Annotated in this window: 51 protein-coding genes and 1 pseudogene (1 of these 52 running past the window's edge); 27 read left to right on the top strand and 25 right to left on the bottom strand. The window is 53.0% G+C overall.

Going from position 1 to position 57,671, the window contains the following annotated elements; all coding sequences use genetic code 11:
- Together arcB and mnmL are read right to left on the bottom strand one after the other, a co-directional pair.
- On the bottom strand, positions 1–1,180 hold the 5' portion of the coding sequence (gene arcB, locus OGV69_RS02915) for an aerobic respiration two-component sensor histidine kinase ArcB (protein WP_069324404.1). 1,157 nt of this gene lie to the left of the window's left edge; the window shows 1,180 of its 2,337 coding nt (coding positions 1–1,180); the start codon lies at positions 1,178–1,180; the stop codon falls past the left edge of the window.
- 213 nt (positions 1,181–1,393) lie between these two features.
- Positions 1,394–2,323 (bottom strand): tRNA modification radical SAM protein MnmL/YtqA, encoded by a 930-nt coding sequence (gene mnmL, locus OGV69_RS02910; RefSeq protein ID WP_114140335.1) that lies wholly within the window; start codon positions 2,321–2,323, stop codon positions 1,394–1,396.
- Between the two features lie 683 nt (positions 2,324–3,006).
- On the opposite strand from mnmL, the gene gltB reads away from it, so the two are divergent.
- The 5 genes and pseudogenes from gltB (at position 3,007) to OGV69_RS02885 (ending at position 11,704) form a co-directional block, all read left to right on the top strand.
- A complete protein-coding gene (gene gltB, locus OGV69_RS02905) occupies positions 3,007–7,467 on the top strand; it encodes a glutamate synthase large subunit (RefSeq protein ID WP_286469074.1) in 4,461 nt (1,486 codons plus the stop codon).
- A gap of 12 nt (positions 7,468–7,479) precedes the next feature.
- Positions 7,480–8,898, top strand: coding sequence for a glutamate synthase small subunit (locus tag OGV69_RS02900; RefSeq protein WP_038634296.1), 1,419 nt, complete (start codon positions 7,480–7,482; stop codon positions 8,896–8,898).
- A gap of 82 nt (positions 8,899–8,980) precedes the next feature.
- Positions 8,981–9,067 (top strand): annotated as a pseudogene (locus tag OGV69_RS02895) (hypothetical protein); the annotation flags it as partial.
- Positions 9,068–9,183: 116 nt separating this feature from the next.
- Positions 9,184–10,437, top strand: a complete 1,254-nt coding sequence (codB, locus tag OGV69_RS02890) for a cytosine permease (protein ID WP_038634298.1) — start codon at positions 9,184–9,186, stop codon at positions 10,435–10,437.
- A complete protein-coding gene (locus tag OGV69_RS02885; protein WP_069324407.1) occupies positions 10,424–11,704 on the top strand; it encodes a cytosine deaminase in 1,281 nt (426 codons plus the stop codon). The genes codB and OGV69_RS02885 overlap by 14 nt, the downstream gene beginning before the upstream one ends.
- A 60-nt stretch (positions 11,705–11,764) precedes the next feature.
- Here the strand turns inward: OGV69_RS02885 and nanQ are convergent, their stop codons facing one another.
- From nanQ to nanR, 5 genes are all read right to left on the bottom strand, one after another.
- The gene (nanQ, locus tag OGV69_RS02880) at positions 11,765–12,232 is read right to left on the bottom strand and encodes an N-acetylneuraminate anomerase (protein ID WP_069324428.1); all 468 of its coding nucleotides are present in this window, start codon (positions 12,230–12,232) and stop codon (positions 11,765–11,767) included.
- 2 nt (positions 12,233–12,234) lie between these two features.
- Entirely contained in the window at positions 12,235–13,104 is an 870-nt protein-coding gene (nanK, locus tag OGV69_RS02875) for an N-acetylmannosamine kinase (RefSeq protein ID WP_227409095.1), read from the bottom strand.
- 106 nt (positions 13,105–13,210) lie between these two features.
- Positions 13,211–14,701: a sialic acid transporter NanT gene (gene nanT, locus OGV69_RS02870; protein ID WP_038634306.1), complete on the bottom strand. Its 1,491-nt coding sequence runs from the start codon at positions 14,699–14,701 to the stop codon at positions 13,211–13,213.
- Between the two features lie 109 nt (positions 14,702–14,810).
- Positions 14,811–15,704 (bottom strand): N-acetylneuraminate lyase, encoded by an 894-nt coding sequence (gene nanA, locus OGV69_RS02865; RefSeq protein WP_069324409.1) that lies wholly within the window; start codon positions 15,702–15,704, stop codon positions 14,811–14,813.
- 259 nt (positions 15,705–15,963) lie between these two features.
- Positions 15,964–16,755: a transcriptional regulator NanR gene (nanR, locus tag OGV69_RS02860; RefSeq protein WP_038634311.1), complete on the bottom strand. Its 792-nt coding sequence runs from the start codon at positions 16,753–16,755 to the stop codon at positions 15,964–15,966.
- Positions 16,756–17,108: 353 nt separating this feature from the next.
- On the opposite strand from nanR, the gene dcuC reads away from it, so the two are divergent.
- Complete coding sequence (gene dcuC, locus OGV69_RS02855; RefSeq protein WP_069324410.1) at positions 17,109–18,476, top strand: anaerobic C4-dicarboxylate transporter DcuC; 1,368 nt, start codon at positions 17,109–17,111, stop codon at positions 18,474–18,476.
- Positions 18,477–18,532: 56 nt separating this feature from the next.
- On the opposite strand, the gene sspB is transcribed toward dcuC, so the two are convergent.
- The 5 genes from sspB to zapE all read right to left on the bottom strand — a co-directional run bounded on the left by sspB (position 18,533) and on the right by zapE (position 22,176).
- The gene (sspB, locus tag OGV69_RS02850) at positions 18,533–19,036 is read right to left on the bottom strand and encodes a ClpXP protease specificity-enhancing factor (protein ID WP_038634317.1); all 504 of its coding nucleotides are present in this window, start codon (positions 19,034–19,036) and stop codon (positions 18,533–18,535) included.
- A 5-nt stretch (positions 19,037–19,041) separates the two neighbouring features.
- Complete coding sequence (gene sspA, locus OGV69_RS02845; RefSeq protein WP_003025132.1) at positions 19,042–19,680, bottom strand: stringent starvation protein SspA; 639 nt, start codon at positions 19,678–19,680, stop codon at positions 19,042–19,044.
- A gap of 316 nt (positions 19,681–19,996) precedes the next feature.
- Positions 19,997–20,389, bottom strand: a complete 393-nt coding sequence (gene rpsI, locus OGV69_RS02840; RefSeq protein ID WP_000829815.1) for a 30S ribosomal protein S9 — start codon at positions 20,387–20,389, stop codon at positions 19,997–19,999.
- A gap of 15 nt (positions 20,390–20,404) precedes the next feature.
- Entirely contained in the window at positions 20,405–20,833 is a 429-nt protein-coding gene (gene rplM, locus OGV69_RS02835; protein WP_003025141.1) for a 50S ribosomal protein L13, read from the bottom strand.
- 215 nt (positions 20,834–21,048) lie between these two features.
- Positions 21,049–22,176 carry a cell division protein ZapE gene (gene zapE / locus OGV69_RS02830; protein WP_038634326.1) on the bottom strand — a complete coding sequence of 376 codons (1,128 nt, stop codon included), beginning with the start codon at positions 22,174–22,176 and terminating at the stop codon, positions 21,049–21,051.
- A 192-nt stretch (positions 22,177–22,368) separates the two neighbouring features.
- Between zapE and zapG the strand changes: the two genes are divergently transcribed.
- The 3 genes from zapG (at position 22,369) to degS (ending at position 25,460) form a co-directional block, all read left to right on the top strand.
- The gene (gene zapG / locus OGV69_RS02825) at positions 22,369–22,767 is read left to right on the top strand and encodes a Z-ring associated protein ZapG (protein WP_003025147.1); all 399 of its coding nucleotides are present in this window, start codon (positions 22,369–22,371) and stop codon (positions 22,765–22,767) included.
- A gap of 168 nt (positions 22,768–22,935) precedes the next feature.
- Positions 22,936–24,303 (top strand): serine endoprotease DegQ, encoded by a 1,368-nt coding sequence (gene degQ / locus OGV69_RS02820; protein WP_069324411.1) that lies wholly within the window; start codon positions 22,936–22,938, stop codon positions 24,301–24,303.
- 89 nt (positions 24,304–24,392) lie between these two features.
- On the top strand, positions 24,393–25,460 hold the full coding sequence (gene degS, locus OGV69_RS02815; RefSeq protein WP_038634334.1) for an outer membrane-stress sensor serine endopeptidase DegS: 1,068 nt from the start codon (positions 24,393–24,395) through the stop codon (positions 25,458–25,460).
- Positions 25,461–25,606: 146 nt separating this feature from the next.
- Here the strand turns inward: degS and mdh are convergent, their stop codons facing one another.
- The gene (gene mdh, locus OGV69_RS02810) at positions 25,607–26,542 is read right to left on the bottom strand and encodes a malate dehydrogenase (RefSeq protein WP_069324412.1); all 936 of its coding nucleotides are present in this window, start codon (positions 26,540–26,542) and stop codon (positions 25,607–25,609) included.
- Between the two features lie 436 nt (positions 26,543–26,978).
- Here mdh and argR point away from each other — a divergent pair, with 436 nt between their 5' ends.
- Positions 26,979–27,449, top strand: coding sequence for a transcriptional regulator ArgR (argR, locus tag OGV69_RS02805; RefSeq protein WP_003025162.1), 471 nt, complete (start codon positions 26,979–26,981; stop codon positions 27,447–27,449).
- A gap of 375 nt (positions 27,450–27,824) precedes the next feature.
- The gene (gene yhcN / locus OGV69_RS02800; RefSeq protein ID WP_038634340.1) at positions 27,825–28,091 is read left to right on the top strand and encodes a peroxide/acid stress response protein YhcN; all 267 of its coding nucleotides are present in this window, start codon (positions 27,825–27,827) and stop codon (positions 28,089–28,091) included.
- 56 nt (positions 28,092–28,147) lie between these two features.
- Here the strand turns inward: yhcN and OGV69_RS02795 are convergent, their stop codons facing one another.
- The 4 genes from OGV69_RS02795 to aaeX form a co-directional block, all read right to left on the bottom strand.
- Complete coding sequence (locus tag OGV69_RS02795) at positions 28,148–28,426, bottom strand: barstar family protein (RefSeq protein WP_038634342.1); 279 nt, start codon at positions 28,424–28,426, stop codon at positions 28,148–28,150.
- Between the two features lie 117 nt (positions 28,427–28,543).
- Entirely contained in the window at positions 28,544–30,511 is a 1,968-nt protein-coding gene (gene aaeB, locus OGV69_RS02790) for a p-hydroxybenzoic acid efflux pump subunit AaeB (RefSeq protein ID WP_038634345.1), read from the bottom strand.
- A gap of 5 nt (positions 30,512–30,516) precedes the next feature.
- Positions 30,517–31,449 (bottom strand): p-hydroxybenzoic acid efflux pump subunit AaeA, encoded by a 933-nt coding sequence (gene aaeA / locus OGV69_RS02785; RefSeq protein ID WP_038634348.1) that lies wholly within the window; start codon positions 31,447–31,449, stop codon positions 30,517–30,519.
- Between the two features lie 7 nt (positions 31,450–31,456).
- The gene (gene aaeX / locus OGV69_RS02780; RefSeq protein WP_003025177.1) at positions 31,457–31,660 is read right to left on the bottom strand and encodes a p-hydroxybenzoic acid efflux pump operon protein AaeX; all 204 of its coding nucleotides are present in this window, start codon (positions 31,658–31,660) and stop codon (positions 31,457–31,459) included.
- A 184-nt stretch (positions 31,661–31,844) separates the two neighbouring features.
- Here aaeX and aaeR point away from each other — a divergent pair, with 184 nt between their 5' ends.
- Positions 31,845–32,774: an HTH-type transcriptional activator AaeR gene (aaeR, locus tag OGV69_RS02775; RefSeq protein ID WP_038634351.1), complete on the top strand. Its 930-nt coding sequence runs from the start codon at positions 31,845–31,847 to the stop codon at positions 32,772–32,774.
- Positions 32,775–32,858: 84 nt separating this feature from the next.
- Here aaeR and tldD read toward each other — a convergent pair whose 3' ends face one another.
- From tldD to mreB, 7 genes are all read right to left on the bottom strand, one after another.
- Entirely contained in the window at positions 32,859–34,304 is a 1,446-nt protein-coding gene (tldD, locus tag OGV69_RS02770; protein WP_038642897.1) for a metalloprotease TldD, read from the bottom strand.
- Positions 34,305–34,450: 146 nt separating this feature from the next.
- On the bottom strand, positions 34,451–38,251 hold the full coding sequence (gene yhdP, locus OGV69_RS02765) for an AsmA2 domain-containing protein YhdP (RefSeq protein ID WP_069324413.1): 3,801 nt from the start codon (positions 38,249–38,251) through the stop codon (positions 34,451–34,453).
- Between the two features lie 110 nt (positions 38,252–38,361).
- Entirely contained in the window at positions 38,362–39,831 is a 1,470-nt protein-coding gene (rng, locus tag OGV69_RS02760; protein ID WP_038634356.1) for a ribonuclease G, read from the bottom strand.
- Complete coding sequence (locus OGV69_RS02755) at positions 39,821–40,414, bottom strand: Maf family protein (protein ID WP_069324414.1); 594 nt, start codon at positions 40,412–40,414, stop codon at positions 39,821–39,823. The genes rng and OGV69_RS02755 overlap by 11 nt, the downstream gene beginning before the upstream one ends.
- A gap of 8 nt (positions 40,415–40,422) precedes the next feature.
- Positions 40,423–40,911, bottom strand: coding sequence for a rod shape-determining protein MreD (gene mreD / locus OGV69_RS02750; protein ID WP_038634362.1), 489 nt, complete (start codon positions 40,909–40,911; stop codon positions 40,423–40,425).
- The gene (gene mreC / locus OGV69_RS02745; protein ID WP_038634365.1) at positions 40,912–41,934 is read right to left on the bottom strand and encodes a rod shape-determining protein MreC; all 1,023 of its coding nucleotides are present in this window, start codon (positions 41,932–41,934) and stop codon (positions 40,912–40,914) included.
- A 64-nt stretch (positions 41,935–41,998) separates the two neighbouring features.
- On the bottom strand, positions 41,999–43,042 hold the full coding sequence (gene mreB / locus OGV69_RS02740; protein WP_000913396.1) for a rod shape-determining protein MreB: 1,044 nt from the start codon (positions 43,040–43,042) through the stop codon (positions 41,999–42,001).
- On the opposite strand from mreB, the gene OGV69_RS02735 reads away from it, so the two are divergent.
- Positions 43,020–43,340 carry a hypothetical protein gene (locus OGV69_RS02735; RefSeq protein WP_154050627.1) on the top strand — a complete coding sequence of 107 codons (321 nt, stop codon included), beginning with the start codon at positions 43,020–43,022 and terminating at the stop codon, positions 43,338–43,340. The two genes, mreB and OGV69_RS02735, sit on opposite strands and share 23 nt — an antisense overlap.
- An 8-nt stretch (positions 43,341–43,348) precedes the next feature.
- Here the strand turns inward: OGV69_RS02735 and csrD are convergent, their stop codons facing one another.
- Positions 43,349–45,289 (bottom strand): RNase E specificity factor CsrD, encoded by a 1,941-nt coding sequence (csrD, locus tag OGV69_RS02730; RefSeq protein WP_069324415.1) that lies wholly within the window; start codon positions 45,287–45,289, stop codon positions 43,349–43,351.
- Positions 45,290–45,514: 225 nt separating this feature from the next.
- Here csrD and acuI point away from each other — a divergent pair, with 225 nt between their 5' ends.
- From acuI to OGV69_RS02660, 14 genes are all read left to right on the top strand, one after another.
- Complete coding sequence (gene acuI, locus OGV69_RS02725; protein ID WP_069324416.1) at positions 45,515–46,489, top strand: acrylyl-CoA reductase (NADPH); 975 nt, start codon at positions 45,515–45,517, stop codon at positions 46,487–46,489.
- A 119-nt stretch (positions 46,490–46,608) separates the two neighbouring features.
- Positions 46,609–47,613 (top strand): protein-methionine-sulfoxide reductase catalytic subunit MsrP, encoded by a 1,005-nt coding sequence (msrP, locus tag OGV69_RS02720; protein ID WP_069324417.1) that lies wholly within the window; start codon positions 46,609–46,611, stop codon positions 47,611–47,613.
- Positions 47,614–48,213 (top strand): protein-methionine-sulfoxide reductase heme-binding subunit MsrQ, encoded by a 600-nt coding sequence (gene msrQ / locus OGV69_RS02715; RefSeq protein WP_038634380.1) that lies wholly within the window; start codon positions 47,614–47,616, stop codon positions 48,211–48,213.
- Positions 48,214–48,605: 392 nt separating this feature from the next.
- Positions 48,606–49,076 carry an acetyl-CoA carboxylase biotin carboxyl carrier protein gene (accB, locus tag OGV69_RS02710; RefSeq protein WP_003025210.1) on the top strand — a complete coding sequence of 157 codons (471 nt, stop codon included), beginning with the start codon at positions 48,606–48,608 and terminating at the stop codon, positions 49,074–49,076.
- A gap of 10 nt (positions 49,077–49,086) precedes the next feature.
- Complete coding sequence (accC, locus tag OGV69_RS02705; protein WP_003828838.1) at positions 49,087–50,436, top strand: acetyl-CoA carboxylase biotin carboxylase subunit; 1,350 nt, start codon at positions 49,087–49,089, stop codon at positions 50,434–50,436.
- 107 nt (positions 50,437–50,543) lie between these two features.
- Positions 50,544–50,786, top strand: a complete 243-nt coding sequence (locus OGV69_RS02700; protein WP_069324418.1) for a YhdT family protein — start codon at positions 50,544–50,546, stop codon at positions 50,784–50,786.
- Positions 50,776–52,227: a sodium/pantothenate symporter gene (panF, locus tag OGV69_RS02695; RefSeq protein ID WP_038634386.1), complete on the top strand. Its 1,452-nt coding sequence runs from the start codon at positions 50,776–50,778 to the stop codon at positions 52,225–52,227. The genes OGV69_RS02700 and panF overlap by 11 nt, the downstream gene beginning before the upstream one ends.
- A gap of 11 nt (positions 52,228–52,238) precedes the next feature.
- Positions 52,239–53,120, top strand: a complete 882-nt coding sequence (gene prmA, locus OGV69_RS02690) for a 50S ribosomal protein L11 methyltransferase (RefSeq protein WP_069324419.1) — start codon at positions 52,239–52,241, stop codon at positions 53,118–53,120.
- Positions 53,121–53,236: 116 nt separating this feature from the next.
- Entirely contained in the window at positions 53,237–54,013 is a 777-nt protein-coding gene (locus OGV69_RS02685; protein ID WP_069324420.1) for a carbonic anhydrase, read from the top strand.
- A gap of 298 nt (positions 54,014–54,311) precedes the next feature.
- Positions 54,312–55,277 (top strand): tRNA dihydrouridine synthase DusB, encoded by a 966-nt coding sequence (gene dusB, locus OGV69_RS02680; protein WP_038634395.1) that lies wholly within the window; start codon positions 54,312–54,314, stop codon positions 55,275–55,277.
- Positions 55,278–55,302: 25 nt separating this feature from the next.
- Positions 55,303–55,599 (top strand): DNA-binding transcriptional regulator Fis, encoded by a 297-nt coding sequence (fis, locus tag OGV69_RS02675; protein ID WP_000462905.1) that lies wholly within the window; start codon positions 55,303–55,305, stop codon positions 55,597–55,599.
- A gap of 88 nt (positions 55,600–55,687) precedes the next feature.
- A complete protein-coding gene (yhdJ, locus tag OGV69_RS02670) occupies positions 55,688–56,572 on the top strand; it encodes an adenine-specific DNA-methyltransferase (protein ID WP_069324421.1) in 885 nt (294 codons plus the stop codon).
- Positions 56,573–56,654: 82 nt separating this feature from the next.
- On the top strand, positions 56,655–56,819 hold the full coding sequence (locus OGV69_RS02665) for a DUF2556 family protein (RefSeq protein WP_032940702.1): 165 nt from the start codon (positions 56,655–56,657) through the stop codon (positions 56,817–56,819).
- A 139-nt stretch (positions 56,820–56,958) separates the two neighbouring features.
- Positions 56,959–57,656, top strand: a protein-coding gene (locus tag OGV69_RS02660; protein ID WP_095033700.1) for an IS1-like element IS1B family transposase whose coding sequence is annotated in 2 segments (ribosomal slippage) — positions 56,959–57,208 and positions 57,208–57,656 — 699 coding nt in all. Because the reading frame shifts where the segments join, the coding sequence is not laid out codon by codon here.
- Positions 57,657–57,671 lie beyond the last annotated feature (15 nt).

Raw genomic sequence — 57,671 nt, 5'->3', positions numbered from 1 at the left:
TAATCACTTTATGCGGCAACGGTAGCGTTGGCTCAAGCACAAAACGCAGCCCTTTTTGCTGCGCCTGCAGGCCAGAGAGGTTTTCCAGATCCGCCATAAAGCTGGTGAAATCGATCGGCTGGTTATCGAGCTGGACTTTACGCCGCTCCATCTTATCCATATCGATAATATCGTTGAAAATATTGCCCAACGTCACGGCAGAGACATGGATAGTTTTCAGGTATTTTTCCTGCTCGGCGGTCAGATCTGTATCCAGCAGGATCCGGCTTAAGCCAACGATGCCGTTCAGCGGCGTACGCAGCTCGTGACTGATGGTAGAAATAAACGTGGTCTTATCGCGGCTGGCGCGTTCAAGCGCGTCCTGATAACGCTTACGTTCGGTAATATCGCGACCAAAGCCCATCAGGCCATGACGTTTACCAACGCGGTCGTAGTAAGGCACTTTACGAATTTCAAAGCAGGCTTTGCGTCCATCCGGATAGTCCAGCCACTGTTCATAGGTGAGCGAGACGTTATGACGAAACACCTTCTCGTCGGTCTCAATAACTTTTTCAGCCGCCTCAGGGGAGTAAACGTCAGCCGGTTTCAAATTCACCAGTTGCTTTTCGCTCTTGCCGGTCAGCAACTCCATGGCGCGGTTACAGCCGGAAAATTCTTTATCTTCATTACGATAAAAGACCAGGTCCGGCGAGGCATCAAGGAAAGAGCGTAAAAATGAAGACTGTTGCTCAAGCTGAATCTGCGCTTCTTCGCGCTCTTTGATTTCGACCTTCAGTTGCTCAAACGTTTCCTGACGCTCCGCTTCAGCTTTTTCGCGCTCAACAATTTCCTGATTGAGCTGGGCGATATTATCTTTCAACTGCACATTGAGCTTGAGATCGCGCTCGCGCATCTCTTCCAGCTTTTGCACCAGCCGTGACAGACGCTGCCGGGATTCCTCCAGTTGCTCCACCACCACTGACAAAAAATAGACGGCCCAGGGGGTAATTAACAGACCAAAAAAGATAGAGCGGATGACATCAATGCTTTCTACCTGGCCATGCAGCACCATGGTGACAGCCATTTGCACCACAATTGCCAACACGACCAAAGCCAGCGCTAATAGCAGCGAAAAGCGCACCAGACCTAACTTCATCATCAGGTCGACATAGTATTGCGCCAGCATACGAATTTGCTTCATAGAGGGTTCCTTCACGACAACTTGGCACAATAATACTCAATTCTCAGCGTGACGTTGAATATTGTGCAAGAAATGCGGCGGTTATCGGTGAAATGACCGAGGAGTGGTTCATCGTAGGCCGGATAAGTTCATCGTAGGCCTGATAAGCGAAGCGCCATCAGGCAAGCAGGCGCAGATTGCCTGATGGCGGCTTTGCCTTATCAGGCCTACATACTAGCTCCCCAGTTGCACCCACGGCGTACCCAGCGCCGAGCCTTGCACGCCGTGCTCGTTAAGGTACTTATCCAGTTCGACCATCCCCGTCCAGCGATTTTCACACCATAGCGGCGCCAACAGCGTTGGGCGACGCGCGCTGGCGGAAATACGATGATAAATCACCTCCGGCGGCGTATGGCGGATCATCTCACCTGCGGTAATCGTGTAGTCGTCCAGTTCAATCCCGTTCAGCCGCCCGGCTTCCCAGGCTTTTGCCATCGTACTGCCTTTCACAATATGCAGCGGATGCAACTTAATACCGTCAACGCCCGTCTCCACCACGCGTTCCATGGTTTGCAGACATTCTGCCTGCCCTTCTCCCGGCAGACCGACGATCAGATGCGAGCACACTTTCAGCCCGCGCTCGCGCGCCAGCCGCGTGGTGTTTTGGTAGCAGGCGAAATCATGGCCGCGGTTAATTCGGTGCAAGGTTTTGTCATGCGCGGTTTGCAGACCGAGCTCCAGCCACACTTCATAGCCCAGGTCTTTATACTCGCAAAGCAGATCAAGCACCGCATCCGGCACACAGTCGGGGCGCGTCCCAACGCACAACCCGACGATACTGGCCTGGCTGACCGCCTGTTGATACATCGAACGCAGCACCTGAACTTCAGCAAAGGTGCTGGTGTAGGCCTGGAAATAGGCCAGATAGCGTTTCGCGCGATTGACCAGGTGCGCCTGATGTTCAAGCTGCTCGGCAATGGAATGGTGCTGCTGCGCTTCATCGGCAAACGAGGCGACATTACAGAAAGTACATCCGCCGCGCCCGATGGTGCCATCGCGATTTGGACAGCTAAAGCCGCCGTGCAGCGTGAGTTTATGAACCTTTTGTCCATAACGGCGAGAAAGATCCCCACCAAACATATTGACTAATTTCTGTAACTGCATAATCTGGTAGACCGCGCCTTGAAAAGAGGCCAAAGCCTGCCATTTTTTGCCCCAGTCGGCGATGACCTGGATCAATCGCCCTGGCGAGCCTTTATTTATTGCATAACAAATCAAAATAATCGAAATTTCATTCACTAAAAATGTAATTACTTTTCCTTATATTCGACTCTTTTTTTTATCTTCTTATACTCTTTGCATAAAAACAGTATCTTTAAGACGCCAAAACTTTAAAAACCAGCATAAAATGCCAAGCATCTTGATAAACAAAGGCAGGACGAGGGATATACAGCCCTTCTGACAGTGAGACAGATCACACTTCCCTGACCATTCCCCCTACGTTAAACCTATGTAAAAAACCCTTTTATTTCAGCAATTTCATAAAGTTAATTGCCCTATAGCACATTTTTGCATAAATAAGATTGCCATTTGACCTGTGTGTGGATTCCCGATAACGTGGAAATCCGCTGGAAGCTTTCTGGATGAGCAGCCTGCTCATCATATTTATGCAGTAATTGAGATTCCCTCTGAAGCAAGTCCTCAAACTTGTTTGACCTGTGCGAAAAGGATAAAGAGGGCGAATGCGAGGTAAGCGTATGCACGCAAACCCCGTCGCCATGCTCTTGGTGTGCCCGTGCGCAACGGTTCAGATGGGAATCCCGCAGAGCCTGGGGAGGTTCACTCATATGTTGTACGATAAATCTCTTGAGAGGGATAACTGTGGTTTCGGCCTGATCGCCCACATAGAAGGCGAACCTAGCCACAAGGTAGTGCGTACCGCCATACACGCACTGGCCCGCATGCAGCACCGTGGCGCAATTCTTGCCGATGGAAAAACCGGCGATGGTTGCGGTCTGCTGTTACAAAAACCGGATCGCTTTTTCCGCATCGTGGCGCAAGAGCGCGACTGGCGTTTAGCCAAAAATTACGCCGTCGGCATGATCTTTTTAAATAAAGACGCTGAACTGGCGGCAGCCTCTCGTCGCATAGTCGAAGAAGAATTACAGCAGGAGACCCTGTCGATTGTCGGCTGGCGCGACGTGCCGACCAACGAAGGTGTTCTCGGTGAAATCGCTCTATCCTCCCTGCCTCGTATTGAGCAAATTTTCGTTAACGCCCCTGCGGGTTGGCGCCCACGTGATATGGAACGACGCCTGTTCATCGCCCGCCGTCGTATTGAAAAACGCCTCCTGCAAGATAAAGACTTCTACGTCTGTAGCCTGTCGAACCTGGTGAACATTTATAAAGGTCTGTGTATGCCGGCGGATCTGCCGCGCTTTTACCTGGACCTCGCGGACCTGCGTCTGGAATCGGCCATCTGCCTGTTCCACCAGCGCTTCTCCACCAACACCGTGCCGCGCTGGCCGCTGGCGCAGCCGTTCCGCTATCTGGCGCACAATGGCGAAATCAACACCATCACCGGTAACCGCCAGTGGGCGCGCGCCCGTACCTATAAATTCCAGACGCCACTGATCCCTGACCTGCATGACGCCGCGCCGTTCGTCAACGAAACCGGCTCCGACTCCAGTTCCATGGATAATATGCTGGAGCTGCTGCTGGCGGGCGGGATGGACATCATCCGCGCCATGCGCTTACTGGTGCCGCCGGCCTGGCAGAACAACCCGGATATGGACCCGGAGCTGCGCGCGTTCTTTGACTTTAACTCTATGCACATGGAACCGTGGGACGGCCCGGCGGGCATCGTCATGTCCGACGGTCGCTTTGCCGCCTGTAACCTCGATCGTAACGGCCTGCGCCCGGCGCGCTACGTCATCACCAAAGACAAGCTGATTACCTGCGCCTCTGAAGTCGGGATCTGGGATTATCAGCCGGATGAAGTGGTGGAAAAAGGCCGCGTCGGCCCTGGCGAGCTGATGGTTATCGACACCCGCAGCGGCCGCATTCTGCACTCAGCGGAAACCGATAATGACCTGAAAAGCCGCCACCCCTACAAAGAGTGGATGGAGAAAAACGTTCGCCGCCTGGTGCCGTTCGAAGAGCTGGCTGACGATCAGGTCGGCAGCCGCGAGCTGGACGATGATACCCTCGCCAGCTACCAGAAACAGTTTAACTACAGCGCCGAAGAGCTGGATTCCGTCATTCGCGTGCTCGGTGAAAACGGCCAGGAAGCGGTCGGCTCAATGGGTGACGATACCCCGTTTGCCGTGCTGTCCAGCCAGCCGCGCATCATTTATGACTACTTCCGTCAGCAGTTCGCGCAGGTGACTAACCCGCCGATCGACCCGCTGCGTGAAGCGCACGTTATGTCGCTGGCCACCAGCATCGGTCGCGAAATGAACGTCTTCTGCGAAGCCGAAGGTCAGGCACACCGTCTGAGCTTTAAATCACCGATCCTGCTGTACTCCGATTTCACCCAGCTCACCACCATGAAAGAGGAGCATTATCGCGCTGACCGGCTGGATATCACCTTTGATGTGACCGAAACCACGCTTGAAGAGACCGTCAAAGCCTTGTGCGATAAGGCGGAACAGATGGTACGTAACGGCACGGTACTGCTGGTGCTCTCTGACCGTAACATCGCGAAAAACCGCTTGCCGGTTCCGGCACCGATGGCCGTGGGCGCAGTGCAAACGCGTCTGGTAGAACAAAGCCTGCGTTGCGACGCCAACATCATCGTTGAAACGGCGAGCGCGCGTGACCCGCACCACTTCGCGGTGCTGCTCGGCTTCGGTGCGACGGCCATTTATCCGTATCTGGCGTATGAAACGCTGGGGCGTCTGATCGACACTCAGGCGATTGCCAAAGATTACCGGACCGTGATGCTGAACTACCGTAACGGCATCAACAAAGGTCTGTACAAGATCATGTCCAAAATGGGCATCTCAACCATCGCCTCTTACCGCTGCTCGAAGCTGTTTGAAGCCGTTGGTCTGCACGATGATGTCGTGGCGCTATGCTTCCAGGGCGTAGTCAGCCGCATCAGCGGCGCAGCTTTTACCGACTTCCAGCAGGATCTGCTAAACCTCTCGAAACATGCCTGGCTGGTGCGGAAACCGATTAGCCAGGGCGGTTTGCTGAAGTACGTCCACGGCGGCGAATACCACGCTTACAACCCGGACGTGGTACGCACGCTGCAACAGGCTGTACAAAGCGGCGAATACAGCGACTATCAGGAATATGCCAAGCTGGTCAATGAGCGTCCGGCGGCCACGCTGCGCGATCTGCTGGCGATTACGCCTGGCGATGAAGCCGTGAGCATTGACGAGGTAGAGCCCGCGAGCGAATTATTTAAACGCTTTGATACCGCAGCCATGTCTATCGGCGCATTAAGCCCGGAAGCACATGAGGCGCTGGCGGAAGCGATGAACAGCATCGGCGGTAACTCTAACTCCGGCGAAGGCGGCGAAGATCCTGCGCGTTATGGCACCAACAAGGTATCGCGTATTAAGCAGGTGGCTTCCGGTCGCTTTGGCGTAACCCCGGCGTACCTGGTCAACGCCGACGTCATTCAGATTAAAGTCGCTCAGGGCGCGAAGCCGGGCGAAGGCGGTCAGTTGCCGGGTGATAAAGTTACCCCGTACATCGCCAAACTGCGCTATTCGGTGCCGGGGGTGACGCTGATCTCCCCGCCGCCGCACCACGATATCTACTCTATCGAGGACTTAGCGCAGCTGATTTTCGACCTTAAACAGGTTAACCCGAAAGCGATGATCTCGGTGAAGCTGGTGTCCGAACCGGGTGTCGGCACCATCGCTACCGGCGTGGCAAAAGCCTATGCGGATCTGATCACCATCGCCGGCTACGACGGCGGCACCGGCGCAAGCCCGCTCTCCTCTGTGAAATATGCGGGCTGCCCATGGGAGCTGGGTCTGGTGGAAACCCAGCAGGCGTTGGTCGCCAACGGTCTGCGTCATAAGATTCGTCTGCAGGTCGATGGCGGTCTGAAAACCGGCGTGGATATCATTAAAGCGGCGATTCTTGGCGCGGAAAGCTTTGGTTTCGGCACCGGCCCAATGGTCGCGCTGGGCTGTAAATACCTGCGTATTTGCCATCTGAATAACTGCGCAACCGGCGTGGCAACTCAGGACGACAAACTGCGTAAGAACCACTATCACGGTCTGCCGTTCAAAGTGACCAACTACTTTGAATTTATCGCCCGCGAAGTGCGCGAGCTGATGGCCGAGCTGGGCGTGAAACGTCTGGTGGATCTGATTGGTCGTACCGACCTGCTCAAAGAGCTGGAAGGGTTTACCGCCAAACAGCAGAAGCTGGAGCTGTCGCGTCTGCTGGAAACCGCCGAGCCGCATCCTGGTAAGGCGTTGTTCTGCACCGAGAACAACCCGCCGTTTGATAACGGCGTGCTGAACGCACAGCTACTGCAACAGGCAAAACCGTATGTCGACGAGCGCCAGAGCAAAACCTTCTGGTTCGATATCCGCAACACCGACCGTTCCGTCGGCGCGTCGCTGTCTGGCTATATTGCCCAAACCCACGGCGATCAGGGCCTGGCATCTGACCCGATTAAAGCGCACTTCAACGGTACTGCAGGCCAGAGCTTTGGTGTGTGGAACGCGGGCGGCGTGGAGCTGTATCTGACCGGCGATGCCAACGACTATGTCGGCAAAGGTATGGCGGGTGGCCTTATCGCGATTCGTCCGCCAATAGGTTCCGCATTCCTCAGTCATAAAGCGAGCATCATCGGTAATACCTGCCTGTACGGCGCCACCGGTGGTCGTCTGTTTGCGGCAGGTCGTGCGGGCGAGCGCTTTGCGGTGCGTAACTCCGGCGCAATCACCGTGGTGGAAGGTATCGGCGACAACGGCTGCGAATACATGACCGGCGGCATCGTCTGTATTCTCGGCAAAACGGGCGTTAACTTCGGGGCAGGTATGACGGGCGGATTCGCCTACGTACTGGATGAAGATGGCGATTTCCGCAAGCGCGTGAACCCGGAACTGGTGGAAGTGCTGGACGTTGATTCTCTGGCCATTCATGAGGAACACCTGCGCGGTCTGATTACCGAGCACGTACAACATACCGGCTCTTCACGCGGCGAAGAGATCCTGGCTAACTGGCCAGCATTCTCAGCGAAATTCGCGCTGGTAAAACCAAAATCCAGTGATGTGAAAGCACTGTTGGGTCACCGTAGTCGTAGCGCAGCAGAGCTGCGTGTGCAGGCGCAGTAAGGGGTAGCAGCAATGAGTCAGAACGTATACCAATTTATCGACCTGCAGCGTGTTGATCCGCCTAAGAAACCGCTGAAGATCCGTAAGATCGAGTTTATCGAGATCTACGAACCTTTTTCTGAAGGCCAGGCGAAAGCGCAGGCGGATCGCTGCCTGTCCTGCGGCAACCCGTACTGCGAGTGGAAGTGCCCGGTGCATAACTACATCCCAAACTGGCTGAAGCTGGCCAACGAGGGGCGTATTTTTGAAGCGGCTGAGCTGTCACACCAGACGAACACCCTGCCGGAAGTTTGCGGCCGCGTCTGCCCGCAGGATCGTCTGTGTGAAGGATCCTGTACCCTGAATGACGAGTTCGGCGCGGTGACCATCGGTAACATCGAGCGCTATATCAACGATAAAGCGTTCGAAATGGGCTGGCGCCCGGATATGACCGGTGTGCGCCAGACGGACAAACGCGTGGCGATTATCGGTGCGGGGCCGGCGGGTCTGGCCTGCGCTGATGTGCTAACCCGCAACGGCGTGAAGGCAGTGGTGTTTGATCGTCATCCGGAGATCGGTGGTCTGCTGACCTTCGGCATCCCTGCTTTCAAGCTGGAGAAAGAGGTCATGACCCGCCGCCGGGAAATCTTCACCGGCATGGGTATTGAGTTCAAACTCAACGTGGAAGTGGGCCGTGACGTCCAGCTCGACGACCTGCTGAAAGATTACGACGCGGTATTCCTTGGCGTAGGTACTTATCAGTCGATGCGCGGCGGACTGGAGAACGAAGACGCTTCCGGCGTATTCGACGCCCTGCCATTCCTGATCGCCAATACTAAACAGTTGATGGGCTTTGGCGAAAGCAGCGACGAGCCGTACATCAGCATGGAAGGCAAACGCGTCGTCGTTCTCGGCGGTGGCGATACGGCAATGGACTGCGTGCGCACCTCGGTTCGCCAGAACGCAGCACATGTAATCTGCGCCTATCGCCGCGACGAAGAGAACATGCCGGGTTCCAAGCGCGAAGTGAAAAACGCGCGTGAAGAAGGCGTGGAATTCCAGTTCAACGTCCAGCCGTTAGGCGTGGAAGTGAATGCCAACGGTAAAGTATGCGGCGTGAAAATGGCGCGTACCGAAATGGGCGAACCGGATGCGAAGGGTCGTCGCCGCGCGGAGATCGTCGCCGGTTCCGAGCACGTTGTACCGGCGGATGCGGTGGTACTGGCGTTTGGTTTCCGTCCGCACAGTATGGAATGGCTGGCAAAACACAGCGTCGAACTGGATTCTCAGGGCCGGATTATCGCTCCGGAACGCAGTGACATCGCCTTTCAGACCAGCAACCCGAAAATCTTCGCCGGTGGCGATATCGTGCGCGGTTCTGATCTGGTGGTCACCGCGATTGCCGAAGGTCGTAAAGCGGCTGACGGGATTCTGAATTATCTGGAAGTGTAACTCTTCGGGCTCCCCTGCCACAGCCTGACGCTGATGGATGGGGAGCTAATATTTTTCCGCTTACATGGTCAGCTTACTGGTATTACTCACAGACGAACTTATTCGTTCGCAAACCATGCTGGAAACTCAACTCACACACGGTGGTTCACTGACGACGGAGAAAAATTAGCGAAACCATTAACCCCATGAATAATCATCAAGAAAACATCACACGAAAACGTTTGCTTTATTCTGAGAACTGTATATTATGCGGCGGATTTTTTGGGCAAAATTCATGGAGGCGTTGTGTCGCAGGACAACAATTATAGCCAGGGCCCCGTCCCTCTGGCGGCGCGGAAAGGCGTGATACCACTAACGTTTGTTATGTTGGGGCTCACATTTTTTTCCGCCAGTATGTGGACCGGTGGCACACTCGGTACCGGTCTTTCTTATAATGATTTCTTCCTCGCAGTTCTCTTCGGTAATCTTCTCCTCGGTATTTACACTGCATTTCTCGGTTTCATCGGCGCAAAAACCGGACTCTCCACCCACCTCCTTGCTCGTTACTCATTTGGCGTGAAAGGTTCCTGGCTTCCTTCACTGCTATTAGGCGGCACCCAGGTAGGCTGGTTTGGCGTGGGTGTAGCCATGTTTGCCATCCCGGTTGGCAAAGCGACGGGGATTGACGTCAATATCCTGATTGCGGTTTCCGGTCTGCTGATGACGATGACTATCTTTTTTGGCATCTCGGCACTGACCATTTTATCTATCATCGCTGTGCCCGCCATCGTCATTCTTGGCAGCTACTCCGTCTGGCTTGCGGTGAGCGATGTCGGCGGTTTAGACCATTTAAAAGCGATTGCGCCGCAAACGCCGCTTAATTTCTCCACCGCTCTGGCGCTGGTGGTAGGCTCGTTTGTCAGCGCCGGGACGTTAACTGCTGACTTCGTTCGCTTTGGCCGCAATGCCAAAGGCGCGGTGCTGATTGCCATGGTCGCTTTTTTCCTTGGCAACTCGTTGATGTTTATCTTCGGTGCGGCGGGCGCTGCTGCAGTCGGACAAGCAGATATTTCTGACGTGATGATAGCCCAGGGCCTGCTGCTACCAGCAATTGTGGTGCTCGGCCTGAATATCTGGACCACTAATGACAATGCGCTGTACGCATCGGGTCTGGGATTTGCCAATATTACCGGCCTTTCCAGCCGTACGCTGTCGGTGGCTAACGGCATTATCGGCACACTGTGCGCGCTGTGGCTTTACAATAACTTTGTTGGCTGGCTAACATTTCTGTCGGCAGCGATTCCGCCGATTGGCGGGGTGATTATCGCCGACTATCTGCTGAACCATCGCCGATATGCCGATTTCAGCAAAGCACGATTTATGACCGTCAACTGGATAGCTATTTTGTCCGTTGCGCTGGGCATCGCCGCCGGTCACTATATTCCCGGTATTGTGCCAGTCAACGCCGTACTCGGCGGCGTATTCAGCTATATCCTGCTGAATCCACTTTTCAATCGCAGCCTTGCTCAATCACCAGAGGTCAGCCATGCAGAACAATAACATAACCATCCGTCAGGCGCGTTTACAGGGACGCGAAGGATTATGGCAGCTCACGATTGAAAACGGGCGCTTCAGCCGGATTGAGCCTCAGGACGCGGCTGCGTTACTGCAAGGCGAAGTGCTTGATGCCGAAGGCGGTCTGGCAATCCCACCGTTCGTTGAGCCACATATTCATCTGGATACCACGCAAACCGCGGGTGAGCCGAGCTGGAACCAGTCTGGTACGCTGTTTGAGGGTATTGAACGCTGGGCCGAGCGTAAGGCAATGCTGACTCACGAAGACGTAAAAGCGCGCGCGATGCAAACCCTGAAATGGCAGATAGCGAATGGCATCCAGTATGTCCGTACCCACGTTGACGTATCCGATCCTACGCTAACGGCTTTGAAAGCCATGCTGGAGGTGAAGCAAGAGGTCGCGCCGTGGGTAGAGCTGCAAATTGTCGCATTCCCGCAAGAAGGTATTCTGTCTTATCCCAACGGTGAAGCGCTGTTAGAGGAAGCCGTGCGTTTGGGGGCCGATGTCATCGGCGCGATTCCTCACTTTGAATTTACGCGTGAATATGGCGTGGAGTCGCTGCACAAAATCTTCGCCCTGGCGCAAAAATACGACCGACTTATCGATGTGCACTGCGACGAAATTGACGATGAGCAATCACGCTTTGTTGAGACCGTCGCAGCGCTGGCGCATCGCTACAATATGGGCGAGCGCGTGACTGCCAGTCATACCACGGCAATGCACTCCTATAACGGCGCATATGCTTCCCGTCTTTTCCGCCTGTTGAAAATGTCCGGTATTAACTTTGTCGCCAATCCACTGGTGAATATTCACCTGCAAGGACGCTTTGACACTTATCCTAAACGCCGCGGCGTCACGCGCGTCAAAGAGATGCTGGAAGCGGAGATCAACGTCTGCTTCGGTCATGATGACGTCTTCGATCCGTGGTATCCATTAGGCACGGCAAATATGTTACAGGTGCTGCATATGGGGTTACACGTGTGCCAGCTGATGGGATACGGACAGATAAATGATGGACTGAATCTGATCACTACCCACAGCGCGAAAACGCTGCACCTGCAGGACTATGGCCTGAGCGTGGGGAACTCGGCGAATCTGGTGATTTTACCGGCTGAAAATGGATTTGACGCGGTTCGTCGCCAGACGCCTGCGCGGTATTCTATTCGTCACGGGCGAGTCATTGCCGAGACGGTCCCCAGCCAGACCACGCTGCACTTGACGCAGCCGGAAGCGGTGACGTTTAAGCGCTAAATTGTTATATCCCGTGTCGGATGGCGCCAACCTTGTCATCCGACACCGTCTCTCTCATCGTCAGGCGTGTAACAAGCTGGCGCGCACCTTAATCACGACTTTTTTGATTTCCCCTGGGTCCCCCACTACACAACCCGGTTTATGCGGTTCACCCGGCATAAAAATTGCGAATCTTCCCGGCTTTAAGGTGAGCGCCTGCTCATCGGCAATGTGATTGCACAGTTGATAATCGTCCTCAGCATGTATCTCTTCGCACTGGCGAGCAGAATCGGTCATCCCGAACAGAATGCGTTCTTCACCGGACAACAGCACCTGAATGTCAATGTACTGCTGATGCAGCTCCGCTTTCTTTTGCTCCGGGCTCTGCGTGACGAACTGCATGACGTTCATAAAAATATTATCGCCCTGCAGCTCATAACATCCTGGTACTTTCTCCTGCGGCCTTGCCGCAACGGCCAGCGTTAGCGCTTCCTGCAATACCGGATGTAATCCGGAAGAAGGCAGTGAACGCAGCTCATCGGTCATCATCATTATTCTCCCCGGGCCAACAGCGCAGCCCCCAATAATCCAGCGTCATGACGGTAATGCGCTGCCAGTAATTCCACGTGATAGGCCGCAGGCTCTTGTGCCAGATAATGTTCCACCAGCGCCAGATACCCTTCAGCCAGCCCAACGCTGCCGCCAATGACCACGCACTGGCAATCGGTCGTGGCCTTCACATCGGCGACAAGCCTTGCCAATGTTCGCGCTGAGCGATGGATCAACTGGCTTGCCTGCTCATCACCCTGCCCGGCACGGCTAAAAATAGTTTTGGCGTCGCATCCGGCAAGCGCGCCTTCGGCAGCCGCCGCGATCCCACGACCAGATGCGATCGCTTCAACGCAGCCCACACGCCCGCAGCCACACACGGGTCCATGCGGATCGGCCAGCGTATGTCCCAGATGCCCGGCCAGACCGCCGACTCCGGTCAGCAGTTTCCCAGCACTCACTACCCCGCCGCCCACGCCGGTGGAAACAGTAATGAACACCATATCGCGATACTTGCCGCCAAGCGCATGATACTCAGCCCACGCCGCGGCCTGCGCATCATTGACCGCCAGCGTCGGCAAACCGGTGAGATCGTTTAGCGTTTGCCGCAGCGGAAAATGCAGCAACCCGCCGAGGTTATGCGGATTCAGCGCCAGCAAAGAACCCTCATGGATAATCCCCGTCGAGGCGATCGCCACCCACTTCGCCTGCTCTTGTAGTGGCGCAATCAGTGCCTGTAACGCGGCGCGCAGCGCATCCGGCGTTTTGCTGGCAGGCGTTGGCAATTCACGCCGTTCGCGGATTTGCAGACTGCTGTCCACCAGCGCGGCAGCCAGTTTGGTGCCGCCAATATCAATCGCCAGCGTAGTCATGACGCAGCCTTCTGCATCGCGGTGATAAGCTTTTTATCCCACTGCTCAAATAACGACATCGTTCTTCCCTTTCGCTAGTTGCCCGGTTTAGCGCCGGGCAACCCGATTAACTTTTGGATTTCACCATGGTGCTTTTGTCACCGCCGAACGGCACGGCCCCGCTAAATGGCCGACCATCGATGGCATCATGCGTGCGTAACGCCTCAGGGCGCAGCCAGCGCTGTACGCGGGACGGCATATCGAGACCAATCAGCAGGATCACCACAAATGTCAGGCCGAAGGAGAGCGATCCCAGCGCAGTACCCAGATCCAGACGTTGTGCAATCAGCGCGCCGATGATCGGCGCCAGTGCCCCGCCCAGCGCCCCAACGTTGTAGGTGAAGCCCAGACCCGCAGCACGCTGGTCGGTATCGAAATAGCCGCCAATTAATTTCGGTAAGATCCCGGAGATCCCCTGACCGAGCATTTGCTGGAAAAACAGCAGCAAACCGAGTACCCAGACGTTTGAACCACCGATCGCAAACACTGGAATAATCAGCAACTGCGAGGCCAAAAGACTGCAGACATAGGCTTTACGGGTGCCCAGCCAGTCGCCAAGAAACCCACCGACGCAACAACCAACCGCCGCGCCAAAGCCGCTAAAGAAGAGCACTCTGGCAACCGTTGAGGGGTCATACATGAGTTCGGTTTTCAGATACGTGGGCAGCAGCGCCTGAATCGGCCACGAGTAAAGGAAAGCGAACAGCACGACGACCATCAGCATGACGCCCGTGGGCCAACGCTTACCGCTGCTTTGCACCATAAAGCTAATGAAGATAAATGCGCATATCAGTCCGAGAATCGCCACGATAGCCGCATTTTGCAAATTGCCCGCAAAGCAGAACCACAGCGCGGTTGCGGCGGCGAGAGTCATCAGAATATTGATAACCCGATGTTCGCCCCGGTAGAGAATGTCCACCATCGTACGCACCGGCGCTTTGCCTTCGTGTTTCTCTTTCCAGTCTTCCGCTTCCGGAATATTTTTACGCAGCCAGAGGGCGAAGATAATCGGCAGAATGCCGATAAAAAACAGCGCGCGCCATCCCCAGACCGGGACCACCAGGCTGTAAACCTGGGCGGCGACCACGGCACCAACGGAGAAGCCGGAGATCAGGAAACCACTGGCTTTGTTACGCAGGTGTTTAGGCCAGCTTTCAATGACATAGGTGGCGCTGGAACCGTACTCGCCGGCCATCCCCATCCCAATCACCAGGCGGGCGATAAACATGGTGGTGTAACCCGGCGCGAAGCCGCAAGCCAGCGTCCCCACAGAGAACAGTATGATGCTGGTAACCATCGCCAGGCGGCGTCCGTAACGGTCGCCCATGGCCCCCAACATTAACCCGCCAAACCAGCGGGAGATAAAGGCGGCTGAGATCAAACTGGCAGCCTGCACCGTCGTCAGACCGAATTCGCCTTGTACTTCCGTCAGCACAAGGGCGATTAACACAAAATCAAAACCATCAAGTAAATATCCCAGCCAGGCGGCGGAAAATGCCCGCCATTGCGCCCGATTGAGATGGCGATACCACGGGATGCTCTGGGTAGAAGTACTCATTTTACTCTCCCGACGATTTTTGTTGTTGTGCCGGATAGCGGCTTTGCCTTATCCGGCCTACGGTCGAAAATCCAGGCCGGGCGAGCGAAGCGTCCCCGGCGACCCGCGATTACGCCTTTTCAGCCAGCAGTTGGTTAGCCAGCGTTTTCAGTTCCGGCAGATAGCGTTCATCTACCGGGGCAAACGGCTTACGACACAGCGGAACAGAAACCACGTCCATATAGTGCAGTACCGTTTTCAGGCCACGGAACACGCCAACCTTAATGAGCAGATCGATAACCTTATTGCACTCAGTTTGCAGCTTTTGTGCCGTCCGGATATCGCCTTCTTTGAGCGCTTTCACAATTCCCTGATAACGCCATCCCATGATGTTGTAAGTGCTACCGATACCGCCATCTGCGCCCGCCAGCAAACCAGAAGCGAAAATCTCGTCATAACCGTTATAAAGCACCAGATCGGGATGAGCGCGGCGGATCTGTTCCATCTGATAGAGATCGCCGGAAGTTTGCTTCAGCGCGCCAACGCCAGGTAGCGTCACCAGCGTGTTGATCTGATCCAGCGTCAGTTTTACGCCGCTCAGCGCCGGGATGTTATAGACCACCATCGGCAATCCATTCGCTGAATCAATAATTGCGCGGTAATGATCGCAGTGCTCTTCGAAGCTGAACGGATAGTAAAACGGCGTGACGGCTGAAACCGCATCAAAGCCGTAGCGATACGCGGCGCTCGCCAGCTGCTGGCTCTCTTCGGTGCTCACCGTGCCAACGTGGGCGATAAGCGTCACCTTGCCTTTCGCTTCTTCGGCAACAATTTCCAGCACCTGCTCTCTTTCAACGCGATTTTGGACAAAGGCCTCGCCCGTAGAGCCACCGACATAGAGCCCATCAATACCCTGGCCAATGTTGAAACGCACCAGCCGGCGCAGGCTCTCAACATCCAGCCGCTGTTGGTTATCGAATGGGGTTAACAACGCTGGCATTACGCCTTTTAGATCTCTTGCCATAACTACCTCTGTCGATGATTAGTGTTATCTGACTGCATACCTTTATACCTGTTATACCAGATCAAATAAGCAGCAATACAATACAGAACGCTTATAGTGCGATCTGCTTCACTAAACTCTTCATCCTTCGAGCCGCCTCTGCGTTGGCTGCGTTCGCTCCCCCCGGTCACATAGTTATCTATGCTCCAGGGGACTCGCTCTCTTGCCGCCTTGATGCAACTTGAATGATTTTGAGTTTAAACGATCGTCAGGATCGCGATCACTTACGCAATTTTTTATTTTTGCTGAAGGCGTGCCAGGTTGCGGAAACGCTGTTGAGGTGTTCTTGCAGTGCGCGGTCAGCTTCTTCAGGATCGCGCTGGCGAATTGCATCGACAATGGCGATATGCTGCTGATAACTCACGTTGTTGTGCTCATACAACTCTTGATCGGCAACGGTTGGGCGGGCAGCAATCAGCCAGTCTAACAGCGCAACATGGATAGCCATAAAGATGGGATTGCCCGGAATCTCCGCCAGCACGCGGTGAAAATCAACGTCCGAGCGAATGAACAGCGTATTGTCATCCAGCGACTGGCTGTTGATCTCCAGTGCTTTCGCCAGTCTGTCGATTTGCTCGTCAGTAGCATGTTCTGCGGCATATCGTACCAGGCTGGATTCAAAGAACAGTCGCAACTGCTCGAAGTGGGCTATGCCGCCGGGATGCGCGAGGAAATCTTTGGCCATACCGGAGAGCTCGCTGATAATGGTATCAGCCGAAGGACGCGAAACGCGGGCGCGCTCGCCGTTGTTGATTTGTACCAGGCCTTTGCGTTTTAACGCTGCCAGCGCTTCTCGTACAGAAGGACGGCCCACGTTAAAGAAGGCCATCAGCTCCCGCTCAGACGGCAGTTGTTCCCCCTCGCCAAATTCCCGACGACGGATCATCTGCTCCAGTTCTTCTTCAACCATCTCAGACAGTTTTTTACGCGCCAGCGGGCGATTGCGTAAGCTACGGCCAATGGTGGATGGAGAGTCTTCAGCTTGCGAATCAAATGCGTTCATAGGGTCCATTCAGCTAAGTCGTGGTGACAAACAACAGCGGGTTTATCCTAACACAGGATCGAAAGCAGGGTGAAATGATGGTCATCCAGACAGTCTGGCTTATGAATAATATATTTAATATTATATTTCGCTTAAACATGCTAATTATCTTTAATTAAACAAGACCATATCAGCTTCGTGAAATTTATGAATATGAACGTGATAATTTATCATAACCCACTATTTTATAACAAAAAATAAATTAACCATTGCATTAAAAATAAGATACCCACTCCATAAAAAGTGCCCAGAAAAATATAACATCCATTTTGACAACAGCATTATTACCGGATTTATCATCTTCCCTGGCATGGAGTGAAACAATGTTCGGCATTATTATCTCTGTCATCGTTTTATTAACGATGGGTTACTTGATCCTCAAAAACTACAAACCCCAGGTCGTGCTGGCCGCAGCCGGGATCTTCCTGATGATCTGCGGCGTCTGGCTGGGTTACGGCATGCTGGTCGCTGACGATAAAAGTAGCGGCTATCTCCTGGTCGATATTTACAACGAAATTCTGCGTATGCTCTCAAATCGGGCGGCAGGGCTGGGGTTATCTATCATGGCGGTGGGCGGTTATGCCCGTTATATGGACAGAATGGGGGCCAGCAGAGCGATGGTTAGCCTGTTAAGCCGACCGCTGAAGCTAATCCGTTCCCCCTATGTCGTGCTGGCCGCCACCTATGTGATTGGTCAGATCATGGCGCAGTTCATTACCAGCGCTTCCGGGTTAGGCATGCTGCTGATGGTGACGCTTTTCCCAACGCTGGTCAGTCTTGGCGTGAGTCGATTATCCGCGGTTGCGGTCATTGCTACTTCGATGTCGATTGAATGGGGCATTCTGGAAACTAACTCTATTTTTGCCGCGCAGGTCGCGGGCATGAAAATCGCCACCTACTTCTTCCATTATCAGCTCCCCGTCGCCTCATGCGTTATTGTCGCTGTCGCCATTGCGCATTTTTTCGTACAGCGCCGATTTGATAAAAAAACGTTACCGGAAAACAACGGGTTCGCTGAGCAAAAGACGCTGGAAGATGTGCCCCCGCTGTATTATGCCATTTTACCGGTGATGCCGCTGATCCTGATGCTGGGTTCACTGTTGCTGGCACATATGGGATTAATGCAGGCAGAGCTGAATCTGGTGGTGGTGATGCTCATGAGCATGACGCTGACCATGTTTGTCGAATTCCTGCATAAACATAATCTGCGCGAAACAATGGATGATGTGCAGGCTTTTTTTGACGGCATGGGGACGCAGTTTGCCAACGTTGTCACGCTGGTGGTCGCCGGTGAGATCTTTGCCAAAGGGTTGACGACTATCGGCACAGTGGACGCCGTGATTAAAGGCGCGGAACACTCCGGCCTTGGCGGCATCGGCGTGATGATCATCATGGCCGTGGTCATCGCCGCCTGCGCGATCGTCATGGGATCAGGCAACGCACCGTTTATGTCTTTTGCCAGCCTGATCCCGGATATTGCCGCCGGGCTGCATATTCCGGCAGTAGTGATGATTATGCCGATGCACTTTGCCACTACGCTGGCCCGCGCGGTATCACCCATTACCGCGGTGATTGTCGTAACTTCAGGGATTGCCGGCGTATCGCCCTTTGAGGTGGTAAAGCGCACCGCTATTCCGATGGCAGTGGGGTTTGTGGTGAATATGATAGTCACCATCGCGCTGTTTTATTGATTGCGGAGCCAGAAAACAGAACAGGCCCGAAAGGGCCTGTTTTTTTATTTCACTATTTATTTCACAACGCGTAGCGCTGGGCGCCCGCCGCGAGGCGGCGGCGGAGTGTCATCCGGATCGTTGTCGTCGCTGTTGTCAGGCTTATCGCCATCAATGACCGACATGACCGTTTCACTCTCAAAACCAGACGCTTCGTTGTCGTCATCATTTAAGCTGGCGACATCTTCGTCGTAGGCGGCTTCCGGTTCAAACATCGTACCGGCGCCGTTTTCACGAGCATAAATAGCCAGAACCGCAGCCAGCGGGACGGAAACCTGACGCGGCACACCACCGAAGCGCGCGTTAAAGCGTACTTCGTCGTTTGCCAGTTCCAGGTTCCCCACCGCGCGCGGTGCAATATTCAGAACTATTTGCCCGTCACGTGCGTATTCCATCGGAACCTGCACGTCCTGGAGCGTCACATCCACCACCAGATGCGGCGTGAGCTGGTTGTCTAACAACCACTCATAGAATGCGCGCAGCAGATACGGACGGCGTGGTGTTAGCTGTGGCAAATCCATACAGGTTAACCCCGGCCCAGACGCATTTCACGTTCAGGCTCAGTCAGAGAAGCCAGGAAAGAATCACGTTCAAAGACGCGAGTCATATAACCTTTCAGTTCTTTCGAACCGGCACCGTTGAATTCAATACCCAACTGCGGTAAACGCCACAGCAGCGGCGCCAGGTAGCAGTCTACCAGGCTGAACTCATCGCTCAGGAAGTAAGGTTTCTGACCGAATACTGGCGCAATTGCCAGCAGCTCTTCGCGCAGACGCTTACGCGCGACCTCGGCTTCAGAAGCGGAACCGTTCACGATGACGTTCATCAGCGTGTACCAGTCTTTTTCGATACGCTGCATGTACAGGCGGCTTTCACCACGCGCAACCGGGTAAACCGGCATCAGCGGCGGATGCGGGAAGCGCTCATCCAGGTATTCCATAATGATGCGAGATTCCCACAGGGTCAGCTCACGATCCACCAGTGTCGGTACGCTCTGATTCGGGTTGAGGTCGATCAGATCCTGAGGTGGATTGTCCTTCTCCACGTGCTCAATCTCGAAACTAACACCTTTTTCAGCCAGCACGATGCGGACCTGATGGCTATAGATGTCAGTAGGACCAGAAAACAGCGTCATTACCGAACGTTTGTTGGCAGCGACAGCCATGAAAACCTCCAGGTATATTCAGAATTTTTACTGCTACCAGCCACTCAGTGACCAGCCAGAAGTGATGTCACCCAGACTCAGGAAAGCCATTACTGTTTAAAATACAAACAAAAAATGAGCGATACCTGACATTTGGGCAGAAAATTGGATGATAGTTTACCAGATTTTGTGACCTTTGTGGTGAGTCGATTCTTGAAATGGGAAAAAAGAGGTGGCAATCAGCGGATTACCGTGGTTCAAGGGAGAGAAATAGTGATAAAAAAACCCGCCGAAGCGGGTTTTTTCGCAAATTGTTGTCTGCCAAAGCAGAAAGCAATTAACGTTTGGAGAACTGCGGACGACGACGTGCTTTACGCAGACCGACTTTCTTACGTTCAACCTGACGAGCATCACGGGTAACGAAGCCAGCTTTACGCAGTTCGCCACGCAGGGATTCGTCGTACTCCATCAGAGCGCGGGTGATACCGTGACGGATCGCACCAGCCTGACCAGAGATACCACCACCTTTAACAGTGATGTACAGATCCAGTTTCTCAACCATGTCGACCAGTTCCAGCGGCTGACGAACTACCATGCGGGCAGTTTCACGACCGAAGTACTGTTCCAGAGAACGTTGGTTGATTACGATTTTACCGTTGCCCGGTTTGATGAAAACGCGAGCTGCGGAACTTTTGCGGCGACCAGTGCCGTAGTATTGATTTTCAGCCATTGCCTATAATCCCGATTAGATGTCAAGAACTTGCGGTTGCTGTGCCGCGTGGTTGTGCTCGTTGCCAGCGTAAACTTTCAGTTTACGGAACATAGCACGACCCAGAGGGCCTTTTGGCAGCATGCCTTTAACCGCGATTTCAAGCACACGCTCAGGACGACGAGCGATCATCTCTTCAAAGGTCGCTTGCTTGATACCACCGATGTGGCCGGTGTGGTGATAGTACACTTTGTCAGTACGCTTGTTGCCAGTTACAGCAACTTTGTCAGCGTTCAGAACGATGATGTAATCACCGGTATCTACGTGCGGAGTGTATTCCGCTTTGTGCTTACCGCGCAGGCGCAGAGCCAGTTCGGAAGCCAGACGACCCAGAGTCTTACCGGTCGCGTCAACAACATACCAGTCGCGTTTTACGGTTTCTGGTTTAGCTGTAAAAGTTTTCATTAAAAGCTTACCCAAATAAATAAGTTACACGTAGGTGTTCACCCAAACGTTTTAGTCAGTTGAGGTTCACACGACAAAGTCCGGCAAACCTACCCCTTCGAATAGCCTATGCCGGCGAGAAAGTTTTGGGAAAAAACTCTCTTGTAACGTGGGGTCGCAAGATTATAGAGAAGTCAGGGTCAAAGATCGACCCCTTTATGTGATTTGCGGCAGGTTTAACCGGCTAAATGTTCCCGCTTCAGGTACTCCTCGCTTTGCATCTCCTGCAAACGCGACAAACAACGCTGAAATTCAAACTTCAGACGTTCGCCCTGGTAGATCTCATATAAGGGAGATGCCGCACTCACCACCAGCTTGACGTGGCGTTCGTAGAACTCATCCACCAGCGCGATAAAGCGCCGCGCTTCGCTTTCCATCAGCATCGTCATGACCGGCACATCGAACAACAGCACCGTGTGAAACAGACGCGACAGCGCAATATAGTCATGCTGACTGCGAGCATCGACGCAGAGCGTGGTGAATGACACCGCCAGCGTTTGGTTTTCGACGGCCAGCGTCTGCATCGGACGATGGTTAATCTCCAGCGTCGGCGCATGTTCACCTTTGGTTCCCGCTAATGCCAGCCACAGCTTATCCATCTGCTGGCGGGTTTCATCATTCAGTGGCGACAACCACAAATGCGCCTGCGTTAAGGTGCGCAGACGATAATCGACGCCGGCATCGACATTCATAATGTCACAATGCTGCTTGATGGCATCAATGGCAGGAAGAAAACGCGTGCGTTGCAAACCGTTACGATACAGTTCGTCAGGCGGAATATTGGAGGTCGCCACCAACGTGATGCCTCGGGCAAACAGCGCCTTCATTAAACCGCCAAGCAGCATGGCGTCGGTGATATCAGAAACAAAAAATTCGTCAAAGCACAGCACGTCCGTTTCGGCCTTAAAGCGGTCGGCAATGATTTCCAGCGGATCGCTATGCCCCTGCAGGGCGGTAAGCTCTTCATGGACGCGCAGCATAAAACGGTGAAAGTGCAAACGCTGTTTACGCCCCCCCGGCAGACTATGGTAGAACAGATCCATCAGCCAGGTCTTTCCACGTCCGACTCCGCCCCACATATACAAACCACGCACCGGCGGGTTGGTCGGCGACTCACGCTTGCCCAGCAATTTGCCAAACCGTGCCATCAGACCACTCTCCTGCGGCGCAGGTCGAGCTGGCGTCGTTAGCGCCTGGAAAATGGTTTCCAGTCGATTCACGGCTTCTTGTTGTACGCTGTCGGGCTGATGAGTGCCCTCTTTAAGGGCTTGCTGGTAACGCGATGTCGGGGAAAGGCTTTGCATGATGTTATTGTTATTCCTTGAGAATCGATGTGCCGTCGCTCACGGTTGACGAAAAAAAGGCCGTTCTACATTACGTGATATAAACACGGGATTCCACTTCTACGGGATTAGCGGTTATAGTGGCATAATCAGGCGCAGGCATGGAGCCTAAAGCCAACACCCTACGGAAACACAAGACAACGGGAGATGTTCATGACCTGGGAATATGCGCTAATTGGGTTAGTCGTCGGTATCATTATTGGTGCTGTAGCCATGCGTTTTGGTAATCGTAAATTACGCCAACAGCAGGCATTGCAGTACGAACTGGAAAAAAATAAAGCTGAGCTGGAAGAGTACCGCGAAGAGCTGGTGAGCCACTTTGCCCGCAGCGCTGAATTGCTGGATAACATGGCGGACGATTATCGTCAGATCTACCAGCATATGGCGAAAAGCTCGAGCAACCTGCTGCCAGGTATGTCGCCGGAAAACAACCCGTTCCGTAATCGTCTGGCAGAGTCCGAAGCTGGCAACGATCAGGCGCCGGTTCAGATGCCGCGTGACTATTCTGAAGGGGCCTCCGGCCTGCTGCGTAGTGGCGCAAAGCGCGACTAAACGCACATCATTAAGAAATTTATTGGGCGCAGTAATTGCGCCCTCCGCTTCTCTTCCCGTCCCAGCTATTATTTAGTCGTTAGCCTCATTGTGACCAAACCGAAAATTCAATAACATCAAACTGTTTTGAATCATCTTCCGTTTACTCAAGGTACGAGAGCAGGATCCATGAAAAAACAAACCCAGCTGTTGAGTGCATTAGCGTTAAGTGTCGGGTTAACTCTCTCGGCGCCATTCCCGGCCGTTGCGTCGATTCCCGGCCAGGTTCCCGGTCAGGCTGCGCTTCCCAGCCTCGCCCCGATGCTGGAGAAAGTGTTACCTGCCGTGGTGAGCGTTAGGGTCGAAGGCACCGCAGTCCAGGGACAGAAAGTCCCGGAAGAGTTTAAAAAGTTTTTTGGTGATGAGCTTCCCGACCAACCTTCACAACCTTTTGAAGGGCTGGGCTCAGGGGTCATTATTGATGCCGCAAAAGGCTACGTCCTGACCAATAACCACGTCATTAATCAGGCGCAAAAAATCAGCGTTCAGCTTAACGATGGCCGAGAGTTCGACGCGAAGCTGATCGGCAGTGACGATCAGAGCGATATCGCCCTGCTGCAAATTCAACACCCCAGTAACCTGACGCAAATTGCCATTGCCGACTCCGACAAACTCCGCGTGGGTGATTTCGCGGTAGCCGTGGGTAACCCGTTCGGTCTCGGGCAAACCGCCACATCCGGTATTGTATCGGCGTTAGGTCGCAGCGGTCTGAACCTGGAGGGTCTGGAAAACTTTATTCAGACCGACGCCTCTATCAACCGGGGAAACTCCGGCGGTGCGTTACTTAACCTCAACGGTGAGTTGATTGGCATTAACACCGCGATTCTGGCGCCCGGCGGCGGCAGCATCGGCATTGGTTTTGCGATTCCGAGCAACATGGCGCGCACGCTGGCGCAACAGTTGATGCAGTTTGGCGAAATCAAACGCGGTCTGTTAGGGATTAAAGGTACCGAAATGACCGCCGACATCGCCAAAGCGTTCAATCTGAATGTGCAACGCGGCGCGTTTGTCAGCGAGGTTCTGCCTAACTCAGGTTCTGCCAAGGCGGGGGTGAAATCCGGTGACGTCATTACCAGTCTCAACGATAAACCACTCAGCAGCTTTGCCGAACTGCGTTCACGCATTGCGACAACTGAACCAGGAACCAAGGTCAAACTGGGGCTACTGCGTAACGGTAAACCGCTGGAGGTTGAAGTCACCCTTGATACCAGCACGTCATCGTCCGCCAGCGCAGAAATGATCGCCCCTGCGTTGCAAGGCGCTACGCTCAGCGATGGTCAGTTAAAAGATGGCACCAAAGGCATCAAAATTGATAACGTTGAAAAAAGTAGCCCAGCCGCGCAGGCCGGTCTGCATAAAGATGACGTTATCATTGGCGTTAACCGCGATCGCGTAAACTCGATTGCCGAAATGCGTAAGGTGCTGGAAACGAAGCCGTCGATCATTGCTCTGCAAGTGGTTCGCGGTAACGAGAGTATTTACCTGCTCCTGCGTTAACGCATTAAACCGGACATCCCCTCCCCGTGTGATGTCCGGTAAACTCGTGATATGCTGCTGCCGTTCCCTTTTTTAATGACGCCGCCATCATGTTTGTGAAGCTTTTACGTTCGGTCGCGATTGGTTTAATCGTCGGTGCCATTCTGCTGGCGGCGATGCCCTCTCTGCGCAAAATTAATACTCTTACCACACCGCAGTTCGACAGTGCAGATGAAACGCCCGCCAGCTATAACCCAGCGGTTCGCCGTGCTGCACCTGCCGTCGTTAACGTTTATAACCGCAGTATGAACAGCACTGCGCATAACCAGCTTGAGATCCGTACGCTCGGCTCAGGCGTTATCATGGATCAGCGCGGCTATATCATTACCAATAAGCACGTCATTAATGATGCTGACCAAATCATCGTCGCATTACAGGATGGACGTGTATTTGAAGCGCTGCTCGTGGGCTCTGATACGTTAACCGACCTTGCGGTGCTGAAAATCAATGCGACTGGCGGACTGCCGACCATCCCCATTAATAACAAGCGTGTGCCGCACATTGGCGATGTGGTGCTCGCCATCGGTAACCCGTACAACCTTGGGCAAACCATTACCCAGGGGATCATTAGCGCCACCGGCCGTATTGGGCTGAACCCGACAGGACGCCAAAACTTCCTGCAAACGGATGCCTCCATCAACCACGGTAACTCCGGCGGTGCGCTGGTTAACTCATTGGGTGAACTGATGGGCATTAATACGCTGTCATTTGATAAGAGTAACGACGGCGAAACCCCGGAAGGTATTGGCTTTGCTATTCCGTTTCAGTTGGCAACCAAAATTATGGATAAGCTGATTCGTGACGGGCGCGTGATTCGCGGCTATATCGGCATCAGCGGTCGTGAAATTGCGCCACTGCACGCGCAAGGCAGCGGGATGGATCAAATTCAGGGGATAGTGGTTAACGAAGTGGCTCCGGACGGTCCGGCAGCCCAGGCAGGTATTCAGGTCAACGATCTGATCATTTCGGTCAATAATAAACCGGCAGTATCCGCTCTTGAGACCATGGATCAGGTGGCCGAAATTCGCCCAGGTTCAGTCATCTCGGTCGTCGTGATGCGCGATGACAAACAGCTGACGCTGCAGGTGACGATTCAGGAATACCCGGCCACCAACTAACGTCACGTCCTGGCTGCCTACTTACCATGAAAAACCGGAGCACATTGGCTCCGGTTTTTATTAGGCGATATCGTAGAGAGTTAGCACGTAATGCCTGATGGCACGCAGCTTTCAGGCCTACAAATACACGCTGGCCTCTCTTCGCGTTACTTAACGAATTCTTCGCCCAGAGTAATATCTTTCTTCAGCGTGTCCAGCATGCCTTCCAGCGCGCTCTGCTCAAACGCGCTCAGCTTACCGATCGACTGACGCTCTTCTACGCCGTTTTTGCCCAGCAGCAACGGCTGAGAGAAGAAGCGAGCATACTGGCCGTCGCCTTCAACGTAAGCACATTCAACCACGCCTTTTTCGCCGCTCAGTGCGCGAACCAGTGACAGGCCGAAACGTGCTGCGGCCTGACCCATAGACAGGGTAGCAGATCCGCCACCGGCTTTAGCTTCCACAACTTCAGTACCCGCGTTCTGGATACGTTTGGTCAGGTCAGCCACTTCTTGCTCGGTGAAGCTCACGCCAGGAATTTGTGACAGCAATGGCAGAATGGTCACGCCAGAGTGGCCGCCAATAACCGGGACTTCAACGTCTCCAGGCTGTTTGCCTTTCAGTTCCGCAACAAAAGTATTGGAGCGGATAATGTCCAGCGTGGTCACGCCAAACAGTTTGTTCTTATCGTATACGCCTGCTTTTTTCAGCACTTCTGCAGCGATAGCAACGGTCGTGTTTACCGGGTTGGTGATGATACCGATACATGCTTTCGGACAGGTTTTAGCAACCTGCTGCACCAGGTTCTTCACGATACCGGCGTTGACGTTGAACAGGTCGGAACGATCCATACCCGGTTTACGCGCGACGCCCGCAGAGATCAGTACCACATCAGCACCTTCCAGTGCAGGGGTAGCGTCTTCGCCGCTGAAGCCTTTGATTTTCACAGCAGTAGGGATATGGCTCAAATCAACGGCCACACCAGGCGTTACTGGAGCGATGTCATACAGGGAGAGTTCTGAACCTGAAGGCAGTTGGGTTTTTAACAGTAATGCTAGCGCCTGACCGATACCACCAGCAGCGCCGAGGACTGCAACTTTCATCCTAAACTCCTTATTATATTGATAAGCAAAGTGTCGATTGCTCCGCGGCGGCGACCTTAATTCACAAATCCAACGAATACAACAACCACGCGTCAAGAATGCGTAGTCACGCAAATTTGGCTTTTATGCATTTAACTTACGTAAAATAAAACCTAAGTTACGTAATTCAAAACCACCCGCACAGTAGAGCAACTTTCCAACAGGTGCTGACAATATACCCTACCCACCTCTCAAAACAACATCAATTTGATAACAATTAATTTACTTTTAACCTTATTTGCGAGCCGTGACACAGGCATGTTTCTTGATAACGAAATTTGATAAAATTCCGCTCTTTCATAACATTATTTCAGCCTTTACCAGGGCAGACCGTTTGCATAAAAATTCATCTGTATGCACAATAATGTTGATTCTACCGCCATATTACGGGTGACTTATGCGAAGCTCGGCAAAACAAGAAGAATTAGTGAAGGCGTTTAAAGCGCTACTTAAAGAAGAAAAGTTCAGCTCTCAGGGCGAAATCGTCCTCGCCTTGCAGGATCAGGGCTTTGATAATATCAATCAGTCCAAGGTTTCACGCATGCTGACCAAGTTTGGCGCCGTGCGTACACGCAATGCGAAAATGGAAATGGTGTACTGCCTGCCGGCTGAGTTGGGGGTGCCGACAACCTCCAGCCCGCTGAAAAATTTGGTACTGGATATCGACTACAACGATGCGGTCGTGGTTATTCACACCAGCCCCGGCGCCGCTCAGTTGATTGCCCGTCTGTTGGATTCGTTGGGTAAAGCGGAAGGTATTTTGGGAACGATTGCCGGTGACGATACCATCTTCACCACGCCAGCTAAGGGTTTTACGGTAAAAGATCTGTACGAAGCCATTCTGGAGCTGTTCGAACAAGAACTGTAATACCTCCTTCCCCGTCGTCTCCCGGCGGGGAAAAACCTCTGCTTCCCCCTCTTGGTTCTATTTTCCACTGCCATTCGTTTAACAAATGGTGCGTTTAACCGCTAAAATTCGTTCACATAGTGAATATGAAGGCTGAAAAACGCACATTTTGCAAAATACAGTATCTCATTGATTTTAATTAATTTAATTCTATATGAATGTTAAAAACGCCAGTTTTAATTCCTTTAAGTTATAAAAAATAATCCCCTTAAAACCTAATAACCACAGAAACAATTAGCGTGGTATTAATTTATCGCGTTATTAGTGTATACTTGATTTTGTGATGAGGGTCACGAAACAAGACCCACAATAAAAGAATTCGACGAGGTAAATATCATGAAAATCAAAACTACTGTTGCAACTTTAAGTCTTCTTTCTGTTCTCTCTTTCGGTGCAAGCGCCGCGGTTACTCAGGTGAACTCACAAGAAGCACAGAACCTGCAATCCATGGGTAGCATCTCTGTATCTCAGATCGGTAGTTCACCAATGGATATGCGTCAGGCTATCGCCGCTAAAGCTGAAAAAGCGGGTGCCAGCAGCTATCGCGTCACTGAACTCCGTGAAGGTGCTCACTGGCACGCGACTGCAGAACTGTACAAATAAACCCTCGTCGTCTAAACCGACGACTTGCCCCCGCCTGCCGGGGGCTTTTTTATACCTTACATTGAGTGACGAACATTAAAACGCAACTGCCCTTCCAGCTCTTCTTCCGCTTCATCGAACAGTAATATTAATGCGCCATATCGCCTGCGTAGTTTGTCCGGCAAATGGACAAATTCAATCTCCACCGGCAGCGGCAAGACATCTCCGGTAACGACCTCCCACAGAGAATCTAAATCGACCACTTTTTCCCGGGTCAGACCAAATGCGCGCGTGAACTCGCGGTAGAAATCACCCTGGTCTTCTATCTCGTCAAAATCAAACGTATAGATGTTCATCTATAGCCACCATCCCGACGCCAGTCACTCTACGGACCACCAATATGCAGGGCCTCCCGCATTTCAGGTAAGTATAGCCATAAAAAAACCGACGCTTCTGGCATCGGTTTTTTGTGCTTAATTGCTGGTCAGCGCGTGCTGGTATTTGTGTAGCATCCCACTGAGTCGTTTTACCGGCTCGGTCACCTGTGGAGGGGCTTGCCAGATGATTAACTTCTCCTGATAGATCTCAAGCTCTTCCAGCAACTGGCTAAAGTAGCGGCGGCGTTTATCGTCATTTCCTGCTGAAATCACATGATCGGCGGTGCGACGCAACTGGCGATGGAAGGCAGATAAATCCTCATTTACCGGTACCGGCGCATCGCGCAGACGCTGATGCGCGATAATCATCGTCAGCGCCAGGCGAAACTTCGCCAGGTCGCCGGGGAATTTGTTCATCAGTAAAAACAACTGCTGATAAAGCGCCGGAAGGTGGTTTTCTTTACGACGAACCACGTTGGTAGTCATTGCAGAAACCGCCGCGGAGACAAACTGGTTGAGTAACACGCGACCAGTTCTGTCCCGCGAGTTATCGCGCACCAGCAGAATGACGATAAATGCCAGCACACAACCAACAATCTGCCCCAGCGCACTGTCAAGAAACTGGCTAAAGTGGAAAGTCATCGGGTTATCCAGCACGATGATATTAATGGTGCTGGCCAGCGCGCCCATCGATCCCAGCCGTCGTTTCTGCACCTCGATTCCCAGAAAGAATCCCAGCACGGCCAGGCTCAGACACAACAACAGCATACTTTGCTGCGTATTGGGGATAATCACCAGAAAATAGAGCGCCCCGAGTGGTAATGCCGCCAACGTACCGTAAATAAAATCTATCGCCACCATCCGAGGGTTAGGCAGGCGCATTGCCAGCGAGGTGACAACCGCAATCATCACCATCGCGCCGCTGCCGGATGTCCAGCCAGTCCACAGCCAGAATAAGGTGCCCAGCACACAGGAGAGCGTGGTACGCCAGAAGTTGACCATCGCATGGTGACGCTCGGCGGACTCCACTTTCACTACCGGCTCGCCTTGCAGGATCTCTTCTTCCGTCGCGCTAATTTTTGTATTACTCACCACACCGCGTTTCAGTAGCAAGTAGCGCGTCGCCGCACCTGCCCAGCTATAAATCGTTACCGGTGTTTCACGTTCGCCAGTCCAGACAATAACCCGACGCATCCGCTTCAACTGTTTATGGACATCCTGCACCGTTTCAACCGGCGTATCGAACAACTCGCGGAAGGTGTCGGTGATAAGTTCCGGGCGGGTATTTTGAATAAGGTAAGTTTCACAGGACTGAGTAATGAGCGTGAGCGACAGCGTGTTCAATGCTTTGAGTCTGCGATTAGCACGCACCCAACGTGAAGACTCCATATTGAGGTTGCTGCGCATGCCCTCCAGCGCCGCCGTTCGGCGGACTAAATCGCCCCAGGCTTTGTCCACTTCTTCGCTGTCGCCATGCTTTATACACAACTGCATAAGCTGATACTGCGCCACCAGCAGGCTGTCCAGTTCGACATCAATTTCCTGTTTCACCGAGCGGGGCGAAAAGAGCAGATCGGCAACAATGGCGCAGACAATCCCCATCACAATCTCGCTGCAACGCTCAAGTGCAAATTGCGGCGTCAACAACGGTTCAGCCTGGATAGTAATGACGATGATCAGCGCCGTATAACCCGAAAGTCCCCAGGCATAGGAATTCTCGATCTTCACCAGCGACGAGATCCAGGTACAAAAACCGGCCCAGATACAACACACCAGGATCATCAACAACGGAGCGCGGATCATGCTGATAATAATGATCAGGGCGGCAATACAGCCAATAAATGTGCCGACGATACGCAGCATCCCACGGTAGCGGATAGCGCCTGAATAGGGTTCCCCACCGGCGGCAAAAGCCGGGCCTGCTGCCACAATTGCTGCGGTTAACACCGCCCAACGCGGAGTCTCAAGCTGAAAGTGAAAACCAACGAACAGCGCCAGGACAATTGCGCACGCCAGTTTTACCGCGAAGCGGATATGCTGGTTAGCAATGGAAAAAATACCCATCGCAATTAACCGAACTCGCGCAGGCGGTGCGCCATTTTACGGAAGAAGGATTCCTGACTGGCATCGCGATCCTGCTTACCGGTGATAACAACGGTAGCCGTCGTCCCGGCTGGCCACAGGGTTCCCTGCTGCTCATCAAGACGAATGCGCACCGGTACACGCTGTGCCAGACGGACCCATTCAAGATTGGAATCAATGGTCGCCATACCTTTTGCGTCTCGCGTGCTGCTGGCATTCGTTACGCCAGCCGCCACGCTATCAACGGTACCCTTCAACACATTATTGCTACCAAGCGGGGTAATTTCAGCGCGATATCCAGGGCGTACGCCTTCCAGCTTGGTTTCTTCCATATACGCCAGGACATAGAACGAGTGCTGTTTTACCAGCGCTACCGCCGTGGAGCCACGGGTAATAAATTCGCCGCTGTAAACATTCAGGTTAGTCACCCAACCATCCGCTGGCGCACGAATAACGGTACGTTCAAGATCCAATTTTGCCAAATCGCGGGTCGCTTGCGCCTTCGCCAACTGGTGTAATACGGTTTGCAGTACGTTGTTAGACTGATCAATCTCTTCACGAGACATGGCCTGCACGCCCAGACGGTTACGACGACCGGCTTCCTGACGTTTTTCCTGCGCCAGAACCTGGTAATAAGAGACGTCGGCTTCAGCCTGTTCGAGGGCTTTTTTATAGCGCGGTTGGTCGATGGTAAACAGCACCTGATCCTTTTTCACCAGTTGGTTATCATGGACGTTAACGTTGGAAATAAGACCCGCAACGTCCGGCGCAATGGCGACGACATCAGCGCTGAAACGCGCATCACGCGTCCATGGCGACTCGGTGTAGAACACCCATGCGCGAAAAATAGCAATGAAGGCCAGAATGACCAGTACGAGAGTCATGGCCGTACGGGAGAGTTTTTTTGTTAGTGTTTTCACTTCAACCTCAAACGAACAGGCGCGTTATTAAATAGAACAGGCAGCAATACAGCGCGGTGTTAAACAGAGCCGGATGCCAGACAAAATCATAGATGCCAGTTGGAACCAGCACCCGGCGCACCAGCCAGAAAATCGCCAGTGACAAAAGCAATTCGAAAAAAATCGGTGGGAAGGACAGACCAAACACCACGATAACGGGAAACAGACTCATGTTGACCTTGGTAGCTTAAGAGAGTGCAGGTGATAGATTTTCTAGCGTATGTCACCGCAGAGAAGGGCAAGGATGAGCCAGGCGAGAGCGACATAGCCGTTATTTGAATAATAATATATTAACGTAACTGTTATGCTGTTATCTATATTATGTGATCTAAATCACTTTTAAGCCAGAGTGAATAATGGAACGATTAAAACGTATGTCGGTGTTCGCCAAAGTTGTCGAACTGGGCTCCTTCACTGCCGCTGCAAGACAGCTGCAAATGAGCGTTTCATCGATAAGCCAGACCGTCTCTAAACTGGAAGATGAACTACAGGTCAAGCTGCTAAACCGCAGTACGCGCAGCATTGGGCTAACCGAAGCCGGTAAAATTTATTATCAGGGCTGCCGTCGAATGCTGCACGAAGCGCAGGATGTGCATGAGCAGCTGTATGCCTTTAATAACACTCCTATCGGCACATTGCGTATTGGCTGTTCTTCAACCATGGCACAAAATGTCCTCGCCGGGCTGACAGCGAAAATGCTGAAAGAGTACCCCGGCCTGACGGTAAATCTGGTCACCGGCATCCCGGCACCGGATTTAATTGCTGATGGCCTGGACGTGGTCATCCGCGTCGGCGCGTTACAAGACTCCAGCCTGTTTTCACGTCGTCTGGGAGCCATGCCGATGGTGGTCTGCGCCGCTAAAAGTTATCTCGCCCAGTTTGGCGTTCCGGAAAAACCTGCCGATCTCAGCAATCACTCATGGCTGGAATATAGCGTGCGCCCGGATAACGAATTCGAGCTTATCGCCCCGGAAGGGATCTCCACCCGCCTGATTCCAGAGGGGCGCTTCGTCACTAACGATCCGATGACGCTGGTGCGCTGGCTGGCCGCAGGCGCGGGTATTGCCTATGTACCATTGATGTGGGTGATCAATGAGATCAATCGCGGCGAGGTGGAGATCCTGCTTCCCCGCTACCAGTCGGATCCACGTCCGGTCTATGCGCTGTACACCGAAAAAGACAAACTGCCGCTTAAGGTTCAGGTAGTGATTAACTATCTGACGGATTATTTTGTCGATGTGGCGCAGCTGTTCCAGGGAATGTATGGTCGAGGGAAAGAGAAATAAAGTGTCCAGGCCGGATAAGGCGTTAACGCCGCATCCGGCAAGATGCCCGATGGCACTGACGCTTATCGGGCCTGGATCATGATGCTATGCGGTGCCGCCGACCGTCAAATTATCGACCTTCAGCGTCGGCTGGCCCACGCCCACCGGCAGGCTTTGCCCTTCTTTACCGCAAACGCCTACGCCGTTATCCAGTTTCAGATCGTTACCCACCATCGAAATTTGCTGCATCGCTTCGATACCGGAGCCAATCAGCGTCGCGCCTTTCACGGGTTTGGTCACTTTACCGTTTTCAATCAGATACGCTTCGGACGTTGAGAACACAAATTTCCCGGAGGTGATATCCACCTGACCACCGCCGAAGTTCGGCGCATAAATGCCGTATTCGACGGATTCAATGATTTCCTGCGGCGTGGATTTGCCCGGCAGCATATAGGTGTTGGTCATCCGCGGCATCGGCAGGTGCGCGTAAGATTCACGGCGTCCGTTACCCGTTGGCGCCACACCCATCAGGCGCGCATTCAGTTTGTCCTGCATGTAGCCTTTCAGAATACCGTTTTCGATCAGCACGTTGTACTGGCCCGGTGTACCTTCGTCATCAATAGCCACGGATCCACGACGGTCCGCCATTGTGCCATCATCCACTACGGTACACAGTTCTGACGCGACCAGTTCACCCATATGACCGCTAAATACCGAGGTGCCACGACGGTTAAAGTCGCCTTCCAGACCATGGCCGACCGCTTCGTGCAGCAGAACGCCAGGCCAGCCAGCGCCGAGTACCACCGGTAACGTACCTGCCGGCGCGGCTACTGCGGACAGATTGACCAGCGCCATGCGCACAGCCTCTTTCGCCCACGCGTCGGCACGAACGTCACCATCGAGATCGCCAAGGAAATAGTCATAGCCAAAGCGACCGCCGCCACCGCTCGCGCCGCGCTCACGTTTACCGTCTTCTTCGACCTGTACGCTGACGGACAAACGCACCAGTGGACGGACATCCGCGGCCAGCGTACCGTCGGTCGCCGCCACCAGAATCAGCTCATAAACACCGGTCAGGCTGGCGGTCACTTCCTGAACGCGCTTGTCAGCAGCACGCGCAACGCGGTCAACGCGACGCAGAATATCCAGTTTCTCTTCGCGGCTCATGCTTTGTAACGGATCGACCGAAGTGTAAAGCGCCTGATGCTCTACCGCACCCAGCGTTTTTACTTTGCCGTCACCACTGTCGCGCACAATAGTCCGGGCAGCATGCGCACTTTGCTCCAGCGCCAACAAGCTAATCTGGTCTGCATAGGCAAACCCCGTTTTTTCGCCGCTGATGGCGCGTACGCCAACACCCTGATCGATATTGTAAGAACCATCTTTAATGATGCGATCTTCTAAAACCCAGGATTCGTGATAGCTCGACTGAAAATAGAGATCGCCGTAATCGAGACGGCGTTCGGCCAGTTGGCCCAGGATGGCAAACAGATCCTGATGTTTCAGGCCATTCGCCGCTAGCAATTGTTCACTTACCAGGTTCAGACTCATCGTTTTGTTACTCATTTAATTCTGCCGGATGGCGGCAAAAACGCCTTATCCGGCCTACGTTGTTAGGCTACTGTAGGCCGGATAAGCGCTGCTCCATCCGGCAATACTATGTACTGAGATTGGGGCAATTACTTGCCCCCGTCAAATCATTGCTGGCTTTCTTTGCGCGGCTGACGCAGAACTTCGTTAATCTGCGGCTTATCAACCGGACCGGTGATACGGTAACGCAGAATCGAAACTTTACTCCACAGCGGCCCCAGAACCTTACTGGCGGCAAACACCGCCGCGCCGACAATCGGGTTGACGGCGAACGCGGCGGCAACCCCAACGGTGGCAGAAATTTCAGGCGCGACAACCGCTTCCATATCCAGTTCGCGGCGTACCAGATTCACCGAGCCTTTCATCGCGATGTCAGCTTCCAGACCGTCCACCAGCGTGTCGTCGGTATGCATCACACCATCCTTAATCCACGCCGTGCTGCGAATGGAGTCGAAATAGAAGCCTTCACTGAAGGTATCGCTAAAATCAAAGCGCAGTTTACGTAGCAACGCGTCAAAGCTTAACAGGCGTAACAGTTGCCCCGCATGTCCGGTACTGAGTTCGGTAAGCTCACCTTTGCCCAACCGGGTGCGCAAAATCCCATTCAGCGACGCTTCATCCGGATCCCACGGTGGATTACGCCAGTGCAGGTCGTACTCCACATTGAACGAAGAGTTACGAATCGGCGTCGATACGCCAAAGAAACCGGCGGCAGAGTCAATTTTTTTGCCGTTCAGTTTTCCCTTCAGTGACGTACGCTCTTTACCCGGCACATTCACCCATTCACCGTCGGCAGTCAGTCTGGCAAAGCCGGTATCCAACAGACCGTTGCTCAACGAGAGCGTATCGCCTTTGATCGCCACATCGGCATCAATACGTCCATATTTCTGTCCCCACAGCCAACACTCTGCACAGCGGAGCTGAACATCCGGCCAGCCACGGAAGCTGACGTTATTGATGGTAGAGAAAGGCGACGCTGGCGCTGTGCCGGGAGACGGCTTTGCGGCGCTCGGGTTGTAATAGAGGTATTTAATGTTCGCCAGCCACGGGGCGTTATTGCGCATAGCCAGCGTGGCGTTGATCTCACGCCCCTGCGCCTGCACGCTGGAACCGTTGCCCGAAGGCTCAGACACAATACTTAAATTGTTCCACTGCTGCCCCCCCAGGGATAACGATGGCGTACGTACCGTGATGCGTTGCGGGAAGTTGGCGTTCGAGCCAACGTTATCCGCAGCGCCTTTCTGGAACAATGCCAGCCATTGCGCGCCGTCCATAGGGGGAAGATTGAGCTCAATACCTTGCTGATCGGGTAACGCGGGCACGGTGCGGCTTTCCGACGTCCAGATAGCGCGGTCAAGGGTCAGCTTCTGATTCAGCAGCCAGTGGCTGTTGAAGTGATTCTTGCTCCCTGCGTTGCCGGTGAGATCAAAGCTGCGCAGATTGCCGTTGGCCTTCACGTTTACCGGCAACGCCTCACCGGCCGCCTTATTCAGTGGAGCAGGTAAGTGACTACTTACATTCTTCAGGTCACTCTTTAACGCAATGTCGTAGGTCGCCCCGGCATGATACGGAAGATTGATATCCACCTTGCCATTCCACGCCATACTGCCGCTTAACGCATCGTTCACCTGCGTCGGCAAAATCCCCATACGGTTTGGCTGCCAGTCGCCTTGCAGATTCACCGCCACCTGATAGGCTTTGGCCCCTTCGGTAGTGGAAAAATCGACGTTCAGCGGCTGATTAAACCAGTTTGCCGTCATCGGCTCGCTCTGCAGATCGCCGTTCACAAAGCTGAATTTACCGGTCAAATTCTTCAACGTGCTGTCGAGCGGTTTAATAAACAGACTGTTATTACGCAGATTGACATCACCTTTGGCCGTAACCAGCGAGCCATCCAACGGGATATCGAGATGTAAGCGAGCATTCACATCGCCATCAATCTGCAACTGCTCAAGCGTGGCGCCAAGAGAATCTTTTAGCGGCGTATCATCAAAATAAGGTCCAACCGCTTTGCCCGGCCCGTTGATGTCGGCATCAATCAGCAGTTTTTCTTTTGCATAGTCGGGAATATTGGCCGTCAGATTGCTGGCTTTTACGCCGCCTAAATTAACGCCATCCGTTTTCATCCACAGACCGTCGTTAATGAAGTTCAGTTCAATATTGAGGTCAGTCAACGCAGGCCAGTCGGACTGAAAGGCGAATTTAGCATTGCGTAACGGCACCAGGACCTGAAACTGCCCTTCATTATGCAGATATGGGAACAAATGCGGGTTACCGCCATACACCAACGTGGCATTATCCGCTTCGCCGCCCTGAATCGCGCCGCTGAGGTAGTCAACCAGCTCTTTGCCCATCAGATTTTCCGGGAAGTAGCGCCAGGCCTGAGAGCCGTCATCAGTACTGATCCCCGCCAGAATGCCTAACCATGGCTCGTCACCGGTCGGTTGCAGATAGCGAAAACCACCGCGCGCATGTACCGCTTTCGCTTTGACATCAATATTGCGCCCATCTAACTGAAAACCTTTATCATTCTTCAGCCAGCTTAGCGTCGCCACGCCGTTTTCTATTTCCAATGGTGCGCGGAAGACGCTCTCATACGGCATGCGGGCTTGCTTGATGGAGGCGGTAAGCGCACCATTTTCCACGCTGCCCGAAAGCGTACCGGAGAAATGCTCCGCCCCCGGTAACAACTTCCACTGTTTCCAGGCCAGATTGGTCCACGAAGACTGGAAACGGGTCTTTTCTGTTGCCTGTAATGGGATATCCAGCGCCAGCACATCAATTTTGCCGCTTGGCTGCGTGGCGCGCCAAATATCCCCCAGCGCTGGCGATAACTTAGCCGCCATCGGGCGCAGCCCTTCTAATCCGGCCAGCTCCAGATTGCTGGCGCGAATGCGTAGCTCGTCACTGCGCTTGTTATTCTCACCGCCGACTTCCTGCTCAGGGATCCAGGCCAGCGTTAACGCCCCGCTTGGCCAGGGTTTATCATCCATGGTGATACGGGTATCGGGAATAGAGAATTGCCAGCCCGGCTGTTCGCGGCTAATGTGCGCCGTCAGGTTATCCACGGAGAGCGTATGCGTGCGGTTGTCACCCAGCCAGCTGGCGCCGCCTTTCTTCAGCCAGACATCGCCTCCGGAAACGACGCCTTTATTGATCGTCATCCATGCTTCCAGGCTAAAACGCGCGGTTTGCAACGCGACATTATCCTGCATCCATTTGCCCAGCCACGGTTTGACGTCAATGTCGTCTGCCTGCAGCCAGACCCGACCATTATTCAACAGCCCATTGTCGTCGCGCAGATCCATGCGCACCTGCATAACGCCATGTTGACCGGTCAGACTGGAGAGACTGACCTGCCCCTCAGCGCGATGCCGGTTTTTACCGTTCAGCCAGGTAAGCTGTGGGATCGCCAGTTCAGCGCGCTGGCCTGAGAGGGTTAAAAAGCTGATTTGACTGTCGCGGAGATCGAAATGATCGAACTGACGCAGGAAGAGATCGCTGAGGTGACCCGCTTCAATTCCATCACCGCTTTCACTACTCTGGATAGGGGTATTGGTGCGCAACTGCAATTGCCAGAAGGTGAGATCGCGAAACTGCCAACGCATGTGCAGTAAACTTTGCCAGACATCCAGCGCTAACGTGACGCGTTTTACCGAAAACTCACCGCCGTCTTTGAGCTGCGCGCGGATATCACGCGCTTCAAGCGTAGGGCCGAAATTTTGCCAGTTGGCGGAAAGCTGGCTGGCGGTAACGGGCAGGCCAGTCGCGGATTCAATCTTACCGAGAATGGCCGGACGCCAGCTATCAAGATGAGGTAGCGCAAGGCGCAGTCCACTGACCATCAGCGCTGCAATGACAACGAATGCGGCTCCAGTGAGCAGTAATATCCCCGGCAATCGCCTCACGCGCCTCTCCTTGTCTGCAAAAAAATGTGACTCACACCCCTTGAGTGTATATTGCCGGATGGCGGCGCTTGCGCCTTATCCGGCCTACATGCGCTGGTGCTACTACTCAATTACATCATTACGACGTCGAACTGCTCCTGGTTATAGAGCGGTTCAACCTGGACTTTGACCTGTTTACCCACAAAGATTTCGACTTCCGCCAGCGCATGCGACTCTTCGCCTTTCAGGGTTTCTGCCACTGCCGGAGATGCATAAACCAGGAAGCGATCGGAGTCGTATGCATGGTGTACGCGGACAATTTCGCGCATGATTTCATAGCATACGGTTTCCACCGTTTTCACGGTACCGCGTCCATGACAGGTAGGGCACTCATTGCACAGCACATGCTCCACGCTTTCACGCGTGCGCTTACGCGTCATCTCCACCAGGCCCAGCTGTGAAAAACCGTTAATGCTGGTTTTTACGCGGTCCTTGCTCAGAGCCTGCTCCAGAGAGTGCAACACCCGGCGCCGATGATCTTCATTATTCATGTCGATAAAATCGATAATGATAATGCCGCCCAGGTTACGCAGACGTAGCTGACGCGCAATGGCCTGCGTTGCTTCAATATTAGTATTAAAAATAGTGTCGTCGAGATTACGATGTCCAACAAACGCGCCGGTATTGATATCCACGGTGGTCATCGCTTCGGTTTGATCAATGATCAAATAGCCGCCGGATTTCAGCTCAACCTTGCGTTCCAGCGCGCGCTGGATTTCATTCTCAACGTCAAAGAGATCGAAAATAGGCTGACGTCCGCTGTAATGCTCCAGCTTGCTGGTCATCTCGGGAATGTACTCCGCCGTAAATTCCAGCAACGCCTCATAGGTCAGGCGAGAGTCGACGCGGATCCGATCAAGCTGGGCATCGGCAAAATCACGCAAAACGCGCTGCGCCAGCGCAAGTTCGCCATACATCTGGTAGCGCGTTTGCGGACGTTTTTTGCGCTCCATGACTTTCGTCCAGACGCGCTTCAGGTAGGCAGCATCCGAGGCCAGATCCTCTTCGCATACGCCTTCCGCCGCCGTACGAATAATAAATCCGCCCTGCTCATCACAGTAATCGGCTACCACTTTTTTCAGACGTTCGCGTTCGCTTTCGCTTTCGATACGTTGGGAAACGCCAACGTGCGACGCGCCCGGCATAAAAACAAGATAACGGGAAGGCAGCGTAATGTCCGTCGTCAGGCGAGCGCCCTTAGTACCCAGCGGATCTTTTACCACCTGCACCATCAAATCCTGGCCCTGGCGAACCAGTTCAGAAATGTCGCGCACGGTGAACTGTTTTTGTTCTTCACCGGCCACGCATTCGGTGTGTGGCATGATGTCTGAAGCGTGAAGAAATGCGGCTTTATCCAGTCCAATATCTACAAAAGCCGCCTGCATACCCGGAAGTACACGACTTACACGACCTTTGTAGATATTGCCTACGATTCCACGTCGCGCCTCACGTTCAATATGAATTTCCTGCAGAATACCGCCATCAATGTAAGCCACCCGCGTTTCCGATGGCGTTACGTTTACCAACAATTCAGCCGTCATGTTTATCCCTTTGCTCACGCAGTGCGTTAAAATTGGTCAGCAACTCATACGTTTCTACCAGCGGTAAGCCGACTACGGCGTGATAGCTGCCATTTATCTTCCTGACAAAACAGCCACCCAACCCTTGAATACCGTATGCACCTGCTTTATCCATTGGTTCACCGCTGGCAACATAACCCGCGATGTCCTCATCGGTGAGTGCTCTGAATGTCACTTCCGTCACCACCAGACAGTCCAGACTGTGCTGGCGATCGGCCAATGCCACGGCGGTCATGACCTGATGCGTGTTGCCCGACAGCTTACGCAGCATTGCGGCGGCATGGGCGGCGTCGTGCGGTTTTTCCAGCACTTCGCCGTTAAGAATAACAATGGTATCCGCACCCAATACCGGCAAATCGCGCTGCGCCAACGCAACGCCAGCCTGCGCTTTTTCGCGCGCCAGACGAGAAACGTACTGCTGCGCGCTTTCCTGCGGGTGCCGCTGTTCTTCAATCCCAGGAACCAGCCGTTCAAACATGATACCAAGTTGAGCGAGCAGTTCCTGACGACGTGGAGAACCTGAAGCAAGATACAGAGTATTCATATCAACCTTTATTGCACCGCAAACTGCTGACGGATTTTACGCATCAGTAAGAATAGCCATGGCCAGAGCACACCATTCACTACACTACTCCAGAACACTTCAGGTCTGAAAGAGACATTGATCACTAAAAACTCGGCCCAGAAAACAATAATATCCACGACCAGTGATAACAACACGACCACCAGCGCCTGTTGCCAGAGCGCGAGGTTGCGGAATAGCTGGAATTTCAGCGCGACCAGATAGGCAATGATACTCATCGACAAGGCCCGCACGCCAAGCGTGGAACCGCTAATGAGATCCAGTATGGCACCCACCACGAACCCTGTGCCCACATTTACGCGATGCGGTAGCGCCAGAATCCAATACAACAAGATGAGCAGCACCCAGTTTGGCCGGAAAACAAGAATGTCATCCGGCCAGGGCATAACTTGCAGCAACAGTGCAATAAGGAACGAAAGCCAAATAACCCAACGCCCCTGGCTACGATAGCTTGCCACTTACTGTCCTCCCGGCTTACGCGGAGCAGGTTGTGGCGACGTGGTGTCCGTAGGCGCTGTAGTGACGCCTGTAGCAGGTGCCGGTACTGGCGCAGGCGGCCCCATGGCATCTGGCGCAGGCAGAACTTGCGGCATCATTTGCATCAAACGTTCATTGGCAACACGGTGTACTTCTTCCGGCGTCATCGGATTGGCGCCGTTACGATCGGCTCCCCACAACAGCAGCAGATAGCGCAAACGCTGCAAACCCGCGGTCGGACGAGCCTGAATGACGGTATAAGCACGCTGAGTGTCCAGCTTAACGGAAGAAACAACAGCAACCGGATAACCTTCCGGGAAGCGTCCACCCAAACCGGAAGTCACCAGTACATCGCCAACGCGAATGTCGGTGTTCGCCGGCAGATGTTCAAGCTGAAGATCGTCCGTACAACCGTTGCCCGCAGCAATGACGCGAATATCGTTACGCAGAACCTGGATTGGCAGAGCATGCGTCGCATCGCAAATCAGCAGTACGCGGCTGGTCAGTTTTGCTACCGCAACGACCTGACCCACTACACCTTTGTCGCTGATAACTGGCTGACCTTCGTAGACGCCGTTAACGCTCCCTTTGTCGATCACGACCTGATCGCTGTATGGGTCATTAACCGTTGAGATGACCTGCGTCACCATCTTTTGTTCGTCCTGACGCAATGGCGATCCCAGCAGCTCGCGCAAACGCGCGTTCTCCTGTTTATATTGCCCCAGCATCAGCAGCTCGCTATTTTTCAGCAGCAGTTCCTGACGCAGCGCCCGGTTTTCAAGTTCGAGTTGGTCACGCGAAGCCAGCGTTTGCGACACGCCGTCGAGTAATTCACGAGGACCATTAGAGATAAAGTAGAAAGGACTGACGGCGGTATCCATGTACGTTCGGATTTGACTAAACGTACCCAGGCGGCTGTCGGCAATAATAACGCCGAGCGCCACCAGCACCGCCAGAATAAGGCGAATCTGTAGCGACGGGCCACGGCTAAAAATTGGCTTCATAGTCTATGCGTATTCTCGTATCAGAGCGGAAGGGCAACCCGCGGGCCACCCTACCTGCGTCCGATTACTCTTCGCTGAACAGGTCGCCGCCGTGCATATCGATCATTTCCAGTGCTTTGCCGCCACCGCGCGCCACGCAGGTCAGCGGATCTTCAGCAACAACAACTGGAATACCGGTTTCTTCCATTAACAGACGATCAAGGTTACGCAGCAGCGCACCGCCACCGGTCAGCACCATACCGCGCTCGGAGATGTCTGACGCCAGCTCTGGCGGACACTGTTCCAGAGCAACCATTACCGCGCTCACGATACCGGTCAGCGGTTCCTGCAGCGCTTCCAGAATCTCGTTGGAGTTCAGGGTAAAGCCGCGTGGAACACCTTCTGCCAGGTTACGGCCGCGTACTTCGATCTCGCGGACTTCATCGCCCGGATAAGCGGAACCGATTTCGTGTTTAATACGTTCTGCGGTGGCTTCACCGATCAGAGAACCGTAGTTACGACGAACGTAATTAATGATGGCTTCGTCGAAGCGGTCACCACCAATACGTACGGAAGAAGAGTAAACCACGCCGTTCAGGGATATAACGGCAACTTCAGTGGTACCACCACCGATATCCACAACCATTGAGCCGGTTGCTTCAGAAACTGGCAGACCCGCACCAATCGCGGCCGCCATCGGCTCTTCGATCAGAAAGACTTCACGGGCGCCTGCGCCCTGAGCGGATTCACGGATCGCACGGCGTTCAACCTGGGTTGCGCCAACCGGTACACACACCAGTACGCGCGGGCTTGGGCGCATGAAGCTATTGCTGTGCACTTGTTTGATAAAGTGCTGGAGCATTTTTTCAGTCACGAAGAAGTCAGCGATAACGCCGTCTTTCATTGGGCGAATTGCAGCGATATTGCCCGGCGTACGACCCAGCATCTGCTTCGCATCATGACCTACTGCAGCCACGCTTTTCGGCGAACCGGCACGATCCTGACGAATGGCCACAACAGAAGGCTCATTCAATACGATGCCTTGTCCTTTTACATAAATAAGGGTATTCGCGGTACCCAGGTCAATGGACAGGTCATTGGAAAACATGCCACGAAATTTTTTCAACATACTAAGGGATAATCCTGAAAGCTGGGGCGGAAAACAAAATCCGCTTACTTTACCAACCACACGCAGCAGCGACAAGGCGCAAAAATCATCTGCTACGGTGAAAATTAGTGCAGTTCGTTTCCTTTGTTACAAAACCGGCCTGAGTCCATCAGGGCTGAAAAAATCAGCAGCATTCCTCGCTTTTGTTTGCAACCTGTCAAAGGTCATTCACCTGCATGTTTGCTGTTACAACCTGGCGAGCAGACAAGCACACCCCCAGAAGGCACAGCGCGCGTTATTCTACGTGAAAACGAATTAAACGGCAGGTTAAACCGAATATCTTTGCGAATATTTTTTCACGTTAGTGTCAAGTGGCTGTGATGCGGCAAAAAAATCCCCTTGCCCACCAGCAACTCCGCGTTCAGTCAGCGTATGCCACTCGCTACGCGAACGAACTCCCGTGGCATAAACCTGCGTTGGCGTGCCTGAACAGGCCTCCGCCAGGCTTTGAACCAACAGTTGGTTTTCGGTTCGCTTATCAATATTCCTCACCAGGCTTGGATGCAGCTTCAATAACTCAACGTTAAGCTCTTTAATCCAACTGGTGCTCACCAGCGTTAAACCGGCCTGCGTAACGGCGATCCGTACCCCTAGCGCATCCATCAATCGGATGACGGGCTGTAATCGGCTGATATGTTGACAAACATCTGCCTCAGCAAGTTCAATAATTATGCGTTTGCGTAGTGATTTTTCGCACTGCATCAACGTATCACGCAGCCAGCGCTGAAAACGTGGGCGAATTAGCGATTCAACCGTTATCTGCATCGCCAGGCTTTCCTGCGGCCAGTAGCCCAAAAGCAGGATCAGACGACTTAACTGTAAACGGTCATACTCTTCAGCCAGGCCAAATTGCAGCACCATCGGCATATATTCCGCCGAAATAACTTCTTCGCTGCCATCAAAAATACGGCACATCAGTTCCCGGTGGTGTACCCGTCCTTCACGCGTTACCGCAGGTTTTTGATATATTCTCGGCCCGCCCCGGCTGAGCATCTGTTCAATCAGCGTCCGCCAGCGCACGTTGCCCCGGCCTTTTTCCGGCAGGGAGTCATCATAGACCGACCAGCTGTTCCCACCCTGCAGGACTGAATTCCGGGTGGCGGCCTCAGCATGATCCATCACCTGTTCCGTCGACTGACCACTGCGGCAAACGCAAATGCCAATATGAACCATATCGGCACGATCGATCATTTTATTAGTCGGAAGCGCATCGACCGCTTTTAATAATTGCCCGGCGATGCTTTCGGCTTCTTTCAGCGTGCGATGTGGCAACAGGATGGCAAAATCGCTACGGTGGTAGCGCGCCAGCAATGCCCCCGGATAACGCGTCATAAACGTCGACAACAAATTGATTAGCGTTGAAATTTGTTCTTCCGCCAGGGTGATTCCCCAGCTATCTCGCAGCAGAGTAAAGTCCGGCAGACGCACCATCATCACGACGCCATGCGCTCCCACCTTTTCTTGATCTTCCAGCAGCGTGGCCAACTGGTTATCAAAAAACAGACGGTTACTCAGCCCGGTTTTTGTATCCTGCGCAACATAGGAACGAATCAGGGTGTCCAGTCGGCTGCGTTGCTCGCGGGCATTTTGAATTTCAGTCAGCAACATATCGAGCGCACTGCTGGTGCGCGCTGGCCATTCATAGACCGTTCCTCGTACATTCGACCCACGTTCACCGTTCAGAATACGCGTGGAACGAATCTCCAGTAACTCCTGGCCTGAAAGCTGACGCTGAAGCCAACGTACCGACAAAAAGAGCATCAGAATAATAAACGCAATGGCCAGTGTGAGCGGCGCGGTAGTCAGTAGCGAATGGAAATAGTTGCCCATCGGATCCTGATAAACCAGGCGAACTGACATGCCCGGATGCTTGACCAACGGTACGGTGATGTCGCGGTAGAGGTTGTTCGTTCCTGCCGGGCGGTAGCTGCTGGTTCGGGAGTGGTCATACACTATATGCTGCCCTTGCAGCAACTCGATACGCACGATATCAACAGAAACCATCAGTTCATCGATTTGCGGCGTCAGCGAAACGAAATCGTGGGAGACAAGATGTGTATCAATCGCCGTCGCCACCGCCTGCACTCGCGTAGTGAACTTATATTGAATAGCGTTGTAGAAACTCAGCGAGCAGCCAATCAGAGTCACAAAGATCGTTAACCCAGTAAGCAGCGTGACAAAAGCTGAGAATTTCGTCGTTAATCGCATCCTTGTGTTAACTCCGACAGTTATGAAACAGGTGTGAAAGAGATAAAGCGACTCGAAAATGCAAAACTGAACGCAAAATCCGCCAATTTATGCAAACTGTGGGGGCATACTACCAAATCAGGTATATCTGGCAATTTATTGCGCAGAATCGGCATCATGTTTTGATTAGCGAGTATAGTCTTCATTAACAATTTTCCAATCCACTATACGAATTGAGGACAGGTTATGCAGGCTTTGATCTTAGAACAGCAGGACGGAAAAACCCTCGCATCCGTTCAACCCCTCGACGAAAACCAGCTCCCGGAAGGCGATGTAACGGTGGATGTCCACTGGTCGAGCCTGAACTATAAAGACGCCCTGGCTATCACTGGCAAGGGTAAAATCATCCGCAACTTTCCGATGATTCCTGGCATTGATTTCGCCGGTACCGTGCGTGCAAGCGAAGATCCCCGTTTTCATGCGGGTCAGGAAGTCTTACTGACCGGCTGGGGTGTGGGTGAAAACCATTGGGGCGGACTGGCTGAACGTGCGCGCGTCAAAGGCGACTGGCTGGTAGCGCTGCCGCAAGGGCTGGACGGGCGCAAAGCGATGGTCATCGGCACCGCCGGTTTTACCGCCATGCTGTGCGTCATGGCGCTTGAGGATGCAGGTATTCGCCCGCAACACGGTGAGATTGTCGTCACCGGCGCCAGCGGCGGCGTGGGCAGCACTGCCGTGGCATTACTGCATAAGCTGGGCTATCAGGTTGTGGCAGTATCAGGGCGCGAAAGCACCCACGACTATCTGAAGAGCCTGGGCGCGAATCGTATTCTCAGCCGCGATGAGTTTGCTGAATCTCGCCCGTTGGAAAAACAACTGTGGGCCGGTGCAATTGATACCGTTGGCGATAAAGTGCTGGCGAAAGTCCTGGCACAGATGAACTACGGTGGCTGCGTGGCCGCCTGCGGCCTGGCGGGCGGCTTCGCGCTGCCGACCACCGTCATGCCATTCATTCTGCGTAATGTACGTTTGCAAGGGGTGGACTCGGTGATGACCCCACCGGCACGTCGCGCAGAAGCCTGGGCGCGTTTGGTTAAGGATCTGCCGGAATCGTTCTATGCTCAGGCCGCCACGGAGATTACGCTAGCGGATGCGCCGAAGTTCGCCGATGCCATCATCAATAACCAGGTACAAGGTCGTACGCTGGTGAAGGTGAAATAACAGGCATCGGCGCAGAAATTTACACTTAACTAACAAAATTTCGCGGCATATATAGAGACTCCCTGCCATATTAACTACGCATCCCCTGTCTGTCATGACGCGTAAGCCGGGAGTCTGTTATGAAGAAATTACGTCCATTTACAGAAGCCGACGTCACCGCCGAGTCGGCTTTTTTTATGCAGCGCCGCCAGGTACTGAAAGCATTAGGGATCAGCGCTGCCGCGTTGTCTTTGCCTCACGCTGCGCAGGCCGACCTTCTGAGCTGGTTTAAGGGTAATGACCGCCCTCCGGCGCCTGCGGGTAAGCCGCTTAATTTCAGCAAGCCCACCGCCTGGCAAAATTCGCTTCCTTTAACGCCAGCGGATAAAGTTTCTGGCTACAACAACTTCTATGAATTTGGTCTCGACAAAGCGGATCCAGCGGCCAACGCAGGCAGCCTGAAAACCGATCCGTGGACCTTGAAAATCACTGGCGAAGTCACAAAACCCCTCACTCTCGATCATGATGCGCTGACCACCCGTTTCCCATTGGAAGAGCGGATTTATCGGATGCGCTGTGTGGAAGCCTGGTCAATGGTGGTGCCGTGGATTGGCTTTCCATTACATAAACTGCTGGCGCAGGTTGAACCCACCAGCAACGCAAAATATGTCGCTTTCGAAACGCGCTACGCCCCGGATGAAATGCCTGGTCAGAAAGATCGCTTTATTGGCGGCGGGCTGAAATATCCCTATGTTGAAGGGTTACGCCTGGATGAAGCAATGCATCCACTAACCCTGCTTACCGTAGGGGTTTATGGTAAGGCCCTTCCGCCGCAAAATGGTGCCCCCATCCGCTTAATTGTGCCGTGGAAATACGGATTTAAGGGCATAAAGTCGATCGTGAGTATCAAACTTACGCGCGAACGCCCCCCAACAACGTGGAACCTGGCCGCGCCTAATGAATATGGGTTTTATGCCAACGTGAATCCGCATGTCGATCACCCCCGCTGGTCCCAGGCCACCGAACGTTTTATTGGCGCTGGCGGTATTCTGGACGTACAGCGTCAATCCACGCTGTTGTTTAACGGTTATGCCGAAGAGGTTGCTTCCCTGTATCGTGGCCTTAATCTGCAGGAGAATTTTTAAGTGCGTCTGACTGCAAAGCACATTACCGGGCTGAAAGTTTGCCTGCATCTTGCCGGCTTTTTGCCGTTCATCTGGCTCTTTTGGGCGGTAAATCATGGCGGTTTGAGCGCCGATCCGGTCAAAGATATCCAGCACTTTACCGGTAGGACAGCTCTGAAATTCTTACTGGCGACCTTGCTGGTCTCTCCCCTCGCGCGCTACGCTAAACAGCCATTATTGATACGCACTCGTCGCCTGTTAGGGCTATGGTGTTTCGCCTGGGCGACGCTGCATTTAACCAGCTACGCGTTACTGGAATTAGGTATTCATAATCTGGCGCTGTTGGGGCGGGAATTCATTTCGCGACCGTATTTGATGTTGGGCATTGTCAGTTGGGTCATATTATTTGCTCTCACCTTAACGTCCACGCAATCTGCACAGCGAAAGCTGGGTAAGAATTGGCAATTTTTGCACAACTTCGTCTATCTTGTGGCGATCCTGGCACCCATACATTATCTGTGGTCGGTTAAAATCATCTCCCCTCAACCGATTATTTATGCCGCACTTGCTGCGGTGCTGTTAGCCTGCCGCTACAGGAAGTTTCGCCAGTGGTGGCGGTAGTTTCACGATATGTGCAGTACGTTGCAAAACACGGACGATCCGATTTTCTTTACATGTTAACGGTTGATTATCTTCCCTGATAAGACCAGTATTTAGCTGCCAATTGCTACGAAATAGTTATAATGTGCGCCTTTGCTATCCCCGGTAGCGTTTTTACGGCGCGGAAAGGGTGACAATCGCATATTGAAGGTATATTTTGTCTTTTACCCGAAAATGACAGAAGATAGCCGCACAATGACTAACAAGTCTGGCAATCTCATGTAATGGCATCAGCACCCAGTGCAACGCCTGAGATGCGTGGCATCTTGTCACTCACTGTTATAAAAATGCTATACAGACGGCGGTAAAACGCCTGTCACAATCTCACTAAACAAAGAGTACGGAACCCACTCATGGATATTCGTAAGATTAAAAAACTGATCGAGCTGGTTGAAGAATCAGGCATCTCCGAACTGGAAATTTCTGAAGGCGAAGAGTCTGTACGCATCAGCCGTGCGGCGCCAGCTGCAAGTTTTCCAATGATGCAACAGGCTTATGCTGCACCAGTGATGCAGCAGCCAGCTCTGTCTAACGCTGTCGCACAAACTGCCTCTCCAAGTATGGAAGCTCCGGCAGCAGCGGAAATCAGTGGTCACATCGTACGCTCCCCAATGGTTGGTACGTTCTACCGCACCCCGAGCCCGGATGCGAAAGCGTTCATCGAAATCGGCCAGAAAGTGAATGCGGGCGATACCCTGTGCATCGTTGAAGCCATGAAAATGATGAACCAGATCGAAGCCGACAAATCCGGCGTCGTTAAAGCGATTCTGGTAGAAAGCGGTCAACCGGTAGAATTTGACGAGCCGCTGGTCGTCATCGAATAACGAGGCGAACATGTTGGATAAAATTGTCATCGCTAACCGCGGCGAGATTGCCTTGCGTATTCTTCGTGCCTGTAAAGAACTGGGTATCAAGACTGTCGCAGTGCATTCAAGCGCGGATCGCGATTTAAAACACGTATTGCTGGCGGATGAGACGGTCTGTATTGGCCCGGCTCCGTCCGTAAAAAGCTATCTGAACATCCCGGCTATCATTAGCGCCGCTGAAATCACCGGCGCGGTGGCAATTCACCCGGGTTATGGCTTCCTCTCTGAGAACGCCAACTTTGCTGAGCAGGTAGAACGTTCCGGCTTTATCTTCATCGGCCCGAAAGCCGACACCATCCGCCTGATGGGCGACAAAGTGTCCGCGATTACCGCGATGAAGAAAGCTGGCGTACCGACTGTCCCAGGCTCTGACGGCCCGTTGGGCGATGACATGGACGCTAACCGCGCTCATGCTAAACGCATCGGCTACCCGGTTATCATCAAAGCCTCCGGCGGCGGCGGCGGTCGCGGTATGCGCGTCGTGCGCAGCGATGCCGAACTGGCGCAATCCATCTCCATGACCAAAGCGGAAGCGAAAGCGGCTTTCAATAACGACATGGTCTACATGGAGAAATACCTGGAAAACCCACGCCACATCGAAATTCAGGTGCTGGCAGACGGTCAGGGTAACGCGATTTATCTGGCAGAGCGTGACTGCTCCATGCAGCGTCGTCACCAGAAAGTTGTCGAAGAAGCACCAGCGCCGGGCATTACTCCGGAACTGCGTCGCTACATCGGCGAGCGTTGCGCCAAAGCGTGCGTGGATATCGGCTATCGCGGCGCGGGTACTTTCGAGTTCCTGTTCGAAAACGGTGAGTTCTACTTCATTGAAATGAACACCCGTATTCAGGTTGAACACCCGGTAACCGAAATGATCACCGGTGTTGATCTGATCAAAGAACAACTGCGCATCGCAGCGGGTCAGCCGCTGTCTATCAAGCAGGACGAAGTTGTGGTTAAAGGCCATGCGGTAGAGTGCCGTATCAACGCCGAAGACCCGAACACCTTCCTGCCGAGCCCGGGTAAAATCACGCGTTTCCACGCGCCGGGTGGCTTTGGTGTGCGCTGGGAGTCTCATATTTACGCAGGTTACACAGTACCTCCGTACTATGACTCAATGATCGGTAAGCTGATTTGCTATGGCGAAAACCGCGACGTCGCTATCGCCCGCATGAAAAACGCCTTGCAGGAACTGATCATCGACGGCATCAAAACCAACGTTGATCTGCAGATCCGTATCATGAATGACGAGCACTTCCAGCATGGTGGAACCAATATCCACTACCTGGAGAAAAAACTCGGACTTCAGGAAAAGTAAGCAAGCGTTAACCGAAAAGGCCGGAAATTCCGGCCTTTTGTTTTTCTCCCCTCCCATAGGTGCCATAAGGTACAATCCCCGCTTTCTTTATTCACAAGGGACAAAAAATGGACGCTCGTTTTGTTCAGGCCCATAAAGAGGCGCGCTGGGCGCTGTGGCTGACCCTTTTATATCTTGCCGCATGGTTAGTGGCCGCTTACTTATCAGACTCCTCTCTGGGTTTTACCGGCCTCCCGCACTGGTTCGAAATGGCCTGTCTGCTGACGCCATTGGTTTTCATCATACTGTGCTGGGCGATGGTGAAGTTTATCTATCGCGACATTCCACTGGAGGATGATGATGCAGCTTGAAGTTATTTTGCCGCTGGTCGCCTATCTTCTGGTGGTTTTCGGTCTCTCTGTTTACGCCATGCGCAAAAGGTCGACCGGCACCTTCCTGAATGAGTATTTCCTCGGCAGCCGCTCTATGGGCGGGGTCGTGTTAGCCATGACGCTAACGGCAACCTACATTAGCGCCAGCTCGTTTATCGGCGGCCCAGGTGCCGCTTATAAATACGGACTGGGATGGGTTTTGTTAGCAATGATCCAACTGCCCGCCGTCTGGCTGTCGTTGGGTATTCTCGGCAAAAAATTCGCCATTCTGGCACGCCGTTATAATGCGGTTACCCTCAACGATATGCTGTTTGCCCGCTACCAAAGCCGCCTGCTGGTGTGGCTGGCGAGCCTCAGCCTGCTGGTCGCGTTTGTCGGTGCAATGACCGTACAGTTTATTGGCGGCGCGCGTTTGCTGGAAACGGCAGCGGGTATCCCTTATGAAACCGGCCTGCTGATTTTTGGCGTCAGTATCGCGTTATACACGGCGTTTGGCGGATTTCGCGCCAGCGTGTTGAACGACACGATGCAGGGCATGGTGATGCTGATTGGGACTATCGTACTGCTGGTCGGTGTCGTCCATGCCGCTGGTGGTCTCAGCAATGCGGTAGTCACTCTGCAAACCATCGATCCTAAACTGGTCTCGCCGCAGGGCGCTGATGACATTCTGTCCCCCACGTTTATGACTTCATTCTGGGTACTGGTGTGCTTTGGCGTGATTGGCCTGCCGCATACGGCGGTGCGCTGCATCTCCTATAAGGACAGCAAAGCGGTACACCGTGGAATTATCATTGGCACCATCGTGGTGGCTGTCCTGATGTTTGGTATGCATCTGGCCGGCGCGTTGGGCCGGGCGGTGATCCCTGACCTGACGGTACCGGATCTGGTTATTCCCACGCTAATGGTAAAAGTCTTGCCACCGGTAGCAGCCGGGATCTTCCTCGCCGCGCCCATGGCCGCGATCATGTCGACGATCAATGCCCAATTGCTGCAAAGTTCCGCTACGATCATTAAAGATCTCTATCTGAACCTTCGCCCGGAACAACTGCAAAATGAAACACGGCTGAAACGCATGTCGGCAGTGATCACTCTGCTGCTGGGCGCGTTACTGCTGCTGGCCGCGTGGAAGCCGCCGGAGATGATTATCTGGCTTAACCTGCTGGCGTTTGGCGGGTTGGAAGCCGTCTTCCTATGGCCGCTGGTGCTGGGCCTTTACTGGGAGCGGGCAAACGCGGCAGGCGCACTGAGCGCAATGATTGTCGGCGGCGTACTTTATGCCGTACTCGCTACTTTTAACATTCAGTACCTGGGCTTTCATCCGATTGTACCCTCATTACTGATAAGTTTGCTGGCTTTCCTGATCGGCAACCGTTTCGGTTCCGCCGTTCCGCAAGTCGCCATATTGACTACTGATAAATAAAGAGTTTTGCCATGCCATGGATTCAACTGAAACTGAACACGACCGGTGCAAACGCTGAAGAGTTGAGCGATGCGCTGATGGAAGCGGGCTCCGTTTCCATTACTTTCCAGGATACGCATGATACGCCGGTATTTGAACCTCTGCCGGGCGAGACTCGCCTGTGGGGCGATACCGACGTTATCGGCTTGTTCGATGCAGAAACCGACATGAAAGAAGTCGTTGCGATTCTGGAGCAGCACCCACTACTGGGTGCAGGCTTCGCGCATAAAATCGAACAGCTCGAAGACAAAGACTGGGAACGCGAATGGATGGACAACTTCCACCCGATGCGCTTTGGCGAACGTCTGTGGATTTGCCCAAGCTGGCGCGATGTCCCGGATGAGAACGCCGTCAACGTGATGCTCGACCCGGGTCTGGCGTTTGGTACCGGTACTCACCCAACCACCTCTCTGTGCCTGCAATGGCTGGACGGTCTCGATCTTAACGGTAAAACGGTTATCGACTTTGGCTGCGGATCCGGCATCCTTGCCATTGCGGCACTGAAGCTGGGTGCAGCGAAAGCGATTGGTATAGATATCGATCCGCAAGCGATTCAGGCCAGCCGTGATAACGCCCAACGTAATGGCGTTTCTGAGCGTCTGGAACTTTATCTGCCTAAAGACCAGCCAGAGTCGATGAAAGCCGATGTGGTGGTCGCCAACATCCTTGCTGGCCCATTACGTGAACTCGCACCTTTAATCAGCGTGCTGCCCGTTGAGGGCGGTTTGCTGGGGCTTTCTGGTATTCTTGCCAGCCAGGCGGAAAGCGTCTGTGAAGCCTATGCCGACCTCTTTACGCTCGATCCGGTTATCGAGAAAGAAGAGTGGTGTCGCATTACCGGACAGAAAAAATAATCCCTTCCGGCGTGGTTATCCGACCACGCCATTTTCAGACAACAGACCAGCATACTGATACTTTACCCAACGATATAATAACTAATTGATTTTTATATTTTTTGCTAAGTAAACGTATGCACTTCCATCGTTTTACAACAATTTTACTGGCAGCATGCTTAATGCCCCTGAAGACGCTGGCCGTGCCATGGGGCTATACCGGAGAAAGCGGCCCTGCGCAGTGGGGCAAAATAAGCAAAGAGTATGCAACGTGTCAGACGGGTATCAACCAGTCACCCGTTGATATCCAGACCACGACAACCAGCAAACTCGGCCTGCCCGCACTCAATTTACAATACATTGATGGCCCGACAAGATTTCGCAGCATTAACCATACGCTGCAGGCAACAATGAGCTCCTACCCCCCTAATTTCATTGAAATTGAAGAAAAGCTCTATTATTTAAAACATTGTGATTTTCACGCTCCAGGCGAACATACCCTCAACGGTAAAATCTATCCACTGGAGCTGCAGTTGACCCACGAAAACCAACATGGTGATATCGCCATTGTGGCGGTCATGTTTGACATTGGTGAGCCTAACCAGGCGATTCAAAACCTGTGGGAGTCCTTTCCCACCATGGAGGGCAACAGCATGCCCATTTTTTCGCCCATCGATATCAACCAGCTTCTACCCGACAACAAGACCTACTGGCTCTACAGTGGCTCGATAACAACGCCTCCCTGTACTGAAGGCGTCACCTGGGTTGTCCTGAAAAAGCCTGTGGCCCTTTCCGCCGAACAGTTAGATAAATTTCACTACATTGTTGGGCCAGCGAACAATCGTCCACCGCAGCCGCTGAATGAACGCACGATTACGGACAGCAATTCAGGTGGCACCGAGACCCTGTACTAAAATGAGGTAACGATCACACAATAGCGAGGTAATTTGCTGATTAATTCAGCAGAATATCTTGTCAGTACCTTCTGTAACTGAAGAAAAAATGAGAAGTTACGCAAAATTATATGCGTATATAAAACCGACACATTTTTGTAATGCCATGATTTATATGATTAAATATTTTCATAAGTTTATATTTACGGCAATTCATTGATCCACCTCAGTGGATTGGTCAAAGTTTGGCCTTTCATCTCGTGCGAAAAATGCGTAATATACGCCGCCTTGCAGTCACAGTATGGTCATTTCTTAACTCATGCGCATCGGACAACACCAGCTCAGAAATCGCCTGATCGCAGCACCTATGGCTGGCATCACTGACAGACCATTCAGGACGCTGTGCTATGAGATGGGAGCCGGATTGACGGTATCCGAGATGATGTCTTCTAACCCGCAGGTTTGGGAAAGCGACAAGTCTCGTTTACGGATGGTGCACGTTGACGAGCCAGGAATTCGCACGGTGCAAATTGCCGGTAGCGATCCTGTTGAGATGGCCGATGCCGCACGTATTAACGTGGAAAGCGGCGCCCAGATTATTGATATCAATATGGGGTGTCCGGCTAAAAAAGTGAATCGCAAGCTCGCAGGTTCAGCCCTCTTGCAGTACCCGGATTTAGTGAAATCAATACTAACCGAGGTCGTCAATGCAGTGGACGTTCCTGTCACACTCAAGATTCGCACCGGCTGGGCTCCGGAACACCGTAACTGCGTAGAGATTGCCCAACTGGCTGAAGACTGTGGCATTCAGGCTCTGACCATTCATGGACGCACCCGCGCCTGTTTGTTCAATGGAGATGCTGAGTACGACAGTATTCGGGCAGTTAAGCAGAAAGTTTCCATTCCGATTATCGCGAATGGCGACATTACTGACCCGCTTAAAGCCAGAGCTGTACTCGACTATACGGGGGCGGATGCCCTGATGATAGGCCGTGCAGCTCAGGGAAGACCCTGGATCTTTCGGGAAATCCAGCATTATCTGGACACTGGGGAGCTGCTGCCCCCGCTGCCACTGGCAGAGGTGAAGCGCTTGCTTTGTGCGCATGTTCGGGAACTGCACGACTTTTATGGTCATGCAAAAGGGTACCGAATTGCGCGTAAACACGTATCCTGGTATCTCCAGGAACACGCTCCGGATGACCAGTTTCGGCGCACATTCAACGCCATTGAAGATTCCAGCGAACAGCTGGCGGCGTTGGAGGCATACTTCGAAAATTTTGCGTAAACAGAAATAAAGAGCTGACAGAACTATGTTCGAACAACGCGTAAATTCTGACGTACTGACCGTTTCTACCGTTAACTCTCAGGACCAGGTAACTCAAAAGCCCCTGCGTGACTCGGTTAAACAGGCACTGAAGAACTATTTTGCTCAATTGAACGGTCAAGACGTTAATGATCTCTATGAGCTGGTACTGGCTGAAGTAGAACAGCCCCTGTTGGACATGGTGATGCAATACACCCGCGGCAACCAGACCCGTGCTGCCCTGATGATGGGCATCAACCGTGGTACGCTGCGTAAAAAACTGAAAAAATACGGCATGAACTGATACTAATCAGTTAAATGTTTGTTTTAAAAGGCGCTACTCGGCATGGGGAAGCGCCTTTTTTATTAATGTCACACGGGAGGCTTTGGCGATGAACGCAAGATGTGAACCTGTCTATTTTGGCGATGAATCTAAAAAGATAATCCTGGGTGATGCGCTGACCGAGCTAAAAAAGCTACCCGCTGAAAGCATCGATCTCATTTTTGCCGACCCACCTTATAACATCGGCAAAGACTTTGACGGGATGGTGGAATCCTGGGACGAAGAGACCTTTCTGGCGTGGCTGTTTGAGTGTATCGACGAGTGCCATCGTATTCTCAAACCACACGGTAGCATGTACATCATGAACAGTACGGAGAACATGCCGTACATCGACCTCAAATGTCGCCAGCTTTTTACCATCAAAAGCCGTATCGTGTGGTCATATGATAGCTCAGGGGTACAGGCTAAAAACTACTTTGGTTCGATGTATGAACCTATCCTGATGATGGTAAAAGATCAGAAAAAGTACACGTTTAATCGTGATGATATTCTGGTTGAAGCCAAAACGGGCGCTAAACGTGCGCTAATAGACTACAGAAAGAATCCGCCCCAGCCTTACAATCAGAAAAAAGTACCTGGCAATGTCTGGGATTTTCCCCGCGTTCGCTATCTGATGGATGAATACGAAAATCACCCCACCCAAAAACCCAAAGCCCTCCTGGAACGGATCATTCTGGCTTCCTCCAACCCGGATGACAAAGTGCTCGATCCGTTTGCCGGCAGCTTTACAACCGGCGCCACCGCAGTGGAATTAGGTCGCAAATTTGTCGGTATCGAAATCAATGCTGAATACGTAAAAATGGGGCTCAGAAGACTGAGTATCGGTTCTCATTTTTCAGAGACTGAACTTGCAAAAGTGAAAAAACGTAAGACAAAAAACCTGTCCAAAAAGAGCCGATTACCGGCAAACAGTGGCGCTCTTTCGGCAAAGTAAAAGCATTGTAAGTCTGCTTTTCAGCTTACTGATTTCGTGTATATTCCCTGCACGCTTGGGCATGAATACACAGGATTAAGCAATGATTCGCAAGTATTGGTGGCTGGTTGTTTTTGCGGTCTTCGTTTTTCTTTTTGATGCGCTGCTCATCCAGTGGATAGAACTGATGACGACAGAGCACGACAAGTGCCGGAATATGAACTCAGTGAATCCCCTAAAGCTGGTCAACTGCGCCGATCTCGACTAGCACCGTCGACAGCCGTCAGGCCCTGGCGGCTAAACTACCCAACCTGGTTTTCACTCTGTATTAATTGCATTACACAGCCATCCGGGTGATGCTGCCAACTTACTGATTTAGTGTATGATGGTGTTTTTGAGGTGCTCCAGTGGCTTCTGTTTCTATCAGCTGTCCCTCCTGTTCAGCTACTGACGGGGTGGTGCGTAACGGCAAAAGCACCGCCGGACATCAGCGCTATCTCTGCTCTCACTGCCGTAAAACATGGCAACTGCAGTTCACTTACACCGCTTCTCAACCCGGTACGCACCAGAAAATCATTGATATGGCCATGAATGGCGTTGGATGCCGGGCAACCGCCCGCATTATGGGCGTTGGCCTCAACACGATTTTCCGCCATTTAAAAAACTCAGGCCGCAGTCGGTAACCTCGCGCATACAGCCGGGCAGTGACGTCATCGTCTGCGCGGAAATGGACGAACAGTGGGGATACGTCGGGGCTAAATCGCGCCAGCGCTGGCTGTTTTACGCGTATGACAGGCTCCGGAAGACGGTTGTTGCGCACGTATTCGGTGAACGCACTATGGCGACGCTGGGGCGTCTTATGAGCCTGCTGTCACCCTTTGACGTGGTGATATGGATGACGGATGGCTGGCCGCTGTATGAATCCCGCCTGAAGGGAAAGCTGCACGTAATCAGCAAGCGATATACGCAGCGAATTGAGCGGCATAACCTGAATCTGAGGCAGCACCTGGCACGGCTGGGACGGAAGTCGCTGTCGTTCTCAAAATCGGTGGAGCTGCATGACAAAGTCATCGGGCATTATCTGAACATAAAACACTATCAATAAGTTGGAGTCATTACC

This window comes from Citrobacter sp. Cc139, from assembly GCF_030334645.1.
GTDB classification, from domain to species: Bacteria; Pseudomonadota; Gammaproteobacteria; order Enterobacterales; family Enterobacteriaceae; genus Citrobacter; species Citrobacter werkmanii.
The sequence above is the reverse complement of the archived record's forward strand: the minus strand, read 5'-3'. Positions and strand labels throughout refer to the sequence as shown.

Excerpts from the sequence above, each read along its gene's own strand:
- OGV69_RS02885 (WP_069324407.1), top strand. The coding sequence starts at position 10,424 with ATGCAGAACAATAACATAACCATCCGTCAGGCGCGTTTACAGGGACGC.
- OGV69_RS02735 (WP_154050627.1), top strand. The coding sequence starts at position 43,020 with ATGCCACGAAATTTTTTCAACATACTAAGGGATAATCCTGAAAGCTGG.
- nanQ (WP_069324428.1), bottom strand. The coding sequence starts at position 12,232 with ATGATGACCGATGAGCTGCGTTCACTGCCTTCTTCCGGATTACATCCG.
- accB (WP_003025210.1), top strand. The coding sequence starts at position 48,606 with ATGGATATTCGTAAGATTAAAAAACTGATCGAGCTGGTTGAAGAATCA.
- OGV69_RS02700 (WP_069324418.1), top strand. The coding sequence starts at position 50,544 with ATGGACGCTCGTTTTGTTCAGGCCCATAAAGAGGCGCGCTGGGCGCTG.
- fis (WP_000462905.1), top strand. The coding sequence starts at position 55,303 with ATGTTCGAACAACGCGTAAATTCTGACGTACTGACCGTTTCTACCGTT.
- rng (WP_038634356.1), bottom strand. The coding sequence starts at position 39,831 with ATGACGGCTGAATTGTTGGTAAACGTAACGCCATCGGAAACGCGGGTG.
- nanR (WP_038634311.1), bottom strand. The coding sequence starts at position 16,755 with ATGGACCCTATGAACGCATTTGATTCGCAAGCTGAAGACTCTCCATCC.
- zapE (WP_038634326.1), bottom strand. The coding sequence starts at position 22,176 with ATGCAAAGCCTTTCCCCGACATCGCGTTACCAGCAAGCCCTTAAAGAG.
- tldD (WP_038642897.1), bottom strand. The coding sequence starts at position 34,304 with ATGAGTCTGAACCTGGTAAGTGAACAATTGCTAGCGGCGAATGGCCTG.
- aaeB (WP_038634345.1), bottom strand. The coding sequence starts at position 30,511 with ATGGGTATTTTTTCCATTGCTAACCAGCATATCCGCTTCGCGGTAAAA.
- OGV69_RS02755 (WP_069324414.1), bottom strand. The coding sequence starts at position 40,414 with ATGAATACTCTGTATCTTGCTTCAGGTTCTCCACGTCGTCAGGAACTG.
- aaeR (WP_038634351.1), top strand. The coding sequence starts at position 31,845 with ATGGAACGATTAAAACGTATGTCGGTGTTCGCCAAAGTTGTCGAACTG.
- yhdJ (WP_069324421.1), top strand. The coding sequence starts at position 55,688 with ATGAACGCAAGATGTGAACCTGTCTATTTTGGCGATGAATCTAAAAAG.
- gltB (WP_286469074.1), top strand. The coding sequence starts at position 3,007 with ATGTTGTACGATAAATCTCTTGAGAGGGATAACTGTGGTTTCGGCCTG.
- OGV69_RS02900 (WP_038634296.1), top strand. The coding sequence starts at position 7,480 with ATGAGTCAGAACGTATACCAATTTATCGACCTGCAGCGTGTTGATCCG.
- msrP (WP_069324417.1), top strand. The coding sequence starts at position 46,609 with ATGAAGAAATTACGTCCATTTACAGAAGCCGACGTCACCGCCGAGTCG.
- nanA (WP_069324409.1), bottom strand. The coding sequence starts at position 15,704 with ATGGCAAGAGATCTAAAAGGCGTAATGCCAGCGTTGTTAACCCCATTC.
- rplM (WP_003025141.1), bottom strand. The coding sequence starts at position 20,833 with ATGAAAACTTTTACAGCTAAACCAGAAACCGTAAAACGCGACTGGTAT.
- OGV69_RS02685 (WP_069324420.1), top strand. The coding sequence starts at position 53,237 with ATGCACTTCCATCGTTTTACAACAATTTTACTGGCAGCATGCTTAATG.
- mreB (WP_000913396.1), bottom strand. The coding sequence starts at position 43,042 with ATGTTGAAAAAATTTCGTGGCATGTTTTCCAATGACCTGTCCATTGAC.
- argR (WP_003025162.1), top strand. The coding sequence starts at position 26,979 with ATGCGAAGCTCGGCAAAACAAGAAGAATTAGTGAAGGCGTTTAAAGCG.
- degQ (WP_069324411.1), top strand. The coding sequence starts at position 22,936 with ATGAAAAAACAAACCCAGCTGTTGAGTGCATTAGCGTTAAGTGTCGGG.
- mnmL (WP_114140335.1), bottom strand. The coding sequence starts at position 2,323 with ATGCAGTTACAGAAATTAGTCAATATGTTTGGTGGGGATCTTTCTCGC.
- dusB (WP_038634395.1), top strand. The coding sequence starts at position 54,312 with ATGCGCATCGGACAACACCAGCTCAGAAATCGCCTGATCGCAGCACCT.
- dcuC (WP_069324410.1), top strand. The coding sequence starts at position 17,109 with ATGTTCGGCATTATTATCTCTGTCATCGTTTTATTAACGATGGGTTAC.
- panF (WP_038634386.1), top strand. The coding sequence starts at position 50,776 with ATGCAGCTTGAAGTTATTTTGCCGCTGGTCGCCTATCTTCTGGTGGTT.
- degS (WP_038634334.1), top strand. The coding sequence starts at position 24,393 with ATGTTTGTGAAGCTTTTACGTTCGGTCGCGATTGGTTTAATCGTCGGT.
- nanK (WP_227409095.1), bottom strand. The coding sequence starts at position 13,104 with ATGACTACGCTGGCGATTGATATTGGCGGCACCAAACTGGCTGCCGCG.
- prmA (WP_069324419.1), top strand. The coding sequence starts at position 52,239 with ATGCCATGGATTCAACTGAAACTGAACACGACCGGTGCAAACGCTGAA.
- rpsI (WP_000829815.1), bottom strand. The coding sequence starts at position 20,389 with ATGGCTGAAAATCAATACTACGGCACTGGTCGCCGCAAAAGTTCCGCA.
- csrD (WP_069324415.1), bottom strand. The coding sequence starts at position 45,289 with ATGCGATTAACGACGAAATTCTCAGCTTTTGTCACGCTGCTTACTGGG.
- sspB (WP_038634317.1), bottom strand. The coding sequence starts at position 19,036 with ATGGATTTGCCACAGCTAACACCACGCCGTCCGTATCTGCTGCGCGCA.
- sspA (WP_003025132.1), bottom strand. The coding sequence starts at position 19,680 with ATGGCTGTCGCTGCCAACAAACGTTCGGTAATGACGCTGTTTTCTGGT.
- OGV69_RS02665 (WP_032940702.1), top strand. The coding sequence starts at position 56,655 with ATGATTCGCAAGTATTGGTGGCTGGTTGTTTTTGCGGTCTTCGTTTTT.
- accC (WP_003828838.1), top strand. The coding sequence starts at position 49,087 with ATGTTGGATAAAATTGTCATCGCTAACCGCGGCGAGATTGCCTTGCGT.
- OGV69_RS02795 (WP_038634342.1), bottom strand. The coding sequence starts at position 28,426 with ATGAACATCTATACGTTTGATTTTGACGAGATAGAAGACCAGGGTGAT.
- nanT (WP_038634306.1), bottom strand. The coding sequence starts at position 14,701 with ATGAGTACTTCTACCCAGAGCATCCCGTGGTATCGCCATCTCAATCGG.
- mdh (WP_069324412.1), bottom strand. The coding sequence starts at position 26,542 with ATGAAAGTTGCAGTCCTCGGCGCTGCTGGTGGTATCGGTCAGGCGCTA.
- acuI (WP_069324416.1), top strand. The coding sequence starts at position 45,515 with ATGCAGGCTTTGATCTTAGAACAGCAGGACGGAAAAACCCTCGCATCC.
- zapG (WP_003025147.1), top strand. The coding sequence starts at position 22,369 with ATGACCTGGGAATATGCGCTAATTGGGTTAGTCGTCGGTATCATTATT.
- aaeX (WP_003025177.1), bottom strand. The coding sequence starts at position 31,660 with ATGAGTCTGTTTCCCGTTATCGTGGTGTTTGGTCTGTCCTTCCCACCG.
- mreC (WP_038634365.1), bottom strand. The coding sequence starts at position 41,934 with ATGAAGCCAATTTTTAGCCGTGGCCCGTCGCTACAGATTCGCCTTATT.
- yhcN (WP_038634340.1), top strand. The coding sequence starts at position 27,825 with ATGAAAATCAAAACTACTGTTGCAACTTTAAGTCTTCTTTCTGTTCTC.